This window comes from Pseudomonas sp. E141, assembly GCF_052659885.1.
The window spans coordinates 1,371,325-1,427,993 of sequence record NZ_CP084024.1 but is presented as its reverse complement, the minus strand read 5'-3'; the positions used below and the strand labels follow the sequence as shown (position 1 = coordinate 1,427,993).

At 61.1% G+C, this 56,669-nt stretch carries 59 protein-coding genes and 1 pseudogene (2 of these 60 only partly in view); 8 read left to right on the top strand and 52 right to left on the bottom strand.

Features of this window, described 5'->3' with window-relative positions; translation table 11 throughout:
• The 5 genes from mnmC to GKKCFE_RS06500 all read left to right on the top strand — a co-directional run.
• A protein-coding gene (gene mnmC / locus GKKCFE_RS06520; protein ID WP_445577624.1) for a bifunctional tRNA (5-methylaminomethyl-2-thiouridine)(34)-methyltransferase MnmD/FAD-dependent 5-carboxymethylaminomethyl-2-thiouridine(34) oxidoreductase MnmC crosses the window boundary here: on the top strand, positions 1–575 show its 3' portion. Its footprint begins 1,408 nt before the window's first position; the window shows 575 of its 1,983 coding nt (coding positions 1,409–1,983); its start codon lies beyond the left edge, outside the window; the stop codon is at positions 573–575.
• A 284-nt stretch (positions 576–859) separates the two neighbouring features.
• Complete coding sequence (locus GKKCFE_RS06515; protein WP_417694236.1) at positions 860–2,632, top strand: N-acetylglutaminylglutamine amidotransferase; 1,773 nt, start codon at positions 860–862, stop codon at positions 2,630–2,632.
• Positions 2,633–2,635: 3 nt separating this feature from the next.
• Positions 2,636–4,369 (top strand): N-acetylglutaminylglutamine synthetase, encoded by a 1,734-nt coding sequence (ngg, locus tag GKKCFE_RS06510; RefSeq protein WP_445577623.1) that lies wholly within the window; start codon positions 2,636–2,638, stop codon positions 4,367–4,369.
• 176 nt (positions 4,370–4,545) lie between these two features.
• On the top strand, positions 4,546–5,736 hold the full coding sequence (locus GKKCFE_RS06505; protein ID WP_047226286.1) for an osmoprotectant NAGGN system M42 family peptidase: 1,191 nt from the start codon (positions 4,546–4,548) through the stop codon (positions 5,734–5,736).
• A gap of 222 nt (positions 5,737–5,958) precedes the next feature.
• The gene (locus tag GKKCFE_RS06500) at positions 5,959–6,186 is read left to right on the top strand and encodes a YheU family protein (RefSeq protein WP_047226285.1); all 228 of its coding nucleotides are present in this window, start codon (positions 5,959–5,961) and stop codon (positions 6,184–6,186) included.
• Here GKKCFE_RS06500 and csrA read toward each other — a convergent pair.
• The 3 genes from csrA to GKKCFE_RS06485 form a co-directional block, all read right to left on the bottom strand.
• Complete coding sequence (gene csrA / locus GKKCFE_RS06495) at positions 6,175–6,375, bottom strand: carbon storage regulator CsrA (protein WP_076385804.1); 201 nt, start codon at positions 6,373–6,375, stop codon at positions 6,175–6,177. The genes GKKCFE_RS06500 and csrA overlap by 12 nt on opposite strands.
• A 151-nt stretch (positions 6,376–6,526) precedes the next feature.
• Positions 6,527–6,859 carry a YnfA family protein gene (locus GKKCFE_RS06490; protein ID WP_076385806.1) on the bottom strand — a complete coding sequence of 111 codons (333 nt, stop codon included), beginning with the start codon at positions 6,857–6,859 and terminating at the stop codon, positions 6,527–6,529.
• Between the two features lie 57 nt (positions 6,860–6,916).
• Positions 6,917–7,732, bottom strand: a complete 816-nt coding sequence (locus GKKCFE_RS06485; protein WP_076385809.1) for an SDR family oxidoreductase — start codon at positions 7,730–7,732, stop codon at positions 6,917–6,919.
• A gap of 367 nt (positions 7,733–8,099) precedes the next feature.
• Between GKKCFE_RS06485 and GKKCFE_RS06480 the strand changes: the two genes are divergently transcribed.
• Positions 8,100–8,252 carry a DUF3309 family protein gene (locus tag GKKCFE_RS06480; RefSeq protein WP_018606531.1) on the top strand — a complete coding sequence of 51 codons (153 nt, stop codon included), beginning with the start codon at positions 8,100–8,102 and terminating at the stop codon, positions 8,250–8,252.
• Positions 8,253–8,310: 58 nt separating this feature from the next.
• Here the strand turns inward: GKKCFE_RS06480 and GKKCFE_RS06475 are convergent, their stop codons facing one another.
• The 12 genes from GKKCFE_RS06475 to ccmA form a co-directional block, all read right to left on the bottom strand.
• Positions 8,311–10,404, bottom strand: a complete 2,094-nt coding sequence (locus GKKCFE_RS06475) for an LTA synthase family protein (RefSeq protein ID WP_445577622.1) — start codon at positions 10,402–10,404, stop codon at positions 8,311–8,313.
• 290 nt (positions 10,405–10,694) lie between these two features.
• A complete protein-coding gene (speE, locus tag GKKCFE_RS06470; protein WP_047226280.1) occupies positions 10,695–11,570 on the bottom strand; it encodes a polyamine aminopropyltransferase in 876 nt (291 codons plus the stop codon).
• Between the two features lie 167 nt (positions 11,571–11,737).
• A complete protein-coding gene (locus tag GKKCFE_RS06465; protein WP_047226279.1) occupies positions 11,738–12,145 on the bottom strand; it encodes a lipoprotein in 408 nt (135 codons plus the stop codon).
• Positions 12,146–12,159: 14 nt separating this feature from the next.
• Positions 12,160–13,359: a c-type cytochrome biogenesis protein CcmI gene (gene ccmI / locus GKKCFE_RS06460; RefSeq protein ID WP_445577621.1), complete on the bottom strand. Its 1,200-nt coding sequence runs from the start codon at positions 13,357–13,359 to the stop codon at positions 12,160–12,162.
• Positions 13,352–13,825 carry a cytochrome c-type biogenesis protein gene (locus GKKCFE_RS06455; RefSeq protein WP_047226277.1) on the bottom strand — a complete coding sequence of 158 codons (474 nt, stop codon included), beginning with the start codon at positions 13,823–13,825 and terminating at the stop codon, positions 13,352–13,354. Before GKKCFE_RS06455 ends, ccmI begins: the two co-directional genes overlap by 8 nt.
• On the bottom strand, positions 13,822–14,358 hold the full coding sequence (locus GKKCFE_RS06450; protein WP_047226276.1) for a DsbE family thiol:disulfide interchange protein: 537 nt from the start codon (positions 14,356–14,358) through the stop codon (positions 13,822–13,824). The genes GKKCFE_RS06455 and GKKCFE_RS06450 overlap by 4 nt, the downstream gene beginning before the upstream one ends.
• Entirely contained in the window at positions 14,355–16,340 is a 1,986-nt protein-coding gene (locus tag GKKCFE_RS06445) for a heme lyase CcmF/NrfE family subunit (RefSeq protein WP_047226275.1), read from the bottom strand. Before GKKCFE_RS06445 ends, GKKCFE_RS06450 begins: the two co-directional genes overlap by 4 nt.
• Before the next feature lie 3 nt (positions 16,341–16,343).
• Positions 16,344–16,799: a cytochrome c maturation protein CcmE gene (gene ccmE, locus GKKCFE_RS06440; protein ID WP_076385818.1), complete on the bottom strand. Its 456-nt coding sequence runs from the start codon at positions 16,797–16,799 to the stop codon at positions 16,344–16,346.
• Positions 16,796–16,972, bottom strand: a complete 177-nt coding sequence (gene ccmD / locus GKKCFE_RS06435) for a heme exporter protein CcmD (RefSeq protein WP_007939192.1) — start codon at positions 16,970–16,972, stop codon at positions 16,796–16,798. Before ccmD ends, ccmE begins: the two co-directional genes overlap by 4 nt.
• Entirely contained in the window at positions 16,969–17,724 is a 756-nt protein-coding gene (locus tag GKKCFE_RS06430; RefSeq protein ID WP_047226273.1) for a heme ABC transporter permease, read from the bottom strand. Before GKKCFE_RS06430 ends, ccmD begins: the two co-directional genes overlap by 4 nt.
• A gap of 94 nt (positions 17,725–17,818) precedes the next feature.
• Entirely contained in the window at positions 17,819–18,487 is a 669-nt protein-coding gene (gene ccmB / locus GKKCFE_RS06425; protein ID WP_047226272.1) for a heme exporter protein CcmB, read from the bottom strand.
• Positions 18,484–19,119: a cytochrome c biogenesis heme-transporting ATPase CcmA gene (ccmA, locus tag GKKCFE_RS06420; RefSeq protein WP_047226271.1), complete on the bottom strand. Its 636-nt coding sequence runs from the start codon at positions 19,117–19,119 to the stop codon at positions 18,484–18,486. The genes ccmB and ccmA overlap by 4 nt, the downstream gene beginning before the upstream one ends.
• Positions 19,120–19,318: 199 nt before the next feature.
• Between ccmA and fliK the strand changes: the two genes are divergently transcribed.
• Both fliK and GKKCFE_RS06410 read left to right on the top strand, forming a co-directional pair.
• Entirely contained in the window at positions 19,319–20,905 is a 1,587-nt protein-coding gene (fliK, locus tag GKKCFE_RS06415; protein ID WP_445577620.1) for a flagellar hook-length control protein FliK, read from the top strand.
• Positions 20,902–21,231: an EscU/YscU/HrcU family type III secretion system export apparatus switch protein gene (locus GKKCFE_RS06410; protein ID WP_047226269.1), complete on the top strand. Its 330-nt coding sequence runs from the start codon at positions 20,902–20,904 to the stop codon at positions 21,229–21,231. Before fliK ends, GKKCFE_RS06410 begins: the two co-directional genes overlap by 4 nt.
• A 279-nt stretch (positions 21,232–21,510) precedes the next feature.
• Here GKKCFE_RS06410 and GKKCFE_RS06405 read toward each other — a convergent pair whose 3' ends face one another.
• From GKKCFE_RS06405 to fliS, 37 genes and pseudogenes are all read right to left on the bottom strand, one after another.
• Entirely contained in the window at positions 21,511–21,906 is a 396-nt protein-coding gene (locus tag GKKCFE_RS06405; RefSeq protein ID WP_445577619.1) for a DUF2802 domain-containing protein, read from the bottom strand.
• A gap of 1 nt (position 21,907) precedes the next feature.
• Positions 21,908–22,393, bottom strand: coding sequence for a chemotaxis protein CheW (locus tag GKKCFE_RS06400; RefSeq protein ID WP_024778681.1), 486 nt, complete (start codon positions 22,391–22,393; stop codon positions 21,908–21,910).
• 72 nt (positions 22,394–22,465) lie between these two features.
• The gene (locus GKKCFE_RS06395) at positions 22,466–23,338 is read right to left on the bottom strand and encodes a CheW domain-containing protein (protein WP_445577618.1); all 873 of its coding nucleotides are present in this window, start codon (positions 23,336–23,338) and stop codon (positions 22,466–22,468) included.
• 96 nt (positions 23,339–23,434) lie between these two features.
• Positions 23,435–24,226, bottom strand: a complete 792-nt coding sequence (locus GKKCFE_RS06390; protein WP_047226266.1) for a ParA family protein — start codon at positions 24,224–24,226, stop codon at positions 23,435–23,437.
• 49 nt (positions 24,227–24,275) lie between these two features.
• Entirely contained in the window at positions 24,276–25,160 is an 885-nt protein-coding gene (motD, locus tag GKKCFE_RS06385) for a flagellar motor protein MotD (protein ID WP_047226265.1), read from the bottom strand.
• Between the two features lie 15 nt (positions 25,161–25,175).
• On the bottom strand, positions 25,176–25,916 hold the full coding sequence (locus GKKCFE_RS06380; RefSeq protein ID WP_018606553.1) for a flagellar motor protein: 741 nt from the start codon (positions 25,914–25,916) through the stop codon (positions 25,176–25,178).
• A complete protein-coding gene (locus GKKCFE_RS06375; RefSeq protein ID WP_445577617.1) occupies positions 25,916–27,034 on the bottom strand; it encodes a protein-glutamate methylesterase/protein-glutamine glutaminase in 1,119 nt (372 codons plus the stop codon). The genes GKKCFE_RS06380 and GKKCFE_RS06375 overlap by 1 nt, the downstream gene beginning before the upstream one ends.
• 48 nt (positions 27,035–27,082) lie before the next feature.
• Complete coding sequence (locus GKKCFE_RS06370) at positions 27,083–29,347, bottom strand: chemotaxis protein CheA (RefSeq protein WP_107322136.1); 2,265 nt, start codon at positions 29,345–29,347, stop codon at positions 27,083–27,085.
• A 27-nt stretch (positions 29,348–29,374) separates the two neighbouring features.
• Entirely contained in the window at positions 29,375–30,160 is a 786-nt protein-coding gene (locus GKKCFE_RS06365) for a protein phosphatase CheZ (protein WP_047226262.1), read from the bottom strand.
• Between the two features lie 18 nt (positions 30,161–30,178).
• Positions 30,179–30,550, bottom strand: coding sequence for a chemotaxis response regulator CheY (locus tag GKKCFE_RS06360; RefSeq protein WP_003183998.1), 372 nt, complete (start codon positions 30,548–30,550; stop codon positions 30,179–30,181).
• A gap of 166 nt (positions 30,551–30,716) precedes the next feature.
• Positions 30,717–31,460 (bottom strand): RNA polymerase sigma factor FliA, encoded by a 744-nt coding sequence (gene fliA / locus GKKCFE_RS06355; RefSeq protein WP_003184000.1) that lies wholly within the window; start codon positions 31,458–31,460, stop codon positions 30,717–30,719.
• The gene (fleN, locus tag GKKCFE_RS06350) at positions 31,457–32,287 is read right to left on the bottom strand and encodes a flagellar synthesis regulator FleN (RefSeq protein ID WP_003184001.1); all 831 of its coding nucleotides are present in this window, start codon (positions 32,285–32,287) and stop codon (positions 31,457–31,459) included. Before fleN ends, fliA begins: the two co-directional genes overlap by 4 nt.
• 117 nt (positions 32,288–32,404) lie before the next feature.
• Positions 32,405–33,754, bottom strand: coding sequence for a flagellar biosynthesis protein FlhF (flhF, locus tag GKKCFE_RS06345; protein ID WP_047226261.1), 1,350 nt, complete (start codon positions 33,752–33,754; stop codon positions 32,405–32,407).
• Between the two features lie 11 nt (positions 33,755–33,765).
• Positions 33,766–35,895 (bottom strand): flagellar biosynthesis protein FlhA, encoded by a 2,130-nt coding sequence (flhA, locus tag GKKCFE_RS06340; RefSeq protein WP_047226414.1) that lies wholly within the window; start codon positions 35,893–35,895, stop codon positions 33,766–33,768.
• 181 nt (positions 35,896–36,076) lie between these two features.
• Positions 36,077–37,213, bottom strand: a complete 1,137-nt coding sequence (flhB, locus tag GKKCFE_RS06335) for a flagellar biosynthesis protein FlhB (protein WP_047226260.1) — start codon at positions 37,211–37,213, stop codon at positions 36,077–36,079.
• Positions 37,214–37,216: 3 nt separating this feature from the next.
• Positions 37,217–37,999 carry a flagellar biosynthetic protein FliR gene (gene fliR, locus GKKCFE_RS06330; protein ID WP_047226259.1) on the bottom strand — a complete coding sequence of 261 codons (783 nt, stop codon included), beginning with the start codon at positions 37,997–37,999 and terminating at the stop codon, positions 37,217–37,219.
• Positions 38,000–38,002: 3 nt separating this feature from the next.
• A complete protein-coding gene (gene fliQ, locus GKKCFE_RS06325; RefSeq protein ID WP_047226258.1) occupies positions 38,003–38,272 on the bottom strand; it encodes a flagellar biosynthesis protein FliQ in 270 nt (89 codons plus the stop codon).
• Between the two features lie 24 nt (positions 38,273–38,296).
• Entirely contained in the window at positions 38,297–39,046 is a 750-nt protein-coding gene (gene fliP / locus GKKCFE_RS06320; protein WP_047226257.1) for a flagellar type III secretion system pore protein FliP, read from the bottom strand.
• On the bottom strand, positions 39,046–39,483 hold the full coding sequence (gene fliO, locus GKKCFE_RS06315) for a flagellar biosynthetic protein FliO (protein WP_047226256.1): 438 nt from the start codon (positions 39,481–39,483) through the stop codon (positions 39,046–39,048). The genes fliP and fliO overlap by 1 nt, the downstream gene beginning before the upstream one ends.
• Positions 39,484–39,942 (bottom strand): flagellar motor switch protein FliN, encoded by a 459-nt coding sequence (gene fliN / locus GKKCFE_RS06310; protein WP_047226255.1) that lies wholly within the window; start codon positions 39,940–39,942, stop codon positions 39,484–39,486.
• A 54-nt stretch (positions 39,943–39,996) separates the two neighbouring features.
• Positions 39,997–40,965, bottom strand: coding sequence for a flagellar motor switch protein FliM (fliM, locus tag GKKCFE_RS06305; RefSeq protein ID WP_003184019.1), 969 nt, complete (start codon positions 40,963–40,965; stop codon positions 39,997–39,999).
• Between the two features lie 9 nt (positions 40,966–40,974).
• A complete protein-coding gene (gene fliL / locus GKKCFE_RS06300; protein ID WP_047226254.1) occupies positions 40,975–41,478 on the bottom strand; it encodes a flagellar basal body-associated protein FliL in 504 nt (167 codons plus the stop codon).
• Positions 41,479–41,714: 236 nt separating this feature from the next.
• Complete coding sequence (locus tag GKKCFE_RS06295) at positions 41,715–43,094, bottom strand: flagellar hook-length control protein FliK (protein WP_445577616.1); 1,380 nt, start codon at positions 43,092–43,094, stop codon at positions 41,715–41,717.
• Positions 43,095–43,182: 88 nt separating this feature from the next.
• Positions 43,183–43,527, bottom strand: a complete 345-nt coding sequence (locus GKKCFE_RS06290; protein WP_092458410.1) for an Hpt domain-containing protein — start codon at positions 43,525–43,527, stop codon at positions 43,183–43,185.
• A 31-nt stretch (positions 43,528–43,558) separates the two neighbouring features.
• The gene (locus tag GKKCFE_RS06285) at positions 43,559–45,265 is read right to left on the bottom strand and encodes an ATP-binding SpoIIE family protein phosphatase (RefSeq protein ID WP_445577615.1); all 1,707 of its coding nucleotides are present in this window, start codon (positions 45,263–45,265) and stop codon (positions 43,559–43,561) included.
• Positions 45,266–45,370: 105 nt separating this feature from the next.
• Positions 45,371–45,670, bottom strand: a pseudogene (locus tag GKKCFE_RS06280) (STAS domain-containing protein); the annotation flags it as partial.
• Positions 45,671–45,772: 102 nt separating this feature from the next.
• A complete protein-coding gene (gene fliJ, locus GKKCFE_RS06275; protein WP_047226250.1) occupies positions 45,773–46,222 on the bottom strand; it encodes a flagellar export protein FliJ in 450 nt (149 codons plus the stop codon).
• A 6-nt stretch (positions 46,223–46,228) separates the two neighbouring features.
• Positions 46,229–47,587 carry a flagellar protein export ATPase FliI gene (gene fliI, locus GKKCFE_RS06270; RefSeq protein WP_047226249.1) on the bottom strand — a complete coding sequence of 453 codons (1,359 nt, stop codon included), beginning with the start codon at positions 47,585–47,587 and terminating at the stop codon, positions 46,229–46,231.
• Positions 47,577–48,422, bottom strand: a complete 846-nt coding sequence (fliH, locus tag GKKCFE_RS06265; protein ID WP_139050818.1) for a flagellar assembly protein FliH — start codon at positions 48,420–48,422, stop codon at positions 47,577–47,579. The genes fliI and fliH overlap by 11 nt, the downstream gene beginning before the upstream one ends.
• 7 nt (positions 48,423–48,429) lie before the next feature.
• On the bottom strand, positions 48,430–49,449 hold the full coding sequence (gene fliG, locus GKKCFE_RS06260; RefSeq protein WP_003199086.1) for a flagellar motor switch protein FliG: 1,020 nt from the start codon (positions 49,447–49,449) through the stop codon (positions 48,430–48,432).
• Positions 49,442–51,226, bottom strand: a complete 1,785-nt coding sequence (gene fliF / locus GKKCFE_RS06255; protein WP_047226247.1) for a flagellar basal-body MS-ring/collar protein FliF — start codon at positions 51,224–51,226, stop codon at positions 49,442–49,444. The genes fliG and fliF overlap by 8 nt, the downstream gene beginning before the upstream one ends.
• Before the next feature lie 15 nt (positions 51,227–51,241).
• The gene (gene fliE / locus GKKCFE_RS06250; protein WP_047226246.1) at positions 51,242–51,568 is read right to left on the bottom strand and encodes a flagellar hook-basal body complex protein FliE; all 327 of its coding nucleotides are present in this window, start codon (positions 51,566–51,568) and stop codon (positions 51,242–51,244) included.
• 215 nt (positions 51,569–51,783) lie between these two features.
• Entirely contained in the window at positions 51,784–53,172 is a 1,389-nt protein-coding gene (locus GKKCFE_RS06245; protein WP_047226245.1) for a sigma-54-dependent transcriptional regulator, read from the bottom strand.
• A gap of 5 nt (positions 53,173–53,177) precedes the next feature.
• Positions 53,178–54,386 carry a sensor histidine kinase gene (locus tag GKKCFE_RS06240; protein ID WP_439125572.1) on the bottom strand — a complete coding sequence of 403 codons (1,209 nt, stop codon included), beginning with the start codon at positions 54,384–54,386 and terminating at the stop codon, positions 53,178–53,180.
• Positions 54,387–54,497: 111 nt separating this feature from the next.
• Positions 54,498–55,973, bottom strand: coding sequence for a sigma-54 dependent transcriptional regulator (locus GKKCFE_RS06235; protein WP_047226243.1), 1,476 nt, complete (start codon positions 55,971–55,973; stop codon positions 54,498–54,500).
• A 169-nt stretch (positions 55,974–56,142) separates the two neighbouring features.
• Entirely contained in the window at positions 56,143–56,439 is a 297-nt protein-coding gene (locus tag GKKCFE_RS06230) for a hypothetical protein (protein ID WP_047226242.1), read from the bottom strand.
• A gap of 11 nt (positions 56,440–56,450) precedes the next feature.
• Positions 56,451–56,669 carry the 3' portion of a flagellar export chaperone FliS gene (gene fliS / locus GKKCFE_RS06225; protein WP_047226241.1) on the bottom strand. It continues 177 nt past the right edge of the window, so only the last 219 of its 396 coding nucleotides appear in the window; the start codon falls outside the window, past its right edge; it ends in the stop codon at positions 56,451–56,453.

Here is a 56,669-nt window from a genome sequence, read left to right as displayed (position 1 = left end):
AGCGCATTCGCGGGCAGATCACCCGCCTGTCGCAAACCGCCCACAGCCAGGCACTGCGCACGGTGGTCTGCGCCGAAGGCTACGTGGCTCCGGCACGGTTGGGCGAGCACACCCTGGGGGCCAGTTTCGATTTCAAGAACGACGACCTGACCCCTACCGCCGCCGAGCACGCCGGCAACCTGCAGATGCTGGAGCAAATCTCCGCTGATCTGGTGGAACGCCTGGACGCCAGCACCCTGGACCCGGCACACCTCCAGGGCCGCGCGGCGTTCCGTTGCACCAGTCCGGACTATCTGCCGATTGTCGGCCCCTTGGCCGAGAGTCAGGCCTTCACCCAGGCATACTCGGCGCTGAGCAAGGACGCCCGCCAAGTGCCGGACTGCCCATGCCCCTGGCTCGATGGCTTGTACATCAACAGCGGCCACGGCTCCCGGGGCCTGATCACCGCGCCATTGTCGGGCGAGTTGATTGCCGCCTGGCTGGACAACGAACCTTTGCCCCTGCCCCGAAGCGTGGCCGAGGCCTGCCATCCGAACCGGTTTGCGTTGCGGGCGCTGGTTCGGGGCAAGGCCTAATGCAGATTGCCGGTATGCCACAAAAACCTGTGGGAGCGAGCCTGCTCGCGATTGCGCCAGATCATCTGGCATCCAAGTGACTGGCACACCGCGATCGCGAGCAGGCTCGCTCCCACAGGTTGATGTTTTGCCGTGGTTTTTCAGCCGCCCGAGCGCCCCTACTTCAGCTGCTTATAACGCATTGATCTAAAACTCACACCAATCCCACCGGTCAGTTTCAAAGTACCCGCCATTTTGGCGTATGGTGTTTGACCCCTCCCCAACGGAAAAACCGGTAAGGACTTATGTGCGGATTAGCTGGAGAGTTACGTTTCGATCAACAACCTGCGGACCTTGCGGCCGTAGAGCGAATCACCCATCACCTGGCTCCTCGCGGCCCCGACGCGTGGGGTTTCCACAGTCAGGGCCCCATTGCCCTGGGCCATCGGCGCCTGAAAATCATGGACTTGTCCGACGGTTCGGCCCAGCCGATGATCGACAATCAACTGGGCCTGTCCCTGGCCTTCAACGGCGCGATCTACAACTACCCTGAATTGCGCGCCGAGCTGGAAGGCCTGGGCTACGCCTTCTATTCCGGTGGCGACACCGAAGTACTGCTCAAGGGCTACCACGCCTGGGGCGAAGCACTGTTGCCCAAGCTCAACGGCATGTTCGCCTTCGCCATCTGGGAACGCGACGCCAAGCGGCTGTTCATCGCCCGCGACCGCCTCGGTGTCAAACCGCTGTACCTGTCGCGCACCGGCCAGCGCCTGCGCTTTGCCTCGGCGTTGCCGGCGCTGCTCAAGGGCGGCGACATCAGCCCGATGCTCGACCCGGTGGCGCTGAACCATTACCTGAACTTCCATGCCGTGGTCCCGGCGCCCCGCACCCTGCTGGCCGGCGTCGAAAAGCTGCCGCCTGCCACCTGGATGCGGGTCGAAGCCGACGGCACCACCGAGCAGAAAACCTGGTGGACCCTGCCCTACGGTCCACGGGCCGATGAGCAAAACCTGACCCTGCAAGACTGGATCGACCGCGTGCTCGACAGCACCCGTGAAGCGGTCGCCATTCGTCAGCGTGCCGCCGTGGATGTCGGCGTGCTGCTTTCCGGCGGCGTGGACTCCAGCATGCTGGTGGGCCTGCTGCGGGAGGTCGGTGTGGAAAACCTTTCCACATTCTCCATCGGCTTCCAGGATGCCGGTGGCGAGCGCGGTGACGAGTTCCAGTATTCGGACCTGATCGCCAAGCACTACGGCACTCATCACCACCAGTTACGCATCGACGAAAAAGAAATCATTGAGCAACTGCCGGCGGCGTTTCGGGCCATGAGCGAGCCGATGGTCAGTCACGACTGCATCGCCTTCTACCTGCTGTCGCGGGAAGTGTCCAAGCATTGCAAAGTGGTGCAAAGCGGCCAGGGCGCCGATGAACTGTTCGCCGGTTACCACTGGTATCCACAAGTGGACGGTGCCAGTGACCCATACGCGGCCTATCGCGCCGCATTCTTTGATCGCAGCTACGAAGAATATGCCGCTACCGTGCAGCCCAAATGGCTGACGGCCAATGACGCGGCCGGTGATTTCGTCAAGGAACACTTCGCCCAACCGGGCGCCGACGCAGCGGTGGACAAGGCCCTGCGTCTGGACAGCACGGTGATGTTGGTGGACGACCCGGTCAAGCGCGTCGACAACATGACCATGGCCTGGGGCCTGGAAGCGCGCACGCCATTCCTGGATTACCGACTGGTGGAACTCTCGGCACGGGTCCCGGCGAAATTCAAGCTGCCCGACGGCGGCAAACAGGTCCTGAAGGAAGCCGCTCGACGGGTGATCCCTGGCGAGGTCATCGACCGTAAAAAAGGCTATTTCCCTGTACCCGGTCTCAAGCATCTGGAAGGCAACACTTTGGCCTGGGTCCGCGAACTGCTGCTGGATCCGAGCCAGGATCGCGGCCTGTTCAACCCGGCGATGCTTGATCGACTGCTGACCGACCCCAACGGCCAGCTCACTCCGTTGCGCGGCTCAAGGCTGTGGCAACTGGCGGCGCTGAACCTGTGGCTCAGCGAGCAAGGAATCTGATCGATGAAACCCCACAATCAACGCCTGCTGCGGGGCCAGGCGCCCTCCTACGAACGCCTGCAGGCGCGACTGGCCGAAGACGGCAGCGAACTGGGCGCCGACCCGATCGCGGTGCACTGCGGCTGGGGCCGATTGCTGATCGGCCACACCTTCCCGGACCCGGCAAGCCTGGCCCAAGAGCTGCTCAATGAGCAATCGGGTGAGCGCGACATTGCCTTGTACGTCGCCGCCCCCCAGCAAATACTCGGGCTGGAGCCGGCGCAGCTGTTTCTCGACCCATCCGACACCTTGCGCCTGTGGTTCAGCGACTATCGCCAGGCCACCCGGGTATTTCGCGGTTTCCGGATACGCCGGGCCCAGAGCGACGCCGACTGGCAGGCGATCAACCTGCTGTATCAGGCCCGGGGCATGTTGCCCATCGATCCGCAACGACTCACACCGCGCCATGAAGGCGGGCCGGTCTACTGGCTGGCCGAAGATGATGACACCGGCGCGGTGATCGGCAGCGTCATGGGCCTGAATCACCAGAAAGCCTTCAACGACCCGGAAAACGGCAGCAGCCTCTGGTGCCTGGCCGTGGATCCGCAGTGTTCGCGGCCCGGTGTCGGTGAGGTCCTGGTGCGCCACCTCATCGAGCACTTCATGAGCCGGGGCCTGAGTTACCTGGACCTTTCGGTGCTGCACGACAATCGCCTGGCAAAAAGTCTCTACGCCAAGCTCGGGTTCCGTAATCTTTCGACGTTCGCCATCAAACGCAAGAACTGCATCAATCAGCCGTTGTTCCTGGGGCCGGGCCCCGAGGCGCAGTTCAATCCTTATGCGCGCATCATTGTCGAAGAGGCTCACCGCCGGGGCATCGAAGTCCAGGTGGACGACGCCGAAGGTGGATTGTTTACCCTGGTCCACGGCAGCCGCCGGATCAGGTGCCGTGAATCCCTCAGCGACCTGACCAGCGCTATCAGCATGACCCTGTGCCAGAACAAAAGCCTGACCCACAAGGTGCTGAAAAACGCCGGCTTGAACTTGCCGGCCCAACAGTTGGCTGGCAACGCCGATGACAACCTGGCCTTTCTCGATGAGCACGAACGGGTAGTGGTCAAGCCACTGGACGGTGAACAGGGCCAGGGTGTTGCGGTGGATCTGCGCACGATTGAAGAGGTGCAGAGCGCGATTGAAACGGCCCGCCAGTTTGACAGCCGGGTGCTGCTGGAGAGCTTCCACGAGGGCCTGGACCTGCGCGTACTGGTGATTGGCTTTGAAGTGGTGGCAGCGGCGATCCGGCGGCCGGCGGAGGTGATCGGCGACGGTCGGCACACCATCGGCGCGCTGATCGAGGCCCAAAGCCGCCGCCGACAGGCGGCCACGGGGGGTGAAAGCAAGATTCCCATGGACGCCGAGACCCAACGCACATTGAGCGCGGCAGGCTATGACTACGACAGTGTGCTGCCCGCCGGCAAACACCTGTTCGTACGGCGTACGGCGAACCTTCATACGGGCGGCGTGCTGGAAGATGTCACGAGCATCCTCCATCCGACCCTGACTGAAGCTGCGATACGCGCCGCGCGGGCCTTGGATATTCCCATGGTTGGCCTCGACCTGTTAGTGCCGGCGGCCGATCAGCCCGAATACGTGTTCATTGAAGCCAACGAACGCGCCGGCCTGGCCAACCACGAACCGCAACCCACTGCCGAACGCTTTGTGGATTTATTGTTTCCCCATAGTCAGGCGGTGGCCTAGGTCTTTTCTCTGTGGCGAGGGAGCTTGCTCCCGCTGGGCTGCAAAGCAGCCCCCTCCATCTATAACCGGGTTTGTGGGACAGGCCGGAAATCTGAACGGCGACCGCTTCGCGGTCGAGCGGGAGCAAGCTCCCTCGCCACAGGTTCCCTTACTTAAACCTTCCTGGAGGAGTTTCCATGATCAGCAAAATTCCCGAACCCGATCTTGAGTACCTGCAAAAAGTCCTGCTGGAAATGCTCGCCATTCCCAGCCCCACCGGCTTCACCGACACCATCGTGCGCTACGTCGCCGAGCGGCTCGAAGAGTTGGGTATCGAGTTTGAAATGACCCGGCGCGGCACGATCCGCGCCACCCTCAAGGGCCGCAAGAGCAGCCCCGATCGGGCCGTGTCGGCTCACCTGGACACCATCGGCGCCTCGGTGCGCGCCATCAAGGACAACGGGCGCCTGACCCTGGCTCCGGTGGGTTGCTGGTCCAGCCGCTTTGCCGAGGGCAGTCGCGTCAGCCTGTTTACGGACACGGGGGTGATCCGAGGCAGCGTACTGCCGCTGATGGCGTCCGGGCATGCATTCAACACCGCCGTGGACGAAATGCCCATCAGTTGGGATCACATCGAACTGCGCCTGGACGCCTACTGCACCACCCGCGCCGATTGCGAAACACTGGGGGTGGGCATTGGCGACTATGTGGCGTTCGATCCTTTGCCGGAGTTCACCGAGAGTGGCCATATCAGTGCTCGGCACCTGGACGATAAAGCCGGGGTCGCGGCGCTGCTGGCGGCGCTCAAGGCGATTGTCGACAGTGGCGAAGAACTGCTGATCGACTGCCACCCGCTGTTCACGATTACCGAAGAAACCGGCAGCGGCGCGGCGGCTGCGCTGCCTTGGGATGTCAGCGAGTTCGTCGGCATCGACATCGCGCCGGTCGCACCGGGCCAGCACTCGAGCGAACACGCAGTGAGCGTGGCGATGCAGGATTCCGGGGGCCCTTACGACTATCACCTGTCACGGCACTTGCTGAAGCTGGCCAGGGAAAACGAACTGCCGGCGCGCCGCGACCTGTTCCGTTATTACTTCAGCGATGCCCATTCCGCCGTCACCGCCGGCCACGATATCCGCACCGCCCTGCTGGCTTTCGGCTGCGACGCCACCCATGGCTATGAACGCACCCACATCGACAGCCTGGCCGCCCTGAGCCGCCTGCTGGGCGCCTACATTCTCAGCCCACCGGTATTCGCCAGCGACGCCCAACCGGCCCAGGGTTCGCTGGACCGCTTCAGCCATCAGCTCGAACACGATGCGCAGATGGAAAGCGATACCCGGGTGCCGTCGGTAGATAGTTTGATTGGGCAGCGGTCGGATAACTGAGCACAGTTCCAGAATCTCAGTGCCCGTCATGACGCCATCGCGAGCAGGCTCGCTCCCATAAGGAGACCTTCGTTGAGCATAAAGTTCGTGCCCGACGCAGGCACACTGTGGGAGCGAGCCTGCTCGCGATAGCGCCGCAACAGACACCGCAAGCCCCAAGCCAGGCTAGCCGCAAAAGCCCTTTGGTCGTAGCATCGCGACATTGTCTAGCCGAGGTACCCCATGCTGATCCCTTACGACCAACTCGAAGTCGACACGCTCACTCGCCTGATCGAAGATTTCGTGACCCGCGACGGCACCGACAATGGCGATGACACGCCGCTGGAGACCCGCGTATTGCGGGTCCGGCAGGCCTTGACCAAAGGCCAGGCGATGATCGTCTTCGACCCGGAAAGCGAACAGTGCCAGTTGATGCTCAAGCACGACGTGCCCAAGCATCTATTCGACTGAGCAGACCTTGCGATTGGCCAGGGCCCTTTTTTTCTGAATCTTTTCGTATATCTCGGAGCGATGAACGTCGATGTGCCGTGGCGCTTCCACGCCAAAACGAACAGTGGTGCCGTTGACCGAGAGCACTCGGACGGAAATATCATCACCGATGGAAATCAGTTCACCCACAGCGCGGCTAAGTACGAGCATGGTTCTTGTCCTTAAGAATATCTGGACCTTGACCATGCCCGCCCCGCCTGAGGTTCTCAAGAGACCCTCAAGAATTCAGTAACGCCCTACAAGCAACACTCTGGCAACTGAAGGAAACGTCCTGCAAAACCCTGTCGGATAGCGGACTTATTCAAGAGGCGGAAACCCGCGGACCGAACAGAATCACACTCGCCCCCAACACGCAGAGCGCCACCCCCACCCAGTCGGAAGTCAGCGGCCGCGCTCGCTCCACCACGGCCAGCCAGCCGATCGAGGCGATGATATAGATACCGCCATAAGCGGCGTAGGCACGACCGGCGTAGGTCGCTTCGATGCGGGTCAGCAACAGGGCGAACAGCGTAAGACTCAACAGGGCCGGCACAATCCACCAGGCGCTCTTGCCCTGGCGTAGCCACATCCAGAACGCGTAACAGCCGGCGATTTCAAACAGCGCGGCGAGAAAGAACCAAAAATAGTTGAGCATGTGAGCGTCCATCAGGAGGGCCGAATGCGGCCATCCTGAGGACGCCGGACACTCAGGTCAACTCGGGTTCTGTCGAGCCTTGGCGCGCATCTTGTCGGCCATGACGGTCATTTCGTCGTACAGCAATTGCGGATTCTTCTGCTTGATGGCCCAGGCCATGCGCCCTTGCTCGTGGGGCAGGATCATGAACTGGCCCTGGGCGACCTGTTCATAGATGTAATCGGCAATCTCGGCAGCGCTGATCGGCGAGCTTTCCAGCAGCTTGCCGACCTGGGCTTTCATTGCCGGCGTCGGGCCGCGGAAGGAGTCCAGCAGGTTGGTCTGGAAAAACGACGGGCACACCACATGCACACCGATTTCCTGCTGTGCCAGCTCGATCAACAGGCTTTCCGACAGCGCCACCACACCAGCCTTGGCCACGTTGTAGTTGCTCATGGCCGGGCCCTGCATCAGGGCGGCCATGGAGGCGATGTTGATGATCTTGCCGCGGCTTTTTTCCAGCAACGGCAAGAACGCCTTGCAACCCTTGACCACGCCCATCAGGTTGATCGCGATCTGCCAGTCCCAATCCTCCAGGGACAGTTCACTGAAGAACCCACCCGAGGCCACACCGGCATTGTTGACGATGATGTCGATGCCACCGAGCTTCTCTTCGCAGGCCTGGGCAAACGCCGTCAGTTGGCTGTAGTCGCGCACGTCGCAGCGCTGGACAAAACCGTCGCCGCCAGCGTCACGCACCAACCTGAGGGTTTCCTGAAGGCCCGGCTCACTGACATCCGACAAGGCCAGGCGCCAGCCTTCGCGGGCCCAGCGCAGCGCGATTTCGCGACCCAGGCCAGAACCGGCACCGGTAATCATCATGCGATTTTGCATAGGAAACAGCCTTGTTGTTCCGGGAGAGATGCGCCGAGTGTAGCGAAGGACCCCGCCGCACCCACGCTCCATCAGAGTGCTGAATGGCGAGGGCAAACCTTAATAGGTTTTGAGGGGAACAACCCAGTGGAACCGCCTGTGGGAGCAAAGCTTGCTCGCGATCGGCGCGACGCAGTTCTGGAAGATGGTGTCGTTTGCAGCGCGAGCCCGCTTTGCTCCCGAAGACGGGTTCTTTCACGCCTCAAAAAGACTTTGAATTTTTTACAGGACGTTACGGTCGTACTTATTAAGCCGCCCGGATTTAACGCATGCGTGCTGGTAGTTGAAAGTTGCATCACTCCAGAACTGACCAATAAGGAAATCAACAATGGGCACAATACTCATCATTATCCTGATCCTCCTGCTGATCGGTGGCCTGCCGGTCTTCCCGCACTCTAGAAGTTGGGGTTACGGTCCGTCCGGAATCATCGGTGTCGTACTGGTAGTGCTGTTGATCCTGCTATTACTGGGCAAGATATGAACCACTAAGTGACAAAAAAAGAGGCCCGTTAAGGCCTCTTTTTTATGGGCGGAACTTCTCAGTCCGGAACACCTTGTGTCACGCCGGCGGTGTTATCCAGCAGGCTCTTGGTGGCGGTTTGCAGAAACGCCTCCAGCTTGAGTTTCATTTCGAGAGCCTGCGGCGCGTCGGAGATGACATCCGCGCGTGGCTGGGCACCCAGTTGGTAGCGGTACAGCTTCGGCGCCATTTCCTTTTCCCTTGGCAGTACCAGAATTTTGTCGTCGCGGATTATCGCCGTGGTCTGATCACTGCCCGACGGTTTGATCACGCCAAATCCGCTGTCGCCTGGCGGCAGGTTCAACAGATCGCGGCCCCAGCACTGGTTACGCACTTGCCCGCCGATCCGGCCCATGATGGTCGGGACGATATCGACCTGCGTGCCCACGGTGTGGTTGCGCTGGCCGAACTTTTCCTGGATACCCGGGCCGATCAACAGCATCGGTACGTTGAAACGGCCCAAGTCCATTTCGGTAATCTGGCGCTCGTTACCAAAGCCGTGGTCTCCGACGATGACAAACAGCGTCTCCTTGAAATAAGGCTCCTTGCGGGCCTTTTCGAAGAACTGACCCAGGGCCCAATCGGAATAGCGCATGGCAGTCAGGTGCGCATTCAGGCTGCCACGGTCAGTGACCGGTTCCACCGGCAACGGTGTCGGCAGCGCATACGGCGTGTGGTTGGACAGGGTCTGCAGCAACGCATAGAACGGCTTGCCGTTTTCCCGTGCCTTGAGTTCGATCAGGCTGCGGTCGAACATATCCTGGTCGGACACGCCCCAGGTGGGGTCGGAGAACACCGGGTTCACATAATCATTGCGCCCGATGAACGTGGTCATACCTTGGCCGCTGAAGAAACCCGACTGGTTGTCCCAGGCGAAATCACCGTTGTAGACATACACGTCGTCGTAGTTGCGGGCACTGAGCAGTTGCGGCAGCCCCGAAAACTTGTGGCTGCCTTCAGGTGTCTGCATCAGATACTCGAAGCCCGGCAGGTTCGGGAAGCAGGCCATGGTGGCGAACATGCCCTGATGGGTGTGAGTACCATTGGAGAAGAAGCGGTCAAACAGCAGACCTTCCTTGGACAGTTTGTCCAGATAAGGCGTGATATTGCCCGGCGCGCCCAAGGCACCTACCGAGTGCCCCGCCATGCTTTCCATGAGAATCACTACCACGTTCTTGATCGGCAAAGTCTTGTCGGCCGGTGGCGTGTAGTCGCGACGTACGGCGGCGGTGTCTGCATCGACCAGTTTGTCGTCGGGCATCACCAGCATGTCCCGCACCGTCTGCTGGGCCAGCGGTTGCTCGAGGGTGGCTTTCCAGATGTTGTCGCGGTGTTCGGACATCCGGCTCTTGGCCGCGGCCACCAGTGACAACGTGCCATTAAGGCCCAACTGGTTGGCAAAGTTCGAATCGGTGGTGTAGACGTCACCCCAGCGCAGCGGCGGCCCCTGGCGCAAGGTACCCCGGGCGGCGCCCACGGCCACGACCAAGCAGACCATGAACACCGCGACACGCCCGTACCACGGAGCCACCTGGCGTGTGCCAATGGTGCCGCCACTGAACGGCCCGCGCGGTCGAGTCGCGCGGTCGGCGCCCTTGAACGCCATCGTGAGGATCAGCGTGCCCACGGCCCACGCCAACAGGTAGCGCACCACCGGGAACCCATACCAGAGCATGCTCATCACGGTTTTCGGGTCTTCCTGCACATACTGGAAGACCAGGCCGTTGAGACGCTGGTGAAACTCGCGGTAGAAGTCCATCTCCATCAGACCGAGGAACAGCGCGATGCTGGCGGTCACGGTCAGCCAGAAACGAAAAAAAACACGAGCCGCCATGGCCCGCGCGCTGAACAAGGCCAGCAGCAGCGGAATACACAGATAGACCACCAGACGCAGGTCAAAACGCAGACCGTTGACGAACGCCTCGACGAAGGTCGAGGCCGGGGTGTCGAGGATCATTTCGCGGTTGTAGACCAGTAGCGCAACGCGCAACAGGCTGAACATGATCATCATCACCAAGGCACAGAGCAACGTGTAGGCCAGGTGAGATTTGACGGTCGGTTGCAGCAGGCGATGCGTGGTGCGTTGCTGACTCAGGGCGTCCGGGATTGCCATGTCGTGTAAGGACCTAATGGGGTTGAGGGCGAATAGAACAACGGCGCGTCCTATGCCGACCATCACCCGGGTCCCTGGGTCTGCGCGAGTGCGCGAGCGTTGAATGAATGGCTGAGCATCGCCATTCATTCACCGACGGCAACAGGCGCCGGGATTGTCCGCAAGGTCCTGTGAAAATTTTGTTCAATGACTATTCGCAAACACAAAAAACTCCGGATTGCCCGATGAGTCTGTGTCGAACCTCTCTGTGGTCAGGGGATATAACCCCCGCCACAGCTTGTGAGTCCTGATCAGTCGTTGCTTGGCTTGTTGATCGCCCGCAAGACGTACTGCGGCATGGCGAACGCGCCGATGTGAACTTCAGGGTTGTAGTAGCGGGTAACAATGCCGCTGCCAATGAAGCGCTCACGCAGGGTCTCGCGGGTCAGCTTGCGATAGGCAGTATCCGTCGAGCCCCAGGCGAAAGTCATGGCGCCACCAATGTAGGTCGGCACGGCGGCCTGGTAGAAATGCCAGTCGGCAAACAGGCCACGCAGACGCCCGGCAGTGGTTTGTACTTCGCCCAGTTGCATGAACGGTGTGCCGTTCTGGGTCACCAGAATGCCGCCTTCGTTCAGGCAGCGATGACAGGCCTGGTAGAAGTTTTCCGAAAACAGCACTTCACCCGGGCCGATCGGGTCGGTGGAGTCGGAGATGATGACGTCGAACTTCTCCTGGGTGGTGGAGACGAAACGCATGCCGTCATCGATCACCAGGTTCAGGCGCGGGTCGTCGTAGGCGCCCTTGGAGTGGTTGGGCAGGAACGCCTTGCACATGTCCACCACGGTGCCGTCGATTTCCACCATGGTGATGTGCTCAACGCCCAGGTGCTTGGTCACTTCACGCAACATGCCGCCGTCGCCACCGCCGATGATCAGCACGCGTTTGGCCGCGCCGTGGGCGAGGATCGGTACATGGGTCAGCATTTCGTGGTAGATGAATTCATCGGCTTCGGTGGTCTGGATCACGCCATCCAGCGCCATCACCCGGCCCATGCGCGGGTTCTCGAAAATCACCAGGTGCTGGTGCTCGGTGCGCACTTCGTGCAGCAGCTTGTCCATCCGAAAACGCTGGCCGTAGCCTTCGTAGAGGGTTTCCAGATAGTCGCCGGTCGGGGTAGTCGTCATGGTCAGGTGCTCCGATAAATACGCGGTTGGCCGGTGAAGGCTCGCAAAGGCGCGCATTCTACGACGCCGGGCATGACAGGTCGAACCTTGAACTCATCACCGGCCAAACTGCGTAGCAGCTGTCGAGCCCAGCCGGGGCGAGCCGGTTCGCCACAGGCTGGTCTCTCTTAGTGGAATTGACGCCCCAACCCCGCCGGAACGCCTTCGATGGTGGTTTCTTCCCACGGCCCGTTCGGGCTGATGGAGCGGCTCCAGCCGTTGCTCCAGCGGTAATAGGTGCGCTGGCGATAGAAGGTGTTGGTGTGGTTGTCCAGCACATAGACCCCAAGTTTGGCGTCCCAGTGGCTATTGCCGCCGGGTGGTGGGGCGAAGCTGGCGGAAGTACGAGGCAACGGCTTGGCCGGTGTGTTCGGCGTGACGGGCTTGCTTGGGGCGGTCGACGGCCCCGGCTTGGTGGCCGGGCCTGAAGACGGGATGGGAGGCAGCGGCGCCGACGGCTGCGGCGGACGCTGGACCGCACAAGCACTCAGGCCCAGGACGAGCGTGAGCAGGGTGATACGAGCGATGGCGGTCATGGTGCGAATTCCTGTTATTTATCCGGGCTGTCGATAGTCAGTTGTTGCTGCGCCGTGGTGCTGCTCGCCAGAGGCTTGCTGCGGCCGATCCATTCACCGGCGGTCGGTTGACCGGCCCGGGAAATACGCGCCACCAGTTGGACTTCAGGGAAGTTCGACAGTTTCAGTTGCGGCATCATGGCGTCCGCGTCGCCCAGCTCCACGGTAACAGGCAGGTCAGCGACGGTCAGGCGCTTGGCCGCCAGCGGCGCCGGCGGGCCGGAAGCGGCGCGGGCAAAGATGAACACGCTGTCGCCCGGCTGCACCTTGGCCTTGAGCGCTGGCGCTAGCTCGACGCGCACCTTGAGCAATGCCGCAGCCTTGCTCACTGCTTGGGCGACCTTGCCGCCGCTGGCCTCAAGCTTCTCGGTGGCGCGGTTGATACCGCCCTGCAGCGCCTCACGGGACTTGTCGCCTTCCGGCAGTTGCGCGAGCAGGCGGCCCCAATAATCAATGGCTTGCTGATAACGCTCGCCTTCGAACGCGGCGATTCCCAGCAGGCCCAGGCTGGTGACTTCCTTGGGATCGAGCTTGAGCGCTTCGTCGGTCAGGGCCTGGACCTTGTCCGACCATTTCTTGCCATCGGCGAAATACTGCGCCTGAGCCCATTGCCCGAGCAGCTCGGGTTGCCGGCCGGCCACCACCACGGTGCGCTCGAAGATCTTCGCCGCATCCGCCGGTCGGTCCTGGGCCATGTAGGTGCGACCGAGGAAATACAAGCCCTCGGCGTTATCCGGTTGCGCGGCCACCGCGCGCTCCAGGCGCAGGGTCATTTCTTCCATCGACTGCGGTGCCTGGGCGAACTCACGGGTCAGCTCGACCTTGTCGCTGGCGCCGAAATGCAGATACAGCCCCAGGCCCAACACCGGCACCAGCACGGCGGCGAGTAACGGCAACGGTTTCCCCAAGCGAGACTCGCGCGGCGCATCGGCGCCTTCGGTGTCGGCGAGCAGTTCACGCGCGGCTTCGGCGCGGCCGGTGTCCAGTTGCGCAGCGTTCAGCACGCCCTCTTCCTGCTCGGCCTGCAACTCGGCGACACGCTCCTGGTACAGCGCCACGTTGAGCGCGGTACGGTCCTCTTCGCGCTGGGCGCGGCGACCGCGCAATACAGGGATCAACAGAAAACTCAGGGCAATCAGGAGAAGCAGACCTGCGGCGAGCCAGAAATCAATCATGCTTGGTTTTATCCAACAGTTGGTCGAGGCGCTGGCGCTCTTCGACAGAAAGCGTGTCCGGGGCAGCCGTGCGCTGGACCCGGCGGCGGCGCACAATCACCGCGATGACAACGAAACCACCGAACAACAGCCCGGCGGGGCCAAACCAGAGCAGCGCGGTCTTGGAGGTCAAGGCCGGGTTGTAGCGCACGAACTCCCCATAGCGGTCCACCATGAAATCGATGATCTGCTGGTTGTCCTTGCCTTCGCCGAGCATGCGGAAAATTTCCTTGCGCAGGTCGGCGGCAATCGGTGCGTTGGAATCGGCGATGTCCTGGTTCTGACACTTGGGGCAGCGCAGCTCCTTGGTCAATTCACGAAACCGCTCGCGCTCGCCCTCGTTGGCGAATTCATAGGTATCGATGGCGGCGTGGGCCACGCCAGCCAGGCTCACCCCGAGGATGAGGGCTGCTAACCAGCGCTTCATGGCTTGGCCTCGTCGACCAGCGCCTGATACTTGGCGGCCAGCTTCTCGCGCCAGACCTGTTCGTCGATCACGCCGACGAACTTGTCGCGGATGACACCCTTGGCGTCGATGAAAAAAGTTTCCGGCGCCCCGTAGACGCCCAGGTTCAGGCCCAGGGAGCCCTCTTCATCGCGGATATCCAGTTGATACGGGTTGTGGAATTCGGCCAGCCACTTCAAGGCATCGGCGTTGACGTCCTTGTAATTGACGCCGTAGATCACCACGCCGTTCTGGGCCAGTTTGTTCAATACCGGATGTTCAACCCGGCAGGAAATGCACCAGGTGCCCCAGACATTGACCAGTGCCGGTTTACCCAGCAGGTCCGCCCGGGTCAGTGTCTTGTCGCCCTGCACCGACGGCAGGGAAAACTCAGGGAACGGCTTGCCGATCATTGCCGAGGGCAATTCGGCCGGGTTCAGGTAGAGCCCCCGGTACAAAAACACCGCCATCAACAAAAACAGCGCCAGCGGCAACAGCATCAACCAACGTTTCATGCAGGGGCTCCCGTCATGCCCAGGGTTTCACGCACCCGGGTTTTTACCTTGACCCGATAACGACGATCCAAGGCCGCCAGCACGCCACCCAGGCCGGTCAGCAAGCCGCCGAACCAGATCCAGCGCACGAACGGCTTGACGTGGACCCGCACAGCCCACGCGCCATCGCCCAGGGACTCACCCAGCGCTACGTAGAGGTCGCGGGTGAAACCGGCATCGATCCCGGCTTCGGTCATCACCGAATTCTGCACGGTATAGAGGCGCTTTTCCGGATGCAGCACGGTCACTTCCTGGCCGTCGCGGAGCACCCGCACGGTGCCTTTGTCGGAAGTGAAGTTCGGGCCTTCGTAATGTTTGGCACCCTCGAAGACAAACTGATAGCCACCCAGATCCATGGACTCTCCGGGCGCCAGGCGCAGGTCGCGCTCGGCGCTGTTCTGGCTGGACAGCACCACGCCCAAGGCACAGACCGCGATACCCAGGTGGGCGAGCTGCATGCCCCAGTAGCTGCGGGTCAGGGTTGGCAGGCCCTTGATCAAGCCCTTGTGGCGGGTCTTGTCGAAGATATCCCTGACCCCGGCCAGCAACACCCAGGCCGCCAGCACGAAGGTCGCCAGCACCGCCCAGTTGAAATCGCCATACGCGATCCCGGCGATGACGGCCAGGGCAGCAGTGCCCAGCAGCACGGGCGTCAGCATGCCCATCAGCCATTTGACCGGTGTGTCTTTCCAGCGCACCAGCATGCCGACAGCCATCACCACCATCAGGATCGCCATCAGCGGAATGAACAGAGCATTGAAGTACGGCGGGCCGACCGACAGCTTGGCGCCGGTCAGCGCGTCGAGCACCAACGGGTACAGCGTGCCCAGCAGGATCATCGACGCGGCAACCACCAGCACCAGGTTGTTGCCCAGCAGCAGGGTTTCCCGGGACCAGAGGTTGAAGCCGACCTGGCTTTTCACCACCGGTGCGCGCACAGCGAACAGCGTCAGCGAGCCGCCGACCACGAACAGCAGGAACATCAGGATGAACACGCCACGCTCAGGGTCAGAGGCAAAGGCATGCACCGAAGTCAGTACGCCGGAACGCACCAGGAAGGTTCCCAGCAGGCTCAGGGAGAATGCGGCGATGGCCAGCAGCACGGTCCAGCTCTTGAACACGCCACGTTTTTCTGTGACGGCCAGGGAGTGGATCAGCGCGGTGCCCACCAGCCAGGGCATGAAGGAGGCGTTTTCCACCGGGTCCCAGAACCACCAGCCACCCCAGCCCAGTTCGTAGTAGGCCCACCACGAACCCAGGGTGATGCCAATGCCCAGGAAGGCCCAGGCGACGATGGTCCAGGGACGCGACCAGCGCGCCCAGGCGGCATCGAGACGACCGCCCAGCAACGCGGCGATGGCGAAGGCGAAGGCCACGGAGAATCCAACGTAGCCCATGTAGAGCATCGGCGGGTGAACGATCAGGCCGATGTCCTGCAGCAACGGATTGAGGTCGCGACCGTCCATCGGCACCTGGGGCAGGATGCGCTCGAACGGATTGGAGGTAACGATCAGGAACAACAGGAAACCGATGCTGATCATCCCCATCACCGCCAGCACCCGGGCCAGCATTACCTGGGGCAACTGCCGGGAGAACACCGAGACCGCGAAGGTCCAGCCGGCGAGGATCAACGCCCAGAGCAACAGAGACCCTTCATGGGCGCCCCACACCGCGCTGAACTTGTAGTACCAAGGCAAGGCGCTGTTGGAGTTACCGGCAACGTAGGCCACGGAGAAATCATCAGCCATGAACGCGTAGGTCAGGCAACCGAAGGCGAACAACATGAAGGCGAACTGCCCCCAAGCCGCCGGCTGGGCCAGGCTCATCCACAAACGATCGCCACGCCAGGCACCGAGTAAAGGCACCACCGCCTGAACGATGGAGAAACACAAGGCCAGGATCATCGCCAGGTGACCCAGCTCGGGAATAAACAGACCGGTCATCGATCAACCCTCCTTCACGGGAGCGGGCGCCGACTGGCCGCTGTCTTTCAAAGCCTTGGTCACTTCCGGCGGCATGTATTTTTCGTCGTGCTTGGCCAGGACTTCATCGGCCACCACCACGCCTTCGGCATTGAGCTTACCCAGGGCGACGATGCCCTGCCCTTCGCGAAACAGGTCCGGCAGGATGCCACGATAGGTGATGGTCACGGTCTTGTTGAAATCGGTGACGTTGAATTTCACGTCCAGCGAGTCCCCGGAACGCTCCAGGGACCCCTCCTCCACCATGCCGCCGGCACGAATGCGCGTGTCCTTGGGTGCTTCGCCGTTGGCAATCTGGGTCGGGGTGTAGAACAGGTTGATGTTCTGTTGCAAGGCGCTCAAGGCCAGGCCGACTGCGGCGCCGACCCCCACCAGGATGGCAAGAATGATGACAAGACGTTTTTTGCGCAGCGGATTCACTGACCATTCTCCCGGCGCAGACGACGCGCCTCTTGTTGCAGATACCGCTTGCGGGCCAGGATCGGCGCCGCCACGTTGAGGGCCAGCACCGCCAGGCAGATGCCATAGGCGGACCAGACATACAGGCCGTGATGGCCCATGGCGAGAAAATCGCCGAATGATGCAAAACTCATCGAGCGGCCTCCAGGCTGTTCTGTACTTCGGCCTTCACCCAACTGGCCCGGGACTCGCGCTTGAGCACCTCCAGGCGCATGCGCAGCAGCAGCACCGCGCCGAAGAAACAGTAGAAACCCAGCACGGTGAGCAACAGCGGCAGCCACATTTGCACAGGCATCGCCGGTTTTTCGGTGAGGGTGAAGGTCGCGCCCTGGTGCAGGGTGTTCCACCAGTCCACCGAGTACTTGATGATCGGGATGTTGATCACGCCGACAATCGCCAGTACCGCGCAGGCCTTGGCGGCGCTGTCACGATTGCTGATGGCGTTGCCCAGCGCAATAAGACCGAAGTACAGAAACAGCAGGATCAGCATCGACGTCAGTCGGGCATCCCAGACCCACCATGAGCCCCAGGTCGGCTTGCCCCAGATCGCCCCGGTGACCAGCGCTACGGCGGTCATCCAGGCACCGATGGGCGCGGCGCATTGCAGGGCCACGTCCGCCAGTTTCATCTTCCACACCAGCCCGACCACGCCACACACCGCCAGCATCACGTAGATGGACTGGGCCAACAGCGCCGTGGGAACGTGAATGTAGATGATGCGAAAGCTGTTGCCCTGCTGGTAGTCCGGCGGTGCGAAGGCCAGGCCCCAGACCACGCCGATGCCGATCAACAGCAGTGCGGCGATGCTCAACCAGGGCAGCAGTTTGCCGCTGATGCCGTAGAACCACTTGGGTGAGCCGAGCTTATGAAACCAGGTCCAGTTCATTGCTGTTTCCATCACGGTTGCGACTCGTCATTACGAGTCGCCAGGTCTGCCTTTACTTCAAAAGAAGTGGTCAGTTCTTGACCAGGCCTCATTATTATTCGCCGACGCTGATTTTCAGGCCAGCGGCTATTGCAAAGGGTGTCAGGGTTATCGCCAGGGCGGTCAGGCTCCCAAGCCACAGCAGATAACCGGTTGCCGGCATGCCTTGCAGCGCGGCTTGCAAGGCGCCACTGCCGAGGATCAACACCGGGATATACAGCGGCAGGATCAGCAGCGCCAACAACAGGCCGCCGCGCTTCAACCCCACCGTCAACGCCGCGCCGACTGCGCCGAGCAGGCTCAACACCGGCGTGCCCAGCAACAGCGATACCAACAATACCGGCATGCAGGCAGCGGGCAAGCCCAGCATCATTGCCAGCAGCGGCGAGAGCAGCACCAGTGCCAGGCCGGAAAAAACCCAGTGTGCCAGTACCTTGGCCAAAACCAGAAGGGCCAGGGGGTGCGACGAAAGGACCCACTGCTCCAGGGATCCGTCCTCGAAATCACTGCGGAAAAGCCCGTCCAGCGAGAGCAGGACCGATAAAAGGGCCGCCACCCAGACCAGCCCCGGCGACAAGGTTTGCAACAATTGAGTCCCGGGACCGACCGCCAGCGGGAACAGTGCGATGACAATCGCGAAGAACACCAGCGGATTGGCCAGTTCGGCCGGACGGCGGAACAACAGGCGCGCCTCGCGGGCAAGCAGCAGGCCAAACACACTCATACAGCCCAGTTCCCAAGATCGATGTTGCGATAACCGGATGGCATCCGCGCCAATGTGTGGTGAGTGGTCAACAGCACCATGCCGCCACGCTCGCAGTGCCCGGCCAGATGCTCCTCGAGCTGCGCCACGCCCTGCTTGTCCAGAGCGGTGAACGGCTCGTCGAGAATCCACAGCGGCGGGCTGTCGAGATATAACCGGGCCAGGGCCACGCGGCGCTGCTGGCCGGCGGACAGGGTGTGGCACGGCACGTCTTCGAAGCCGCGCAGGCCCACCGTCGCCAGCGCCTGCCAGATCGCCTCGCGCCCGGCCGGTCGATGCAGCGCGCAGAGCCAACTGAGGTTTTCTTCAGGCGTCAGCAAATCCTTGATGCCAGCGGCATGGCCGATCCAGAGCAGATTGCGGGCCAGTTCGCTGCGCTGGCTGTGCAACGGCTGGCCATTGAGCAGCACTTGGCCGGCAGTCGGCTGCATCAACCCGGCCAACAGGCGCAACAGGCTGGTCTTGCCACTGCCGTTGGGACCGCTGATCTGCACCATATCGCCAGGCGAGAGTCTCAATTGGAGATTCTCGAAAAGCAGCCGCAAATCTCGCTCACAGGCGAGGCCAACGGTTTGCAGGAGAGGACTGGTCAAGGGATAGCGGGCCTTATACGGTTCAAGTCGGCAATGCAGCGGCCGTTAAAGAGGTGCAGCATAGATGCTTTGGCGGCCGGTTCCACAGAGCTGCGTCAAACAATTGCAAGGTTTTCGCCACTCCCTGAAAGACCGGCGGCATTATACATGTCATGCCCCAGGGGGCGTGCTCAATTAGTTTCCCAAGGTAAGACCGCAGATGACAGGCGACATGAACATCCCGCCGTTGCCTCAGGCCTCGGCAACAACCCGTATGCCGGCGGTCACGGGCGAGCTGCTCAAATTGCTGACGCCGGTCGAAGGCCTGATCGGTGCGGGCCAGACCGCCAAGGCCGAGGTGTTGTCGCTCAAGCAGGCGGAACAGACCTTCCAGCTGTTGCTCAAGGTCACCCTGGAGAGCGGTCGCCAAACCACCGTGCAAGCCACCAGCACCCAGCCATTGCCCCAAGGCACCAGCCTGGCCGTGACTCAGCCGTCCGCCAGCAACCTGGCGATTACCGTGCAGCAGGCCATCGCCTCGAGCGTCGCCACCCTGACCCGTATCGACACGGCACAGATGCCGGTCGGCACGCTGCTGCAAGGCAAGGTACTGACCAGCCAGGCGTTGCCGCAGTTGCCGGGGCAACCCGCGGTGTACCGGTCGCTGGTGAGCCTGCTCAACACCGCCCAGGCCGGAAGTACCCTGGACATCGACAGCCCGCAACCGCTGCGCATCGGCACGCTATTGAGCGCTCAGGTACAAGATGCCCAAACCTTGAAATTTGTCCCCTTGAGCAACCGCCAGCAACAACTGGCGGTGAGCCAGCAACTGGTCACGCAGATGAGCCGCCAGGGCTCGTTGGACAGCCTGGTCACCGCGCTGCAAAACACCGCGCTGCAAAAGCTTCCGGCCAGCGACGACACTGGCGCCGAGTTGCGCGCTGCGGTGACACGCCTGTTGGCGGGCCTGCCCGACATCCAGCAACTGAGCACACCCAAGGGCCTGGCCCAGGCCATGGCCGCCAGCGGCGCGTTCCTGGAAAGCAAACTGCTGGCCGGGCAAGTACCGAGCCTGGCGCCAGACATGAAGGGCGATCTGCTGAAACTGATCGCCCAACTGACCCCGGCCCTGCCCGCCTCAACCAACCTCGCCGCCATCATCGCCGCCAACACCTTGGCCCAGGTGCTGCCCAGCTTCGTGCGTAACGCCCTCGGCACCCTCGGCCAGGTCAGCGTCAAGCCGCAACCCACCAGTTTCCCCCTGCCCTCGCGCCTGTTGAAAGGCCAGGACGATGAAGGCGACCTGGAACAGTTGTTGCGTCTGGCCGCCGCCGCCGTGTCGCGCCTGCAAAGCCATCAATTGTCGAGCCTGGAACAGACGGGCCTGACCGACGACGGTCGGCTGATGAGCACCTGGCAGTTGGAAATCCCCATGCGCAACCTGCAGGACATCGTGCCGCTGCAGGTCAAGTTCCAGCGCGAGGAAACCCCGCCCCGGGAGGAGTCACCGGAACGCCGTGAAGAACGCGAGCCGAAACAGCAGCTCTGGCGGGTCGAGCTGGCGTTCGACATGGAGCCACTGGGGCCGCTGCAGATTCAGGCCCAGTTGCTCAGCGGCAGCCTGTCGAGCCAGCTATGGGCAGAGCGGCCGTACACCGCCAGCCTGATCGAAAACAATCTGACCGCGCTGCGTGAACGCCTGGTGACCTGCGGCCTGAACGTTGGCGACCTGGATTGCCACCTCGGCACCCCGCCCCAAGGCCCCAAGACGCGACTGGAACAACGCTGGGTGGACGAAACCGCATGACAACCGACACCGCACCACGCCAGGCCATCGCCCTCAAGTACGACGGCCTCCACGCCCCGACCCTCACCGCCAAGGGCGACGAAGCCCTGGCCGAGGAAATCCTGCGGATCGCCCGCGAAAGCGAAGTGCCGATCTATGAAAACGCTGAATTGGTGAAGCTGTTGGCGCGGATGGAACTGGGCGACAGCATCCCGGAAGAGTTGTATCGCACCATTGCCGAAATCATTGCCTTTGCCTGGAACTTGAAAGGCAAATTCCCCCAGGGCTATGACCCGAACGCGCCAAGTGTCGAGAAGGATGTGACCGATCGCGGCGACGATTATTGATCTCCAGATCCAGCAAGGACCGCTCTTGTGGCGAGGGAGCTTGCTCCCGCTGGGTGGCGCAGCCGCCCCAGGCGCAGCGACCGCAAAAAGCGTGGGGGCCGCTGCGCAGCCCAGCGGGAGCAAGCTCCCTCGCCACGGTGATGTATTCACTGAAGATCGGTGGGCCTTTGTAAAAAAAATCGCAGCCTTCAGCAACGCCTACAGGGTAATGTGAACCCTGTAGACGCTGCCAAAGGCTGCGATCTCTTGATCTTTCTTGCAGCTTGCCGCTTGAAACTATCAGCCGCCCTTATGCAACTTGCTCATCAACTCCGCCTCGGCCTGGGTCAGGCCGCAGGCTTGGGTCAGTTCGTCGACGCTGGCGCCCATGCCCACCAGGCGAGCGGCCTGGGCGAAGGACAGGCTGGAGGGGTCGCGCTGCTCCAGTTGGGCCAGTTTGTCCGGCAACGGAGCGACCACGGCGCGTAGCTCGTGCAGGGCTTCGCCCATGCGCACGGTGCCGTTCTGGTAATCGTCGACGCGTTTGGCCAGGTCGCTGATGCGTTGATCACGCAACGCATCGCCCTGGGCCTGCTGAGCGGCGATCTGCCGCTGGGCGCGTATGTACGCGACAAACATCGCCAGCGTGCCTGCCCAGAAAAGGAACAGGACAATGACTGCTACCTCAAGAATCAAATCAGATACTCTCCAGTTCCGACCATTCCTCTTCGCTCATCATCTTCTCCAGCTCGACCAGGATCAGCAACTCGTTGTTCTTGTTGCACACGCCCTGGATGAACTTGGCCGACTCTTCGTTACCGACGTTAGGCGCGGTTTCGATTTCCGACTGACGCAAGTAAACCACTTCAGCGACGCTGTCGACGAGGATGCCGACCACTTGCTTGTCGGCCTCGATGATCACGATACGGGTGTTGTCGTTGACCTCGGTGGAGTTCAAGCCAAACCGCTGGCGAGTGTCGATCACCGTGACCACGTTACCGCGCAGGTTGATGATGCCCAGCACGTAGCTTGGCGCACCGGGAACCGGGGCGATCTCGGTATAGCGCAGCACTTCCTGAACGCGCATCACGTTGATGCCGTAGGTTTCGTTATCGAGCTTGAAGGTTACCCATTGCAAAATCGGATCTTCGGAACCCTTGAGAGACGACGCCTTATCATTCATACCCTGACCCCTCGAAAAACCGCCTGTGGCGGTGTGTGTTCTGCCCCGTGACGTGGTGCGCCACGGGTTGTCTTATTTCGGTTTCTGAACCGGCTTGGCGCCGCCCAGGTGTTTTGCCCCGCCGCTGGCGATCAGCTCGGCCAGCTCGGAAACGTCCAGCAAGGCGCACATGTGTTCGATCACCGTACCGGCCAGCCATGGCCGTTGGCCTCGATGGCTACGCCACTTGATCTCGTTCGGGTCCAGGCGCAGCGAGCGACTGACCTGATGCACCGCCAAACCCCATTCATACCCTTGCACCGAAATCACGTATTGCAGGCCCTGGCGAAAATCATCGCGATAACGGTCCGGCATCACCCAGCGCGCGGTATCCAGCACCTTCAGGTTGCCGGCCTGGCTCGGCAGGATCCCCAGGAACCATTCCGGCTGACCGAACAAAGGCGTCAGTTCCTGCCCGGCCAGGGAATATATCGATCCCAGGCATACCAGCGGCACCGCCAGGGTCAACCCGGCCACATCGAACAACAAACACTCGAACGGCTCGGCGGCCCAGGCCGGACGGTCGTCGGTCGGCACCGGCGGCGGTGGGCTGCTTGGTGGCAGATGGACTTCCACCACCGGCGTCACCAGGCCCTGCAGCAACGGTGCAACGGTCGAGACCGGCGCCAGGATCGGCGCAGGCGCTTGCATCACTGCCACCTGAGGCTTGATGAACGGAGCCTCGACTGCCGCGGCAATCACTGTTTTGTGTGCATCACGGGCCTGCTCTTCGAGCACGGCCGCCTGAAATTCATCCAGTCCACCTTCGGCTTCGACGGTCTCGGGCAACGCCTCGATCACGCTCGGTTGCAGTGGCAGTTCTTCGGTTGCTTCCTGCAGCAGCCCATCCAGATAAGACTGCAGGGCCAGTTGCGGACGCGAGGTTGTCTTTATCGGGCGGCTCATGGGAACAGTGCGCCACTTGAAAAGGTTATCGGCATGTATGCGCCTGGACTTGAGCGCTCACAAGCGAGTGCAATGCCTTTGGTAAGCCTCGTCACCTTAAGCCACCTGCTGCGAAACGAGCTGCTGGGCCAGCAGGTGCTTGAGCAGCGCCCGGTAGGCCAGCACGCCGCGGCTCTTGCCATCGAATTGCGAAGGGGTCACACCGGCACGGCTGGCGTCACGCAAACGCGTGTCGACCGGAATGTAGCCTTGCCAGATGTCATCCGGGTACATGTCCCGCAGCACGCGCAGGGTGCCCAGGGACGCCTGGGTGCGACGATCAAACAGGGTCGGCACGATGTTGAAGGCCAACGATTGCTTGCGTGAGCGGTTGATCATCGCCAGGGTATTGACCATGCGCTCCAGGCCCTTGACTGCCAGATGCTCGGTCTGCACCGGGATAACCAATTGCTGGCTGGCCGCCAAGGCGTTGACCATCAGCACGCCAAGCAGCGGCGGGCTGTCGATGATCGCGTAATCGAAGTCCTGCCACAGTTGCGCCAGACTCTTGGCGATCACCAAGCCCAGACCGCTTTGTCCCGGCGACTGCCGTTCCAGGGTCGCCAGGGCGGTGCTGGATGGCAACAGGGAAATCCGCTCATCGCTGGTGGACAGCAGCAACTGCCCCGGCAGGCCTTCGGGCACACCGCCCTTGTGCAGGAACAGGTCGTAGTTGCTGTGCTCCAGACTGTCGGGATCGTAACCAAAGTAGCTGGTCATCGAGCCGTGGGGGTCCAGATCGACCATGACCACGCGCTTGCCCGCCTCGGCCAGCAATCCGGCTAAAGCGATGGAAGATGTGGTTTTACCCACACCACCTTTTTGATTGGCGACTGCCCAGACTCTCATTCGGATTGTTCCTCCCGGTCGATAAAGGCTCGACCGAGAAATAGCTCGGTTATAAAGCGGGTGACGGAGAATTGACGGCGCTCTGTCTTCCCGGCGACTTGGGCTGGGTCGGTGCAGTTTGTGTGCCAGCACGCTTCAATGCCGCATCCGGTGTTGCATGGGCCGTACCGGTCCCGGTCAGGCTGCGGCGCACCTCAAGGTTGCGCGACACCACCAACACCACTCGCCGGTTGCGCGCCCTCCCCTCGGCGGTGGCATTGTTGGCCACCGGCTGGAATTCACCATAGCCCACCGACGCCAGCCGGCCGGGGTTTACGCCCTGCATCGCGAGCATGCGCACGATGCTCGCCGAACGCGCCGAGGAGAGTTCCCAGTTGGTCGGGTACTGCGCAGTGCGAATCGGCTGATCGTCTGTGAAGCCTTCTACGTGGATCGGGTTGTCGAAAGGCCTGAGGATCGCGGCCACTTTATCGATGATGTTGAACGCCATGTCGCTGGGCATGGCATCGCCGCTGCCAAACAACAGGCTGGAATTGAGTTCGATCTCAACCCACAACTCGTTGCCGCGCACGGTCATCTGATTGGAGCTGATCAGATCACCAAACGCCGCGCTGATGTCATCGGCAATGCTTTTCAACGGATCGCTGCCGCCAGCGATACCGGCATCGACCTGCTCGGAGTCCCTGACCAGCGGTTTGGCCGGCGTGGTGGTCTTGGGCCGCTCATCACCAATGGGGATAGGCTTGAGGGCGCGGTCGGAGTCGGTAAACACGCCGATCAGCGCCTCGGAAATAACCTTGTACTTGCCTTCGTTGACCGACGAGATCGAATACATGACCACGAAAAAAGCGAACAGCAGCGTGATGAAGTCGGCGTAAGAGACGAGCCAGCGTTCATGGTTGACGTGTTCTTCACGATGCCTGCGACGTGCCATTTTCCATGTCTCCCATCAGTCCATGAAGCCCTGAAGCTTCAACTCAATGGAACGCGGGTTTTCACCTTCGGCGATCGACAGGATCCCTTCCAGCAACATTTCGCGATAACGCGACTGGCGCAACGCAATTGACTTGAGCTTGGCGGCGATCGGCAGCAGCACCAGGTTGGCACTGGCCACACCATAAATGGTCGCGACGAAAGCCACGGCGATACCACTGCCCAGTTGCGACGGATCGGCCAGGTTGCCCATCACGTGGATCAGGCCCATCACCGCACCGATGATGCCGATGGTCGGCGCATAGCCACCCATGCTTTCAAAGACTTTGGCCGCTTCGATGTCACGGCTTTCCTGGGTGTAGAAATCCACTTCCAGGATGCTGCGGATGGCTTCCGGCTCAGCGCCGTCCACCAACAGTTGCAGGCCTTTGCGCGAATAGTTGTCGGGTTCGGCGTCGGCCACCCCTTCCAGGCCCAGCAAACCTTCCTTGCGGGCGGTCAGACTCCAGTTCACCACGCGGTCGATGCCACCGGCCAGGTCGACGCGCGGCGGGAACAGAATCCAGATGAGCACCTGCATGGCGCGCTTGAAGGCGCTCATGGGCGATTGCAACAGCGCCGCGCCCACGGTGCCGCCGATCACGATCAACGCCGCCGGGCCGTTGGCCAAGGCCCCCAGGTGACCGCCTTCCAGGTAATTGCCACCAATAATGGCGACGAACGCCATGATGATGCCGATCAGGCTGAGCACATCCATTACAGGCACGCCTCGACCAGGTGTCTACCGATGTCGTCCAGCCCGTACACCGCGTCGGCCAGATCCGCTTTGACAATCGCCATCGGCATGCCATAGATCACGCAACTGGCTTCATCCTGAGCCCAAATGGCGCTGCCGCCCTGCTTGAGCAGGCGCGCGCCCTCGCGACCGTCGGCACCCATGCCGGTGAGCACCACCGCCAGAACTTTGTCGCCGTAGGATTTAGCGGCGGAGCCGAAAGTGATGTCCACACACGGTTTGTAATTGAGGCGCTCATCGCCGGGCAGGATTTTCACCGCGCCGCGACCATCGATCATCATCTGCTTGCCGCCTGGCGCCAACAGCGCCAGGCCCGGACGCAGGATGTCGCCATCCTCGGCCTCCTTGACGCTGATACGACACAGCTTGTCCAGACGCTCGGCGAACGCCTTGGTGAAGGCCGCAGGCATATGCTGGATCAGCACGATCGGCGCCGGAAAGTTGGCCGGCAACTGGGTCAGGACCCGCTGCAACGCCACCGGGCCGCCGGTGGACGTACCAATGGCGACCAGTTTGTAGGCTTTGCGCTTGGGGGCCGGCGACGATGACGTACTGGCGGGCGCGGAACGAGCTGGCGCTGGGGCCGGGGCACTGCGCGCTGGGGCCGGATTGAAGCTGCCCAATGAAGCCGGGGCTGGTGCAGGCGCTGGCGCAGGTGTGCTATAGGCACCGACACGCCGGTTGCTGCGGGAAATACTGTGGACCTTCTCGCACAGCAACTGCCGAACCTTGTCGGGGTTGCGCGAAATGTCTTCGAAATTTTTCGGCAGGAAATCCACCGCCCCGGCGTCCAGCGCATCGAGGGTCACCCGGGCGCCTTCATGGGTCAGGGAGGAGAACATCAATACTGGGGTCGGGCAGCGCTGCATGATATGCCGCACCGCCGTGATGCCATCCATCATCGGCATCTCGTAGTCCATGGTGATCACGTCCGGCTTGAGCGCCAGCGCCTGATCGATTGCCTCTTTGCCGTTGGTCGCCGTACCGACGACCTGAATACTCGGGTCCGCCGAGAGAATTTCCGAGACGCGGCGGCGGAAAAACCCCGAATCGTCCACCACCAGGACTTTAACTACCATAAACACTCCGTTAGACGAGACGCGGCTGCGGGCCGCGCCCCTCCAGAATCAAATACGCCGTGCGGCGTAACGCTTGAGCATGCTTGGCACATCGAGAATCAACGCGATGCGACCGTCGCCGGTGATGGTGGCGCCGGACATGCCCGGGGTGCCCTGGAGCATCTTGCCTAGCGGCTTGATGACCACTTCTTCCTGGCCCACCAACTGATCGACGACGAAGCCGATCCGCTGGGTGCCCACCGAAAGGATCACCACATGGCCTTCACCCTGCTCGACATGAGCGGCGGAGCTGACCAGCCAGCGCTTGAGGTAGAACAGCGGCAGTGCCTTGTCCCGCACGATCACCACTTCCTGGCCGTCCACCACGTTGGTGCGCGACAGGTCGAGGTGGAAGATTTCGTTGACATTGACCAGCGGGAAGGCGAATGCCTGGTTGCCCAGCATCACCATCAGGGTCGGCATGATCGCCAGGGTCAGCGGGACCTTGATGACGATTTTCGAGCCCTGGCCCTTGGTCGAGTAGATGTTGATCGAACCGTTGAGCTGGGAAATCTTGGTTTTCACCACATCCATGCCCACGCCACGGCCCGACACGTCGGAAATCTCGGTCTTGGTCGAGAACCCCGGGGCGAAGATCAGGTTGTAGCACTCGGTGTCGCTCAGGCGGTCGGCGGCATCCTTGTCCATCACACCGCGCTTCACCGCGATGGAGCGCAGTACGTTCGGGTCCATGCCTTTGCCGTCGTCGGAGATCGACAGCAGGATGTGGTCGCCTTCCTGCTCGGCGGCCAATACCACCTTGCCGCTGCGGGGCTTGCCTGACTCTTCGCGCTCTTGCGGCGACTCGATACCGTGGTCGACCGCGTTGCGCACCAAGTGGACCAGTGGATCGGCCAGAGCCTCGACCAGGTTCTTGTCCAGGTCGGTCTCTTCGCCCACTAGTTCCAGGTTGATTTCTTTCTTGAGCTGGCGTGCCAGGTCGCGAACCAGGCGCGGGAAGCGCCCGAAGACTTTCTTGATCGGCTGCATCCGGGTCTTCATGACCGCCGTCTGCAAGTCAGCCGTGACCACGTCCAGGTTCGACACGGCCTTGGCCATGGCTTCGTCCTGGCTGTTGAGGCCCAGGCGCACCAGGCGGTTACGCACCAGCACCAGTTCGCCGACCATGTTCATGATCTCGTCCAGGCGAGCGGTGTCGACCCGTACAGTGGTCTCGGCTTCGCTGGCCGGCTTTTCCGCCGGCGCGGCCGCCGGTGCGCGGGCTGGCGCCGGGGCAGCGGCAGCAGGCTTGGGTGTCTCAGCCTTCGGTTCCGGTGCCTTGGCGGCGGGTTTGGCCGCGGCCTTCTCCGCTGGCGCAGCCGCTGTGGCAGTGGCGGCAGGCGCAGTGGCTGTTGAGGCGGTGCCGACTTCGCTGAACTTGCCCTTGCCGTGCAGTTCGTCGAGCAGTGATTCGAATTCGTGATCGCTGATCAGGTCGCTGCCCGCTGCTGCGGCGGCAGGCTTGGCTGGGGTCGGCGCGGAGGCGATAGCCGAATCCAGTGCGTCCACGGCGAAGTTACCCTTGCCGTGCAACTGATCGAGCAAAGCCTCGAACTCATCGTCGGTGATATCGGAGTTGTCGCCCGCCGCTTTCGGGGCGGCCGGGGCACTCGGGGGGGCGACGGCATCCACGGCGAACTGGCCCTTGCCGTGAAGCTGATCGAGCAGCGACTCGAACTCGGCGTCGGTGATTTCATCGCTGGCGGCGGCATCGGCGGCCGGCGCAGCCGGGGCAGCAGGCGCTGCCGGAGCCTGGGCTTGAGCCTTGACGGCGTTCAGCGAGTCCAGCAGTTGTTCGAATTCGTTATCGGTGATGTCGCCTGATTCCTCGGCGACCGGTTCCTCAACCACTGGCGCGGCTACCGGTGCAGCTTCGTCAGCCGACTGCGGCTCGGCCAGGCGCGACAGCGCGGCGAGCAGCTCAGGCGTAGCAGCGGTGATCGGCGAGCGCTCGCGCACTTCACTGAACATGCTGTTGACCGCATCCAGCGCTTCGAGCACCACGTCCATCAATTCCGAGTCAACGCGACGCTCACCCTTGCGCAGGATGTCGAACACGTTTTCGGCAATGTGACAGCACTCCACCAGCTCATTGAGCTGGAGGAAGCCGGCGCCTCCTTTTACAGTGTGGAAACCGCGAAAAATTGCATTGAGCAGATCCGCATCATCAGGTCGGCTTTCCAGCTCGACCAGCTGTTCGGACAGTTGCTCTAGAATCTCGCCGGCCTCAACCAGGAAATCCTGAAGGATCTCTTCATCGGCGCCGAAGCTCATTAATGGGTGCTCCTAGAGGTCTAAAACCTAAAATCCAAGGCTGGACAGCAAATCGTCCACATCGTCCTGACCGGACACAACGTCTTCTCTTTTATCGGCATGAATTTGCGGACCTTCACCCTGAGAGAGATGTTTTTGTGGATCTTTTTCAGCGAGCATCGCTTCACGGTCGTGTTCGATGCCTGCAAAGCGGTCTACCTGGCTGGCCATCAACACCAGTTTGAGCAGGTTGCTTTCCACTTCGGTGACCAGTTGGGTCACCCGCTTGATCACCTGGCCGGTCAGGTCTTGATAGTCCTGAGCCAGCAGAATGTCGTTGAGGTTGCTCGCCACGGCGCGGTTCTCGGCGCTACTGCGCGTCAGGAAACCGTCGACCCGACGGGCCAGCTCGCGAAACTCTTCAGCCCCGACTTCGCGCCGCATGAAGCGACCCCAGTCGGTGCTCAAGGCCTGGGCTTCATCGCTCAGGCCATTGACCAGCGGCGTTGCGTTCTCCACCAGGTCCATGGTGCGGTTGGCCGCGGCCTCGGTCAGCTTGACCACATAACCCAGACGCTCGGTCGCGTCGGTGATCTGCGAGACCTCCTCGGCCTGCGGCATGTTCGGATCGATCTGAAAATTGACAATCGCGCTGTGCAGTTCACGCGTGAGCTTGCCCACTTCCTGATACAGACCGCGGTCACGGGTCTGGTTGAGCTCATGGATCATTTGAACCGCATCGCCAAAGCGGCCTTTCTCAAGGCTGTCGACCAGTTCGCGGGCATGTTTTTTCAGGGTCGATTCGAAATCACCCATTGAAGATTCGTTATCCATAGCTCCCCCGTGGCGCCGTTAACCGATGCGTTCGAAGATTTTTTCGATCTTCTCTTTCAACGCCTGGGCCGTGAAGGGTTTGACCACGTAGCCGTTCACACCGGCCTGGGCCGCTTCGATGATCTGCTCGCGCTTGGCTTCGGCAGTGACCATCAGCACCGGAAGGTGCTTGAGTTTTTCGTCGGCGCGCACGTGGCGCAGCAAGTCGATACCGGTCATGCCGGGCATGTTCCAGTCAGTCACCAGAAAGTCGATGCTTCCGCTGTTGAGAACCGGAATGGCAGTGGTGCCATCGTCGGCCTCGACCGTGTTGGTGAACCCAAGGTCACGCAACAGGTTTTTTATGATCCGCCGCATCGTTGAGAAGTCATCAACGATGAGGATTTTCATGTTCTTGTCCAATTCGACCTCCAAGCAGTCTTAAACGCGCCCAGCACCTGAACGCGCCATTTCAATCAATCCGGCACAACACTCGACAACGGTCTGGAGGACAACAGAGAAAGACTGGCTCAGCACATGCCAGGCCAGCCTCGTTCGCAGTGTCCCCACACTGCTGTCAGCGCGCTCGCCACTCCCCCAAACGCCCCCGCAAACGGGCCGCGCACTGGCTGTGTAACTGGCTGACCCGCGATTCGCTGACACCCAGGACCTCACCGATTTCCTTGAGGTTCAGCTCTTCGTCGTAGTACAGCGCCAAGACCAGTCGCTCACGCTCCGGCAAATTGGCAATCGCATCCGCCAGCGCGCTCTGGAAACGCTCATCTTCCAGGTCACGCGATGGCTCCATGTGAGCACTCGCGCCGTCCTCGTGCAGCCCTTCGTGTTCGCCGTCCTGCAGCAGGTCGTCGAAACTGAACAGGCGACTGCCCAAGGTATCGTTCAAAATCCCGTAATAATCATCGAGACTCAATTGGAGTTCGGCCGCAACCTCGTGATCTTTAGCGTCACGCCCGGTTTTAGCTTCAATGGCGCGAATGGCGTCACTGACCATGCGGGTATTGCGATGCACCGAACGCGGCGCCCAATCACCCTTACGGACTTCATCGAGCATCGCCCCGCGAATGCGAATACCGGCATAGGTCTCGAAACTGGCGCCCTTGCTCGCGTCGTATTTGTTCGACACTTCGAGCAGGCCGATCATGCCCGCCTGGATCAGGTCTTCAACCTGGACACTGGCCGGCAACCGCGCCAGCAAGTGATAGGCGATACGCTTGACCAGAGGCGCGTATCGCTCAATCAATTCGTACTGGGCGTCCCGTGCCGATTTCTTGTAGAGATGGTTGTAACCGCTGGCTGTCATAACACGGGCCCTGCTGTTTGTTGCACGAGACGCTCGACGAAAAACTCCAGATGCCCGCGAGGGTTGGCTGGCAGTGGCCAGGTATCAACCTTCTGGGCAATAGCCTTGAACGCCAGTGCGCATTTGGAACGGGGAAAGGCTTCATAAACCGCACGTTGCTTCTGGACGGCCTTGCGTACGCTTTCGTCGTAGGGCACAGCGCCGACGTATTGTAGGGCGACGTCCAGGAAACGATCCGTGACCTTTGTCAACTTGGCGAACAGGTTGCGACCTTCCTGCGGGCTCTGGGCCATGTTGGCCAGGACGCGGAAGCGGTTCATGCCGTAGTCACGGTTCAATAACTTGATCAGGGCATAGGCGTCGGTGATGGACGTCGGTTCGTCGCAGACCACCAGCAAGACTTCCTGGGCAGCGCGTACGAAACTGACGACCGAATCACCGATACCGGCAGCGGTGTCGATCACCAGCACATCGAGGTTGTCACCGATGTCGCTGAAGGCCTGGATCAGGCCGGCGTGTTGAGCCGGGGTCAGGTGAACCATGCTCTGGGTGCCCGAGGCAGCCGGCACGATGCGAATCCCGCCCGGCCCTTGCAGCAGCACGTCGCGCAGTTCGCAGCGGCCCTCTATCACGTCCGCCAGCGTGCGCTTGGGCGTGAGCCCCAGCAGCACGTCGACGTTCGCCAGGCCCAGGTCGGCGTCCAGCAGCATGACCCGTCGGCCAAGCTCTGCCAGAGCCAGGGACAAGTTCACTGACACGTTAGTCTTGCCGACGCCACCTTTGCCGCCGGTCACCGCGATCACCTGTACGGGATGCATGCTGCCCATGTTCGTTCTTTACCTTGTCTTACTTAGACGGAGGCCACATTACTGGCTGCGCGCTCGCATGAAGGAACAATGCATGGCAGACCATCGATGTAGGTACAAAAAATATTCATGATTACCTCAGCCGACCTGCTTGGTCGGGCTGTGGTAGATATCAGCGAACATATCAGCCATGGCTTCTTCGCTGGGTTCTTCCTGCATTTGCACACTCACGGCACGACTGACCAGTTGATGACGGCGCGGCAGATGCAAATCATCCGGGATCCGCGGCCCGTCGGTCAGGTAGGCCACCGGTAAATCATGACCGATCGCCAGGCTCAACACCTCGCCCAGGCTTGCCGTTTCGTCCAGCTTAGTCAGGATGCAGCCGGCCAGCCCGCAGCGTTTGTAGCTGTGGTATGCGGCGGTTAGAACCTGTTTCTGGCTGGTGGTTGCCAACACGAGATAATTTTTTGACCGGATCCCACGCCCGGCCAGGCTTTCAAGCTGCATGCGCAGGGCCGGATCGCTGGCTTGCAGGCCGGCGGTATCGATCAGCACGACGCGCTTGCGCAGCAGCGGTTCCAGCGCCTGGGCCAGGGACTGGCCCGGATCCACATGGGTCACCGACACATTGAGGATCCGGCCAAGGGTCTTGAGTTGTTCCTGGGCACCGATACGGAAACTGTCCATGCTCACCAGGGCGATGCTCTGGGCGCCGTACTTGAGTACATAACGCGCCGCGAGCTTGGCCAGGGTGGTGGTCTTGCCCATGCCGGCCGGGCCGACCATGGCAATGACGCCACCTTCTTCGAGAGGCTCGACTTCCGGTGTGGCGATCATCCGCGCCAGGTGCGCCAGCAACATGCGCCAGGCCTGACGAGGTTCTTCGATATCGTTGATCAGCGCCAGCAGGTCGCGGGACAACGGGCCGGACAAGCCGATACGTTGCAGGCGACGCCACAGGTTTGCCTGGGCCGGACGGTTGCCTTGCAACTGGTTCCAGGCCAGGGAGCCGAGCTGAACTTCCATCAGTTCACGCAGGCTGTTGAGTTCGAAGCGCATCGAGTCCAGGGCGCGCGGGTCGACGCCACCGCCTGAGGCAGCCTGAACCGGCGCCGGACGACGCGGCTCGGCCTTGGCCTGCTCGACCAGTGGCTCAGCAGCGGTCAACGGCAATCCAGCGGTCAGAGGCTGGCCGGCGAACAATTGACGATTGGTGCCCGCGCTGGCTTCGCCGTCACTGCTGCGCAAGCTCAATTCGGCCTGGGCACTGGCGATGCGCGACTGGGTCTTGCGCAGCTCATCCTCGAGTTCCATGTTGGGAACACGTGGGGCCAGCGCCGACAATTTGTAATCCAGAGCCGCCGTCAGCTCGACACCGCCGGCGATCCGACGGTTGCCGATGATGGCGGCTTCAGCGCCCAGCTCGTCACGAACCAGCTTCATGGCCTGACGCATATCGGCGGCGAAAAAACGCTTCACTTGCATAAACCACTACCTCAGCCGTTGGGCCCTACTGTCGCAACGATGGTCACTTGCTTGTTGTCCGGTATTTCCTGGTACGCCAGCACATGCAGCCCCGGGACCGCGAGGCGCCCGAATCGCGAAAGCATCGCGCGAATCGGACCGGCCACCAGCAGGATCACCGGTTGGCCTTGCATCTCCTGCCGCTGGGCTGCATCGATCAGCGAACGCTGCAGCTTCTCGGCCATGCTTGGCTCCAGCAGAACGCCCTCTTCCGAGCCTTGTCCTGCCTTCTGCAGACTATTGAGCAATATCTGTTCCAACCTTGGCTCCAACGTGATCACAGGCAGCTCCGACTCAGTGCCTACAATGCTTTGGACGATTGCGCGGGATACGCCAACCCGCACCGCAGCCACCAGAGCGGCGGTATCTTGACTCTTGGAAGCGTTGTTGGCGATAGCCTCGGCAATGCTGCGAATGTCGCGCACCGGCACCTGCTCAGCCAACAGCGCCTGCAACACCTTGAGCAATTGCGACAACGAAACCACGCCAGGCACCAGCTCTTCGGCCAGCTTCGGCGAGCCTTTGGCCAGCACTTGCAGCAATTGCTGGACTTCTTCGTGACCGATCAGCTCGCTGGAGTGCTTGTACAGAATCTGGTTCAAGTGGGTCGCGACCACGGTACTGGCGTCCACCACGGTATAGCCAAGGGACTGGGCCTGGGCCCGCTGGCTGATTTCGATCCATACCGCTTCCAGGCCAAAAGCCGGATCCTTGGCGGTAATGCCGTTGAGCGAACCGTAGACCTGTCCCGGGTTGATCGCCAGTTCACGGTCCGGGTAAATCTCGGCTTCGGCCAGGATCACCCCCATCAGCGTCAAGCGATAGGCACTTGGCGCCAGATCGAGGTTGTCACGAATATGTACAGTGGGCATCAAAAAGCCCAGGTCCTGGGACAGCTTCTTGCGCACACCCTTGATCCGCGCGAGCAATTGACCACCCTGATTGCGGTCCACCAAGGGGATCAGACGGTAACCGACTTCCAGGCCGATCATGTCGATCGGCGTCACGTCGTCCCAGCCCAGCTCCTTGGTTTCCATGGCACGAGCCGGCGACGGCAACAGTTCCTGCTGACGCTTGACCTCCTGCAGAGCCTGAACCTTTTGTACGTTCTGTTTCTTCCAGAACAGGTAGGCGCCACCCGCCGCCAATGCGGCCATGCTCAGAAACGAGAAATGGGGCATCCCGGGGACCAGGCCCATCACGGCCATCAGTCCGGCTGCAACGGCCAACGCCTTGGGCGATGCAAACATCTGCCGGCCGATCTGCTTACCCATGTCTTCGGAGCCGGACGCACGGGTCACCATGATCGCGGCAGCTGTGGATAACAACAGTGATGGCAATTGCGCCACCAAACCGTCACCAATGGTTAACAGCGCGTAAACCTTGCCGGCATCGCCGAATGTCATGCCGTGCTGGAAGATACCGACAGCCATACCGCCGATCAGGTTGATGAAGAGGATCAGCAGGCCGGCGATGGCATCGCCGCGCACGAATTTGCTGGCACCGTCCATGGAGCCATAGAACTCGGCTTCCTGGGCCACTTCCAGACGACGGGCCTTGGCCTGGCCCTGATCGATCAGGCCAGCGTTGAGGTCGGCGTCGATTGCCATTTGCTTGCCGGGCATTGCATCGAGGGTGAAACGCGCGCTCACCTCGGAAATCCGTCCGGCACCCTTGGTCACCACGACAAAGTTGATGATCATCAAAATGGCGAAGACGACGATACCCACCACGTAGTTTCCGCCGATCACCACTTCACCGAAGGCCTGGATCACCTTACCGGCAGCGGCGTGGCCTTCATGCCCGTGGATCATCACCACCCGGGTGGACGCCACGTTGAGCGCCAGGCGCATCAGCGTCGCCACCAGCAGAATGGTCGGGAACACCGCGAAATCCAGTGGCCGCAATGCGTACACACACACCAGCAGTACAACGATGGACAAAGCGATGTTGAACGTGAAGAACACGTCCAGCAGAAACGGTGGCACCGGCAGCATCATCATGGCGAGCATGACCAGCAGCAACAACGGCACGCCCAGATTACCCCGGCTGAGGTCGGCTACGTTGTTGCGCGCGGTGTTGAATAACTGAGAGCGATCCACCAATAATCCCCGTTCCTGTGAAGCAAACTTTTGACGCCCGGAACGGGCGTAGACGGGGTGTTGCAAGAAGCCTTCCAACTTTTGTCAGAGGCTGAAATAGAGGCGCTAGCCAAGGCGCCGTATGCAATCAAGGCTCGCTCCCACTGGTTCTGCATCCGAGCGCAATCAACGCAGGCCCGAATCAGGAGTCGCGGCGCAAATCCGGTGGAATCGGCAAATCCTTGAGAGGCTCGGGGCGCTTGCCCTTGCCGGCGCGGTGTTGACGGATCTGATAGACGTAGGCCAACACCTGGGCCACGGCCAGGTACAGGCCTCCGGGGATTTCCTGGTCGAGTTCGGTGGAGTAGTAAATCGATCGCGCCAACGCGGGGGACTCGAGCAGCATCACTTCGTTGGCTACGGCAATCTCGCGGATTTTCAGCGCCAGGAAATCACTGCCCTTGGCCAGCAACACCGGAGCATTGCCTTTATCGGGGTCGTACTTGAGTGCCACGGCGTAGTGAGTCGGGTTGGTGATGACCACGTCGGCGTCCGGGATCGCCGCCATCATCCGGCGCTGGGACACTTCACGCTGCAACTGGCGAATCCGTTGCTTGACCTCCGGCTTGCCCTCCTGGTCCTTATGCTCGTCGCGGATCTCCTGCTTGGTCATCATCAGCTTCTGCTTGCTCTGATACAGCTGGATCGGCACGTCGATGGCGGCGATCAGAATCAAGCCGCAAGCCATCCACAAGGTACTCCAGCCCACCAGCTGCACGCTGTGGATAATGGCCTGCTCCAAGGGTTCATGGGCGATGCGCAGCAAGTCGTCGATATCGGCCTGCAGTACCGTCAGCGCGACAAACAGGATCAGGAAAAACTTCCCAAGCGCCTTGAGCAACTCCATCAGCGCCGTGCTGGAAAACATTCGCTTGAGGCCGTTGGCCGGGTTCATCCGACTGAACTTGGGCGCCAGGCTCTTACCGGCAAACAGCCAGCCCCCCAGGGAAATCGGGCCAATAATGGCCGCCAACAGCAGAAAGATCAGGACCGGTTGCACGGCCAGGATCGCGATCTTGCCGGAGTGCAGCAGGTATTGCCCCATGGCACCGGGACTGAGCAGTACCTCGCGGGGCAAGGAAAAATTCAGGCGCATGATTTCCAGCAGATCCAGGGCCAGCCCGCCGCCATAAATCAACAGACCGCCCGCCCCGGCCAACATCACCGCCAGGGTATTGAGCTCCTTGGAGCGCGCAATCTCGCCCTTGTCCCGAGACTCCTTCTTGCGCTTCTCCGTGGGGTCTTCTGTCTTGTCCTGCCCACTCTCGCTTTCGGCCATGGTTCAGCGCGCCTGTGCCATGTCGCGTAACAGCTGCAGGGCCTGGGTCGCCAGCGGCTGGTACTGGTTAAGAAGATCCCCCAGGCTGATCCAGAAAATCACCAGGCCCAGCACCAGGGTCAACGGAAAGCCAATGGAGAAAATGTTCAACTGCGGCGCCGCCCGGGTCATCACGCCAAAGGCAATATTGACCACCAGCAACGCGGTAATCGCGGGCAATACCAACACCATCGCCGCCCCTAGAACCCAGCCAAGCTTGCCTGCGATGTCCCAGAAATGATTGACCAGCATCGCGCTGCCCACCGGCAATGTGGTGAAGCTCTCGGTCAACACCTCAAACACCACCAAGTGCCCGTTCATGGCCAGAAACAGCAGGGTCACCAGCATCGTCAGGAACTGCCCGATCACAGCGCTGTTCACGCCGTTGGTGGGGTCGACCATGGAGGCGAACGCCATGCCCATCTGGATCGAAATGATTTGCCCGGCCACCACAAACGCCTGGAAAAACAGCTGCAGCGAAAAGCCCATCAAGACGCCAATCAGAATCTGCTCGGCCACCAGCATCAATGCACTGAGGTCCAGAGCGTTGACCGGCGGCATAGGCGGCAACCCTGGCGCGATGACCACCGTAATCGCCAGGGCGAAATACAGCCGTACGCGGGTCGGCACAAGGGTAGTGCCAAACACCGGCATGCTCATCAGCACCGCGGTGACACGAAACAGCGGCAGGATAAATGACGCCACCCAGGTACTGATCTGGGTATCCGTCAGTTCGAGCATCGACATCGGTCAGCCGATCAACTGCGGAATACTGCCGTAAAGCTGCAGGATGTATTCCATGAAGGTTTGCACCAGCCAGGGACCGGCGACGATCAACGTCACCAGCATCACCAGCAGACGCGGCAGGAAACTGAGGGTCTGTTCGTTGATCTGGGTCGCGGCCTGGAACATCGCCACCAGCAAGCCCACCAGCAGGCTGGGTATCACCAGCACGGCGACCATCATGGTCGTCAGCCAGAGCGCTTCGCGGAACAGGTCTACCGCTACTTCAGGCGTCATATTCTTGCTACCCGCACAAATGGCCTAAACACCGCCGAAACTGCCCGCCAGGGTGCCGATGATCAGGGCCCAGCCGTCCACGAGCACGAACAGCATGATCTTGAACGGCAGGGAAATGATCAATGGCGACAGCATCATCATACCCATGGCCATGAGCACACTGGCGACCACCAGGTCGATAATCAGGAACGGGATGAAAATCATGAAACCAATCTGGAACGCGGTCTTGAGCTCGGACGTCACGAACGCCGGCACCAGAATCGTCAGCGGCGCTTGATCCGGGCTGGCAATGTCAGTGCGCTTGGACAGGCGCATGAACAGTTCCAGGTCGCTGGTGCGGGTCTGGGCCAGCATGAAATCCTTGATCGGCACTTCAGCCTTGGCCACCGCGTCTTGGGCGGTGATGGTTTCCGCCAGATAGGGCTGCAGCGCATCCTGGTTCACCCGGTCGAAGACCGGTGCCATGATGAACATCGTCAAGAACAGCGCCATGCCGGTAAGAATCTGATTCGACGGCGTCTGCTGCAAGCCCAGGGCCTGGCGCAGGATCGAAAAGACGATAATGATCCGAGTGAAACTGGTCATCAGCATGACGAACGCCGGGATGAAACTCAGCGCGGTCATGATCAGCAGGATCTGCAGGCTGACCGAATACTCCTGAGCCCCTTCGGCGTTGGTGCCCAAGGTAATTGCCGGGATCGACAGTGGATCGGCGGCAAGCACCAACGGCGCGGCCAGCATCAGGACCACCGCCAACAGAATGCGCAATGGCATTACTTTTTATCCTTCTGATCTTTACCCAACAGTTCCATGAGACGCTGGGCAAACTCGGGGGTGGCCTGGTCGGTGGCAGGCACCTGCACCGGCTCCTTGAGAACATGCAATGCAGTAATGGTGCCCGGGCTCAGCCCCAGCAGAATCTGCTCGTTGCCAACCTGAACCAGCACCAGCCGGTCCCGCGGGCCAAGCGCGCGGGAACCGACGATGTCGATGACCTGCCCCTTGCCGGCTGGCCCCGCCTGCTGCACACGCCGCAGCAACCAGGCCAGGAAGAAGATCAACCCCAGCACCAGCAGCAGACCGAGCACCAATTGCGCCAGTTGCCCGGCGATCCCGCTACCCGCCGCCGGCGCAGCCGCTACGGTGGCTACCGGTTCGGCCGCCAGCACGCTGAATGGCAGCATCAAGGCTGCGGCGAAAAAACCTTTCACTCAGCGCAACTTCTTGATGCGTTCGCTCGGGCTGATCACGTCCGTCAGGCGAATGCCGAACTTCTCGTTGACCACCACTACCTCGCCATGGGCGATCAGCGTGCCGTTGACCAGTACATCCAACGGCTCGCCAGCCAGGCGATCCAGCTCGATCACCGAGCCCTGGTTAAGCTGCAGCAGATTGCGGATGTTGATGTCGGTGCTGCCCACTTCCATGGAAATCGACACCGGGATGTCGAGAATCACGTCCAGGTTCGGCCCGTCCAGCGTCACCTGTTCGTTGCTTCTGGGCACGCTGCCAAACTCTTCCATCGGCAGGCGGTTGGAGGCGTGAGCGCCAGTGTCGGCCGCCAGCAAAGCGTCAATGTCGGCCTGCCCGGCGTCGCCGGTTTCTTCCAGGGCCGCAGCCCACTCGTCGGCCAGCGCCTGGTCATCCTGGGTGTTCATATCGTCAGCCATCATTTGTCCTCGGCGGGCAAAAATTCAGTTAAAAACGTAAGGATTCGACACCGCTCAGCGGCGTTCGATCGGCTCGATCACCTGCAACGCCAGGTTGCCTTTGTGAGAGCCCATCTTGACCTTGAAGGCCGGTACACCGTTGGCGCGCATGATCATGTCTTCAGGCATCTCGACAGGAATAATGTCCCCCGGCTGCATATGCAGGATGTCCCGCAGGCGCAGCTGACGCCGGGCAACCGTCGCGCCGATCGGCACGTCGACATCCAGCACATCCTGACGCAAAGCATTGATCCAGCGCTCGTCCTGATCGTCGAGATCCGACTGGAAGCCGGCGTCGAGCATTTCCCGTACCGGCTCGATCATCGAGTACGGCATGGTCACGTGCAGATCGCCACCACCGCCATCGAGCTCGATGTGGAAGGTCGAAACCACAATGGCTTCGCTCGGGCCGACGATGTTGGCCATGGCCGGGTTCACTTCCGAGTTGATGTACTCGAAGTTCACTTCCATGATCGCCTGCCAGGCCTCCTTCAGATCGACAAAGGCCTGCTCCAGCACCATGCGCACTACCCGCAGCTCGGTCGGGGTGAATTCACGCCCTTCGATCTTGGCGTGACGACCGTCACCGCCGAAGAAGTTGTCCACCAGCTTGAACACCAGTTTGGCGTCAAGGATGAACAGCGCAGTGCCGCGCAACGGCTTGATCTTCACCAGGTTGAGGCTGGTGGGTACATACAGCGAATGCACGTATTCACCAAACTTCATCACCTGCACGCCACCGACGGCCACATCGGCCGAACGGCGCAGCATGTTGAACATGCTGATGCGGGTGTATCGGGCGAAACGCTCGTTGATCATTTCCAGGGTCGGCATCCGTCCGCGAACGATGCGATCCTGGCTGGTCAGGTCGTAGCTTTTGACGCTGCCCGGCTCAGCAGCGTTTTCGGTCTGCACCAGGCCATCGTCGACACCATGCAACAGCGCGTCGATTTCATCCTGGGACAACAGGTCCTGCACGGCCATGTCGGGTTCCTACTGCAATACGAAGTTAGTGAAGAGCAACTGTTCGATCACCACTTTGCCGAGCTCTTTCTGAGCCACTTCCTGCACGCTGGCCGTGGCTTTCTGACGCAGCATTTCCTGGCCGACGGGCGTGGCCAGGGTGTCGAAATTCTGTCCGGAAAAGAGCATCACCAGGTTATTGCGGATCAGTGGCATGTGCACCCGCAGCGCTTCCAGATCAGCCTGGTTGCGGCCCAACAGGGTGATACTGACCTGCATGTAGCGTTGGCGGCCGTTCTGGGTGTAGTTGGCCACGAAAGCGGGCGCCATCGGCTCGAAAATCGCCGGCTGCTTGCCCACCGGCGCGGCCTCGACCGCGACGGCCGGCTTGCTTTGAGCGTTGTGCATGAAATACCAGGTCGCCCCCACAGAGACCCCAATGGCCAGGAGCAAGCCCACCACGATCAAGATGATCAGCTTGATTTTGCCCTTGGTTGCCGGGTCCTTTACAGCTGCTGCTTCGCTCTTCGCCATGCCAATAATCCGTCACTAATCGGGGTTTTCACTGTTGCACGGCAAGGCAGGAGCAAGTGTTATGCCAGAAGTGTCGGGGCACAAGGATCACGATTGGGATGCAATCTGCAGAACGCCATAAAACCAATGTGGGAGCGAGCCTGCTCGCGATAGCGGAGTGTCAGTCACCCATTTTGGGACTGATTCACCTCTATCGCGAGCAGGCTCGCTCCCACAGGGGGGGGGACATCTTGGGGTCAGGCGTAGAAATCGACCGCGCTGGTGCCGATCACGCTGGTGGCAGTGGCTGCTACTTCAGCAATGCTGGCTGGCAGGTCTTCCTCTACCGAATCCACCCGACCGCCGGACGATGTTGTGCGCCCAGCCTGGGCCTGTTGCTGCGCTTGCTGTTCCTGCCCTTGGGAGCCACGGGATTGGTCGGACACGCTGACGTCGACCTGGCCCATGCCCTGCTGGGCAAAACTGTCGCGCAGGCGATGCATCTGACCTTCGAGCGCTTCGCGAACGCCGGAATGAGCGCTCATGAACGTCACCTGGGTCTGCTGATCCGGAACCATGTTCACCCGAATATCCAGACGACCGAGTTCGGCCGGCTGCAACTGGATATCGGCCGCCTTGAGGTTGACACTCGACAGGTACATCACCCGGTTGACCACTTCTTCGGTCCAGCCGCTCTGATTCATGGCGATAGGCTGGTTGACCGGTATCGCATTGGCGGTTTTTGGCGTGGCGGCCTGGGTTAGCGCCGCCAGACGGTTAGCGAAGTCATCCACGCGAGTATCGCTGGAGGCGGCGGTCAGATCCTTGAGACCCTCATTGATCAAACCGCCAAATGCCTTTTCACCGCCTTGGCTGCCGGGGCCAGTACTGTTCTGATCAGCCTGGACGGTGAGCATGCTTGCCATGCCGGCGGCAAAGGTTTGGGCCGATGACGGCTCACCGTCAACCGATGCAGGGGCAGGCGTCTTGGACTGCGCGTGGCTGGCAGCGGAAACATGGCCGCTCTGCTCCATCGCCAGGCGCAAGGCAGGCAATGCATCAAGCGGATCGGCCGCCGGATCGAATTCAGGATCGACCGCCACCGAAGCCTGGGCCGCTGTGGCCAATGGAGCAACCGGCGCCGCCGCAGCGGCGACTTGAGGCGTCGTCGTGGCCACCACGGGGGCGGGTTCTGCCTCGGTTGCGACAACCGTTGCGATCATATCCGGCAGCAGCGCGGGGTCCACAGCCGGATCGTCAGAATCAACTTCCGCCACTGGGGTTTCAGTCGTGTCGGCACCGTCATCACTGGCCACCTTGTCATCGGCCGTTGACGGTTTGTCGGCGGGCAAGGATTTGCCGCTATCGGCAACCGTCGTCTCGGAGGCGGCAGCCGTTTCGTTGCCTTCGTCTTTTTTGACGGTGTTATCAGAAGCCTGGTCGCGTACCTGTTTAACCGATGGCTCGGGGGCGGTCGACGACTTGGCGGGGGCCTGGCGGGCGAAGACCTGGGCGAAGCTGGAGGCTTTATTCCCGAACTCAGGGGCCGCTGCCGGTGAATTGACGGCGGCCTGAGGCTTGGCCTGCGGGGTGGCCTGCGGGGTGGCCTGAAGCAGTGTATTGGGCGTTACGGACATAAAAAGGTCTCCACTGCACTGGAATCATAGGTACAGTCGAGAGATGACAATGCAAGGGACGGGCCAACCTATTGGCAATGCTCGAATCTCAGCAGTGGAACCCTTCACGCTCTTCCCTGCAAAGCTTGCGAACGTGGGCGAATTCACTGTCGATTTCGCTGACCAGCTTTTCAATCCCGCCTAACGACGGCTGTTTGGCACGTTGCTCCAGTTCGCCGCACAGTTCTGCCAGGCGGATGGCGCCCATGTTGCTGCTGCTGCCCTTGAAGCTGTGGGCCGTGGCACTGAGCTTTTCCGCGTCCCGAGCCTCATGCAGCACACGCAGGCGTGCTTCGGAATCGTTAAGAAAGGTATCCAGCAGCTCCAGATACCCGTCCTCCATGACTTCCTTCAACGTACTCAGTACGTCGCGGTCCAGATGAATCTCACTCACTTGTTCGCTCCCTGATCAAGAATGGCGCCGATTATGCCAGAGCCTCCCAGAAAAACTCCACGCGTGCACTACGACCATCGTCGGACCAGCAGGCCTGATGGCTCAACTGGCGCACCAGGCTCACGCCGCGCCCCGACAACCGGTTACTGTCCGCAGGTCGTGCCAACACCCGGGCGACATCGAAGCCCTGGCCACTGTCTTCAACTTCAATGACCAGACGACCACCGTCACCGTGAGGCGTGACGTGCACATGAACCCGGACGTGACCGCTGTTCAATTCATCCAGGCGCTGGTTGCGCTCGCTGTAGTAACGGGCGAAACCCGACGCGTCGCGCTTGAGACTCGAATCGAGCCCCAATACGCCATGGTCCAGCGCATTGGAGTAGAGCTCCGACAGCACGCTGTAAAGAGCGCCACTCTGAGCCCTGAGCCCATGAACCTCAAGCAACAGCTGCAACAGGTACGGCATCGGGTTGAACCGCCTGAGCGTCTGCGCGCGAAACTCGAAACTCATCGACCAGTCCAGCGGACTGGACTGGCCGCTATCGGAATAGACCGGCGGTGGCGGGTTGAGTTGCGTCGGCGCGACCAAGCGCACCTCGACCATGCTGAAGTCGTCCCGCGGCTCGCCGCGAAAGTCCCGCAAGGCTTGCTGGATGTCTTCGAAAAGACAGTCGGGCTCACGATTGGCCGAAAAGACCTGTTGCAAACGCTCCACGCCAAACAGCTGCTCATTGTCGTCAGCGGTGTCGATCACGCCATCGGACAGCAGGAATACCCGGTCACCCAGCGACATGGGGTGTACTTCAGTGCGGTCATCGAACAACTGGGGAGTGAGCACGCCCAGCGGCAGGTGCCGCGCCGGCAATGGCGAGCGCACACCGCTGAGGCTGTCATGCAGGTAACCATCGGGCATGCCGCCGTTCCAGACTTCCACCGTGCAGCGCTGGAAACTCAGGCATAACAGGGTCGCGCAACAGAACATGTCCACCGGCAGGATGCGCTTGAGCTTGGCATTCATCTCCCGCAGGATCTGCGCCAGGCCATAACCTTTGGCGGTCATGCCGTAGAACACCTCCGCCAGCGGCATCGCGCCGACAGCGGCCGGCAAACCGTGTCCGGTGAAATCCCCCAGCAGGATGTGCATATCGCCCGCCGGGTTGAATGCGGCCAGCAGCAGATCTCCGTTGAACAGGGCGTAAGGGGATTGCAGGTAACGGATGTTCGGTGCGCTCAGACAGCCGGAATGGGCGATCTTGTCGAACACGGCCTTGGCCACGCGCTGCTCGTTGAGCAGGTAGTCATGGTGCCGGGATATCTGGTCACGCTGCTCCACGACAGTGGCCTGCAACCGACGCAAGCGGTCCATGGCCTTGATCTTGGCGGCCAGGATGACCTGGTTATACGGCTTGGCCAGAAAATCGTCGCCCCCGGCTTCCAGACATCGGGCCAAGGCTTCGCTTTCGGTCAACGAGGTGAGAAAGATGATCGGAACCAACTGCTCCCCGGCCAGTTGCTTGATCTTTTGCGCCGCCTCGAAACCATCCATCACCGGCATCATCGCATCCATCAGCACCAGGTGCGGACGCTGCTGGATATAGATGTCCACCGCTTCGGCACCGTCAGCCGCAGTGAGCACGTGATGGCCCTGACGACGGACAATAGTCGACAGCAGCAGTCGGTCAGCGGCACTGTCTTCGGCAATCAGGACCGTCAGCGGTTCGAGGTCGGACAACATGGCTGCCGGTCAAGCTTTTCCGGGATGAAGTTTATCCTGGAGATGGCCTGCCTGTGGCTTGTCTTTTTCTCCCGAGCTGTCTTTCCCTGCTTCTTCTTTAGGATAGATATCGAACAGCTTGTCGAAGTTGGAGATCGCGAGGATTTTCTTGACGTCACTGTTGCTGTTCACGATCCGGATATCCGAATCTTCGCCGCCGGCATGATCGCGTAGCAACAGGAGCATGCCCAAGGCGGAACTGTCGAGATAAGTGGCTTCTTTCAAGTCCACCACAATGGATTCGGGCTTTTTGTTGAGCCGCTCGTAAGACTCGCGAAACTCCTGATGCCGCCCAAAATCGAAACGACCCTTGATCGAGATCGTCAGCTTTTGCCCATCGGGGGATACTTCGGTAACGACTGACATGTTCGGCTTCCTTGTCATGGACATACGTGTACAAGGTTTAGCACCTGGTAGAAGTCTGAGCAAGGTTTGGAACACTTCCCTCTCAAAATCCCGGCCCGATGATCAATACGGATCCTGACGTGGCAAACGCTGGGACAATTCATCCAGCAGTTTTTGCTCGCGCCTGTCCTCCAATCGCCGCGCTTCGTCGATATAACGCTGTACCAGTTTGCGCAGCCCTTCGACCCGGGCGAAAGCCTCCTGCCAACTCTGGCGAGCCTTTTCCAGGTTGTTCTGGTGCCAGACCAGACTCTGGCGCTGCTGGTCAATGGCGGTGCCCAATTGCGCAAGAAAGCCCTGGTAACCCAGCAACCATTGGCCGGAAACCCCATGGCTGCCACGGGCGATCCACTGCTCCTGGTATTCGAGACGGAAATTTTCCAGGTCCGCCAGTTTGCTTTCGGCGACAGCCACCTGCCCTTGGAAATATGCCAGACGCTGGACGGCAGTTTTTTCGGCTTTTTCCGCCATCTCCACCACGGGCGCCAGACGCGCCGCACGACTCGTGGCCATGGCCGGTTACCCGCCGGCGACCGGAGTGAAGATGCTCTGCAGGTGCGCTTCGCTGGCGCCCATGCCGATGTTGTCGTTCAGGCTCTGGCGCAGATAGACCGCCATTGCCGGATAGAGATTGATGGCGGTATCGGTCTCACGATCACCGCCGGGCACGTAGGCACCGACGCTGATCAGATCGCGGCTTTGCTGATAGCGCGACCAGTATTGCTTGAACTGTTGGGCGCGCTTGAGGTGCTCGGCGCTGATGACCGACGGCATGACGCGACTAATGGACGCCTCGATGTCGATGGCCGGATAGTGCCCTTCTTCGGCCAGACGCCGGGACAACACGATGTGACCGTCGAGCACGCCACGGGCCGAGTCGGCAATGGGATCCTGCTGATCGTCGCCTTCGGACAGCACGGTATAGAACGCCGTGATCGAACCGCCGCCCTTTTCCGCATTACCGGCGCGCTCAACCAGCTTGGGCAACTTGGCGAATACCGAGGGTGGATAGCCTTTGGTGGCCGGCGGTTCGCCGATGGCCAGGGCGATTTCCCGCTGGGCCTGGGCGAAACGGGTCAACGAGTCCATCAGTAGCAGGACATTCTTGCCCTTGTCGCGGAAATACTCGGCGATCCGCGTGCAGTACATGGCGGCCCGCAGGCGCATCAACGGTGCATCATCGGCTGGCGAAGCCACGACCACTGATCGCTTGAGGCCCTCTTCGCCGAGGATGTGCTCAATGAACTCCTTCACCTCGCGGCCCCGCTCGCCGATCAGCCCGACCACGATAATGTCCGCCTCGGTGAATCGGGTCATCATGCCCAGCAGCACACTCTTGCCCACCCCCGTACCGGCAAACAGGCCCAGACGCTGACCGCGCCCGACCGTCAACAAACCGTTGATGCAACGAATGCCCACGTCCAGCGGCACGCTGATGGGGTCGCGCTTGAGGGGGTTGATCGTCGGGCCGTCCATCGGCACCCAATCCTCGGCCTTCATGCCGCCCTTGCCGTCCAGGGCACGCCCGGCGCCGTCCAGCACCCGTCCGAGCATGCTCATGCCCATGGGCAGCCGACCGGTGTCAGCCAAAGGCACAACCCGCGCGCCAGGTGCGATGCCGGCTACGCTGCCCACCGGCATCAGAAAGACCTTGCTGCCGGAGAAGCCCATGACTTCGGCTTCGACCTGGACCGGGTGATAACTGTCGTCGTTGATCACCATGCAGCGACTGCCCATGGCGGCACGCAGGCCCTCGGCTTCGAGGGTCAGGCCAACCATGCGCAGCAAGCGCCCTTCCAGGATCGGCTGCCCGGCCAGCTCGGTGGCCTCGGCGTAGCTGCCCAGGCGCTTGCCGAAACTGGTTCGCTCAAGGCGCATCGCGGCCGTCCAGTTCAGGGGGACTGAGTTCAAGAGCATCCGACTCTGCGGCGTCTGGATCAATAGAGGTGTCAACCTGGGGCTCGTCCGGCAATTCCAGGCTCAGGTCGGCAGCAGCCGGGTGCAGTGCCTGTTCGTGCAACTGGTCGAAGAGCTTGGCCATGATCTGGCTGATGCGGGTTTCGATGGTCGCATCAATGCGGCTGTGCTCGGTTTCCACGCGGCAACCGCCCGGCAGCAGGGATTCGTCCTCGACGATGCGCCAGGTTTCTTCATGACGCTCACGCAGCGCCTTGACCAGTTCGAAATCCTGAGGATTGATGTACAGCCGCACATTGCCCACGCCCAACGGCAAAAGCTTGAGGGCTTCGCGCATGACGTGTTCGATCTGGCTCGAATCAATGGCCAGTTCCCGCTGGATCACTTGTCGAGTGATGTGCTGCACCAGCCCGACCAGGGACTTCTCGATCTGAGTGTCCTGCTCGGCGATGGGCTCGAACAGGTTGAGCATCAGCGATTCCAGCGCGCGGAGCTTGGCTGTCAGCGCTACGTCGGCTTCCTGGCGAACCTTGAGCGTGGTGCTATGGAAACCTTCTTTTTCACCAATGGCGAAGCCTTCGTTGTAGGCCTCCTGACGAATGCTTTCGACTTCTTCGAGGGTCAGTGGCTGGACTTCTTCCAGCGGCACCTCCTCCATTTCCGGCAGTTCTTCCTCGGGCTCAGGCTCAGGCTCGGGCACGTGGGGATCGAAGCTGGGCAGCGACCAGACGTCAAAACCACCGACGTCCCGAGCGCGGATCAGGTCGCTGGGTGAACCATCACTCTTGGCAGACATAACGACCTTAGATCATCTCTTCGCCGCCCTTGCCACCGAGCACGATCTCTCCGGCTTCGGCCATACGGCGGGCGATGGTGAGGATTTCCTTTTGTGCGGTTTCCACGTCGCTGACACGTACCGGGCCCTTGGCCTCGAGATCGTCGCGCAACAGTTCGGCCGCCCGTTTGGACATGTTCTTGAAGATCTTTTCCTTGACGCCTTCGTCCGACCCCTTGAGGGCCAGTACCAGGACGTCGGAGGACACTTCGCGCAACAGCGCCTGAATGCCGCGATCGTCGACATCGGACAGGTTGTTGAACACGAACATGAGGTCTTCGATCTGACCGGACAGGTCTTCGTCGAACTCGCGGATCGAGTCCATGAGCTGGCCTTCGATCGAACTGTCGAGGAAGTTCATGATGTCCGCCGCGCGCTTGATGCCACCCAGAGTGGTGCGCGAGGCATTGGAGTTACCCGAGAACTGCTTCTCGAGAATCTGGTTCAATTCTTTCAGGGCCGCCGGCTGCACGGTATTGAGCGACGATACCCGCAGGATGATGTCCAGGCGCACCTTATGATCGAAGTTGCCCAGCACTTCACCAGCCTGGTCCGGGTCGAGGTAAGCCACCACGATCGCCTGGATCTGCGGGTGCTCGTAACGAATCACGTCAGCCACCGCGCGCGGCTCCATCCACTTGAGGCTGTCCAGGCCGCTGGTATTGCCGCCCAGCAGAATCCGGTCGATCAGGCCATTGGCCTTGTCCTCGCCCAGGGCCTGGGTGAGCATTTTGCGCACGTAGTCGTCAGATCCGACGCCCAGGCTGGTCTGGTCGCCGACGATGTCGACGAACTCGCTCATCACCTGTTCGACCTGCTCACGGTGCACGTTGCCCATCTGCGCCATGGCCACGCCCACGCGCTGGACCTCCTTGGGCCCCATGTGACGCAACACTTGGGCGGCGTCGGTCGACCCCAGGGACAGCAGCAAAATCGCGGCTTTGTCGACCCGGGACAATTTGGCAACAGCGGCTCGATTATCACTCATCTGCGTTAATCCACTCTTTCACGACCTGGGCCACACGACCCGGATCTTCTGCCACCAGACTCTTGATAGCGTTCAACTGAGCGTCATAGCCTTCACTCGGACTTGGCAGCAGAATGCTCTGCGGCCCACCGAGGCTGACGCGATCATTGGCCAATTCGCCATCCAGGCCGCCCATGCCTCCCAGCTCTACATCACCCAAGCCAGCCAACTGCTTGTTCTTGCCGCCACCGGTAATGTTGTTGAGCACCGGACGCAGCACGCCGAACACCAGGATCAGGATGAACAGCACACCCAATACTTGCTTGACCACATCCCAGAACCAGGGTTGCGAATAAAATGGAATGTCGGCGATTTCTTCGCCGCGCTCCTGGGAGAACGGCACGTTGATCACGCTCACGCTGTCGCCACGGCTGGCGTCGAAACCGACCGCGTCCTGCACCAGGCGAGTGAACCGCGCCAGTTCGTCGGCACTCCACGGCGCACGGCTGGTTTCGCCATTGGCCGGGTTGATCTTGACCTGATCGTCCACCACCACCGCGACCGACAGGCGATTCAAACGGCCCTGCTGCTGCTTGGTGTGGCTGATGGAACGGTCGAGCTCGAAGTTCTTGGTCGATTGTTGGCGCTTGTCGGCCGGGTATGGCGCCAGCATCGGCTGACCGGTGGCCGGGTCCATGATCTGTTGGCCGTTGGCGTCGATCAGCGGCTGGCCCGGTTGCACCATGCCAGCGGCCGCAGTGGCACCACCGGTGGTCTGGGGCGCGCTGGCCGGCGACGGCGGTTGGTTGCTAAGCGCACCAGGCACGCCTTGCGGGCCATTGCTGGCGGTGCGTTGCTCGTTCACCGACTGTTCGCTGCGCAACGCCGGTTGATCAGGGTTGAACTGTTCGGACGTCGATTCGACGGAGCTGAAATCCACATCGGCCGACACCTCGGCCTTGTAGCGGTCGTTACCCAGGATCGGTTGCAGGATGTTGTGCACACGCTGAGTCAGCATGCCTTCCATGCGACGGCTGTAGTCGAATTGCTTGCCGGCCATGGTCAGAGCAGAGTTCTCCGCCTGATCGGACAACAGGTTGCCCTTCTGGTCGACCACGGTGATCTGGGACTTGCTCAACTCGGGAACACTGGTAGCCACCAGATTGACGATGGCCACGACCTGGCTGGGCTCTAAAGAACGACCGGAATACAGTTCAACCAGTACCGAGGCGCTTGGCTTGCGCTCATCGCGCACAAACACCGAGCTTTTTGGAATCGCCAGGTGCACACGGGCACCCTTGACGTTGTTCAGGCTGGCAATGGTGCGCGCCAATTCGCCTTCAAGGCCGCGACGATAACGGGTCGCCTCCATGAACTGGCTGGTACCCAGGCCCTGGTCCTTGTCGAGGATCTCGAAACCGATATTGCCATCGGTGGGCGTTACGCCAGCAGCGGCGAGCTTGAGGCGCGCGCGCGCCACGTCGTCGGCCTTGACCAGCAAGGCGCCGGAATTGGGTTCGACGGTATAAGGAATGTCGGCGGCAGCCAGGGTTTCCATGACTTGCTTGGCGTCCATGCCCTCCAGACTGCCGTACAAAGGACGGTAGTCTGGCTGCTGGGACCACAGCACCACGGCAAACCCGATCGCCACGCTGGCAGCCAGGCCGACCAACAGGCCCACCTGACGCAGCATGGTCATCTCGGAGAGGTTTTCCAGGAAGGACAGACCGAACAGCGGCGGTTTGCCGTCGGGCGGAGTGGCCTTGGCCGGAACGTTATCAGCGACTGCTTCTGCCATGACTCAATAATTTCCTTAGACCGGCATCTGCATGATGTCTTGGTAGGCTTGAACCAGCTTGTTACGAACCTGGGTCAACGCCTGAAACGAGACACTGGCTTTCTGCGAAGAGATCATCACGTCCGTCAGATCGACGCCACTTTTGCCAATCTCGAAAGCACTGGCCAACTGACTCGATGCCTGCTGGGTATCGTTCACTTTATTGACGGCCTGACCGAGCATGTCGGAAAAACTGCTGGCGCCCACTTCCGGGACCGCGACCGACTTAGGCTGTGCCATGGCGTCCATTTGCATGGCCCGCATGTCCAGCATCAACCGATTAAATTCAATACCTTGGCTCATGGTCTACTCTCTCTGGCGGCCCGCATTTTTTTGACACTTACTCAGCGGGTACACAGGTATTAGCAACAAGGGTGCCAGCTCCGTGACCGTAAAAAACAAATGCATGTGGGAGCGGGCTTGCTCGCGAAGGCGGTGGTTCAGTCAATGCAACGGCGACTGGTAAATCGCTTTCGCGAGCAAGCCCGCTCCCACAAGGGATATTCGGTGCACATCACTCAACTGGCGAACAGGTAGGCCTCGACGTCCATGCCGGCGTCACGCATTTGCGCCAGCTTGTAGCGCAGGGTGCGCGGGCTGATCCCCAAGCGCTCGGCCGCTTCCTTGCGACGCCCGCGCTCGGCGCGCAGGGTGTCGATGATCATCTGGAATTCGCGACGACGCAGGTCGTCTCCCAAAGCACCGGCCGATTCGCCCTCCACTTCCGCCGGAGGGGCGAACGCCGGGACCGCTGACACGGCCGGCAATGGCGCGCAGGCCACCGGCCCGCTCAGGCAAAAATCTTCCGGCTGGATCAGACCGCCCTGCTGCAGAATCAATGCCCGCTGAATCGCGTTATCCAGCTCCCGTACGTTGCCAGGCCAGGGGTAGGCGATCAGAAACGCCTGGGCCTCGGGGGACAGCCTGGCTGCCGCATGCTTCATTTTATTGACGTGTTTGGTCAGCAGACGCTCGGCCAGCGGCAGGATATCGGCGGTGCGCTCGCGCAACGGTCGCCAGGCCAGCGGAAATACTGACAGACGGTAGTAAAGGTCTTCGCGAAAACGCCCTGCTGCCACTTCGCCAGCCAGGTCGCGGTTGGTGGTCGCCACCACGCGGATATCCAGGCTGATAGGCTTGCGCGCACCCACCCGCTCCACTTCCCGCTCCTGCAACACGCGCAACAGCTTGGCTTGCAGGCCAAGGGGCATTTCGGAAATTTCATCGAGCAGAATGGTGCCACCGTCAGCCTGCTCGAACTTGCCGGCCTGGGCCGAGATGGCGCCAGTAAACGAGCCCTTCTCGTGACCGAACAGCGTCGCCTCCAACATATTGTCGGGAATCGCCGCACAGTTAATGGCAATGAACGGTTCGCTGGCACGCCGGGATTGCTGGTGAATGTAGCGCGCCAGCACCTCCTTGCCGGTGCCGGATTCGCCGGAAATCAAAACAGTGGAGTCGCTGCGAGCCACCCGCGCGGCCAACGCCAGCAACTGCGCACTGGCCGGTTCGATCGCGACCGGGCCTTCACCCTCGACGGCAGGGCTGCCCAAGGCATGGCGGGCCACCAGATCCAACAGCGCCTTGGGCTCGAACGGCTTGACCAGATAATCCGCAGCCCCCTGGCGCATGGCATCCACGGCGCGCTCGACGGCACCGTGGGCAGTCATCAGCAGGACCGGCAATTGAGGTTGGCGGGCGCGCAACAAACCAAGCAGCTGGTGCCCATCCATGCCCGGCATGTTGACGTCACTGACCACCAGGCCGAAGGTCTCTTGAGCCACGGCCAGCAAAGCATCTTCCGCCGAACCGACGGCGGTGTAATCGTGCCCGGCCAGCACCAGGGTATCGGCCAGCGCCTCACGCAGGGCCCGGTCATCCTCAACCAGTAACACCTTGATCGCCATGACCTTCACTCCACTCCCGGCGTACTGGAAAACAATGGCAAAAGCACCAGTGCACAGGTGCCACGCCCCAGACGCGAGCGCAGTTGCAATTCTCCCTGATGGGCACGCGCCACTGCCTTGACTACGGTCAGGCCCAAGCCCGTGCCTGTGGTCTTGGTGGTAAAAAAGGGTTCGCCCAAACGCGCCAGCACCGCTGGCTCGATGCCGCTACCACTGTCACTGACACACAAGCGCAAGGTGTTGCCCCGTGTGTACAAGTGCACTTTGAGCCGGACGTCGCCGCCGCTGGCCTGGACGGCGTTTTCGATCAGGTTCAACACTGCGCCCACCAGGGTGTCGCGATTACACAACACCTCGCCAGCATGGCTGTCGCATTGCCAGCGAATTGGCAGGTCCTGCACGTGAGTCAATGCGGCGGCTTGCAAGGATTGCAGCAAGACCTTGGGGGTGACGCGATCGGTCAATGGCAACTCGCCACGAGCGAACACCAGCATGTCGCGCACCTGATGCTCCAGCTCGTGCAGCCGCTCTTTCAGGCGCCCGGCGAAGCGTTGCTGGGTTTCCACCGGCAGTTGCTGCTCGGTCAGATGACTGGCGTACAGCAAAGCGGCCGACAGCGGCGTACGAATCTGATGAGCCAGCGAGGCCACCATCCGCCCCAGGGAAGACAGACGCTCGTGGCGGGCCAGTTGATCTTGCAGATGACGGGTTTCAGTCAGGTCATTGAGCAACACGAGCTGCCCGGGCTCGGCGTCCAGCGAACGAGTGGAGATGGACAGGCGCCGACCGTCCTTGAGCGACACTTCATGGCCGTCGTCTTCACGCGGGGCGAAGCAGCGGGCGATGACGTGCCGCCACAACTCGCCCTCCAATGGCAGGCCAAGCAGCTCGCAGGCCGCCGGATTGGCTTCGCGCACGCGACCATGGGCATCGATGACGATAACGCCACCGGGCAACAGGTCGAGGAGATTTTGCAGCCGATTAGCCAGCCGTTCCTTTTCCGCCAGCTCCTGCATGCGCTGGGCACTGACCACTGCCAGCTCGCCCTTGAGCTCAGTGACGCGAGCTTCGAGCAGGCTGTAGGAATCGGTCAACCGGCTGGACATCTGGTCGAACAGCGAAAAGGCCTGCTCAAGTCCAACCCGGCTTGCCTGCTCGGCGGACGGCATGATCCCCGGCTCGGGGACAGGTGAGATCTGGGCGGCTTGGGTCATCGTGCTCTCTCGCTTGGCTGACCGTCAGTTAAACGGAACGTTGCGAGGGATGTAGCAATACCCGTGCCGAAAAAAAACCGCCTGAAAAATCAGGCGGTTGGAAAACAGGCGTCAATCATCCGCCTGTTCATCTCCTTCGCGACGGCTCATGCCGTACTTGCGCATCTTCTCCACCAGGGTGGTACGACGGATGCGCAGGCGTTCGGCGGCGCGGGCCACGATACCGTTGGCATCGTCCAGGGCCTGCTGGATAAGGCCTTGTTCCAGGCCTCCCAGATAATCCTTGAGGTCAAGGCCTTCTGGTGGCAGCAAGGCATTGGCGGTGAAGTCGGGCGTATGGCCGTTGATCGCCACGCGCTCTTCCAGATCGCTGCGCAGGCTATCGACCATTTGCTCGTCTTCATCGTCGACATAACGGAATTTCTTCGGCAACTCGACCACGCCGATCACACCGTAGGGATGCATGATCGCCATGCGCTCGACCAGATTGGCCAGCTCACGGACGTTACCCGGCCAACCGTGGCGGCACAGGGACATGATTGCCGCCGAGTTGAAACGGATCGAGCCGCGCTTCTCGTGCTCCATGCGCGAAATCAGTTCGTTCATCAGCAGCGGGATGTCTTCGACCCGCTCACGCAGCGGTGCCATTTCAATCGGGAAAACATTGAGGCGGTAATAGAGGTCTTCGCGGAAACTGCCCACCTCGATCATGCTCTCGAGGTTCTTGTGGGTCGCGGCGATGATTCGCACATCGACGCTCTGGGTCTTGTTGCTGCCCACGCGCTCGAAGGTGCGTTCCTGCAAGACTCGCAGCAACTTGACCTGCATCGGCAACGGCATATCACCGATTTCATCGAGAAACAGCGTGCCGCCGTTGGCCAGCTCGAATCGCCCGGCCCGGCTGGTGATGGCGCCGGTGAAGGCTCCCTTCTCGTGTCCGAACAGTTCGCTCTCGAGCAACTCGGCCGGGATCGCACCGCAGTTGACCGGCACGAACGGCGCTTCGCGACGCTTGGAGTGGTAGTGCAGGTTACGCGCAACCACTTCCTTGCCGGTGCCCGACTCACCCAGGATCAACACGCTGGCGTCGGTATCGGCGACCTGCTGCATCATCTGGCGCACATGCTGGATCGCCCGACTGGTGCCGACAAGGCTACGGAAAAGGTTGGGTTCGCGATGCCGGCCGCGCTCGCGCGCCTGGTCGTACATCTCGCGATAAACCTGGGCGCGGTGCAGCGAATCGAGCAACTTGCTGTAGCTGGGCGGCATTTCCAAGGTGGAAAGTACCCGGCGGCGTTGGTCCTCAGGCAAGTCAACGGAAGAATTTTCGCCCATTAACAAAACCGGAAGGAACTCATCCCAGGTTGAGAGTGTCTTTAGCAAGCCCAAAAGCGTTGCGGGTGCATTTACGGTTCCGATCAGAACGCAAATGACCTCACGACTGGACGACAAAGAGCCGACGGCCTGCTGCCAGTCATGGCTTCCGCAGGGTAAATTTTCTTCACCAAGAAAATTTAGGATCACCGCCAAATCGCGGCGGCGGACGCTATCGTCATCGATCAGGAGAATTTTGGTTTCACGCCACATGCAATAGCAACTTCCCTAGTCAACTCAATGCCCGGAATTTGGGGGCAAGCTAGACGCTTGCAGACTTGTCATGCCTGTAGACGCCTGAAATCTGTAAACAGCCACTAGTTAAGTCAAAAAACCGTGCACAGTCAAATTTATGGCGCACTTTGTTCGGATTAACTGAGCGTTAACCGAACAGATGGTAAACCTTTGCCGCGTTCTGCGCTTGATGGATCTGCGACATCTCGTCGACAATCGCCTGACGCTCGCCAGTGGCCGCCTCCAGCAGTTGCCGATAGACCCCCAGCAACTCCTCAAGATTGCTCCGCAACGCCGCCTCGTCTACCTCAGGCTCGCTCAGAACGTCTTCCATGCAGGAACGGCAAGCCAGGTCCAATTGACCGATTGCCTCCCAGTTGCGCTCGGCCAGGGCACCGACCAGGGCATCACGGGTTTGTTCGATTCGCTGCAAGACAAGACTCATGAGCGTGCTCCTTAGAATTGCGGACCCGGTACGGCGATGGCATCCCAACCTTCCTTGACCGTGCTCAGCAGATCGGCGACTTCGTCGAGGATCTTCGGATCAGTCTTGGCGTTGGCTTCGGCCAGGCGCTTCATCATGTAGGTATAGAGGCTATCCAGCTCGGTGACCGACTCGGCCTGGTTTTCCAGGTCCAGGCCTTCACGCAAACCGCCAATGATGCCGATGGCCTT

Coding starts and splice junctions, on each gene's coding strand:
- GKKCFE_RS06515 (WP_417694236.1), top strand. CDS start 860: ATGTGCGGATTAGCTGGAGAGTTACGTTTCGATCAACAACCTGCGGAC.
- ngg (WP_445577623.1), top strand. CDS start 2,636: ATGAAACCCCACAATCAACGCCTGCTGCGGGGCCAGGCGCCCTCCTAC.
- GKKCFE_RS06505 (WP_047226286.1), top strand. CDS start 4,546: ATGATCAGCAAAATTCCCGAACCCGATCTTGAGTACCTGCAAAAAGTC.
- GKKCFE_RS06500 (WP_047226285.1), top strand. CDS start 5,959: ATGCTGATCCCTTACGACCAACTCGAAGTCGACACGCTCACTCGCCTG.
- csrA (WP_076385804.1), bottom strand. CDS start 6,375: ATGCTCGTACTTAGCCGCGCTGTGGGTGAACTGATTTCCATCGGTGAT.
- GKKCFE_RS06490 (WP_076385806.1), bottom strand. CDS start 6,859: ATGCTCAACTATTTTTGGTTCTTTCTCGCCGCGCTGTTTGAAATCGCC.
- GKKCFE_RS06485 (WP_076385809.1), bottom strand. CDS start 7,732: ATGCAAAATCGCATGATGATTACCGGTGCCGGTTCTGGCCTGGGTCGC.
- GKKCFE_RS06480 (WP_018606531.1), top strand. CDS start 8,100: ATGGGCACAATACTCATCATTATCCTGATCCTCCTGCTGATCGGTGGC.
- GKKCFE_RS06475 (WP_445577622.1), bottom strand. CDS start 10,404: ATGGCAATCCCGGACGCCCTGAGTCAGCAACGCACCACGCATCGCCTG.
- speE (WP_047226280.1), bottom strand. CDS start 11,570: ATGACGACTACCCCGACCGGCGACTATCTGGAAACCCTCTACGAAGGC.
- GKKCFE_RS06465 (WP_047226279.1), bottom strand. CDS start 12,145: ATGACCGCCATCGCTCGTATCACCCTGCTCACGCTCGTCCTGGGCCTG.
- ccmI (WP_445577621.1), bottom strand. CDS start 13,359: ATGATTGATTTCTGGCTCGCCGCAGGTCTGCTTCTCCTGATTGCCCTG.
- GKKCFE_RS06455 (WP_047226277.1), bottom strand. CDS start 13,825: ATGAAGCGCTGGTTAGCAGCCCTCATCCTCGGGGTGAGCCTGGCTGGC.
- GKKCFE_RS06450 (WP_047226276.1), bottom strand. CDS start 14,358: ATGAAACGTTGGTTGATGCTGTTGCCGCTGGCGCTGTTTTTGTTGATG.
- GKKCFE_RS06445 (WP_047226275.1), bottom strand. CDS start 16,340: ATGACCGGTCTGTTTATTCCCGAGCTGGGTCACCTGGCGATGATCCTG.
- ccmD (WP_007939192.1), bottom strand. CDS start 16,972: ATGAGTTTTGCATCATTCGGCGATTTTCTCGCCATGGGCCATCACGGC.
- GKKCFE_RS06430 (WP_047226273.1), bottom strand. CDS start 17,724: ATGAACTGGACCTGGTTTCATAAGCTCGGCTCACCCAAGTGGTTCTAC.
- ccmB (WP_047226272.1), bottom strand. CDS start 18,487: ATGAGTGTGTTTGGCCTGCTGCTTGCCCGCGAGGCGCGCCTGTTGTTC.
- fliK (WP_445577620.1), top strand. CDS start 19,319: ATGACAGGCGACATGAACATCCCGCCGTTGCCTCAGGCCTCGGCAACA.
- GKKCFE_RS06410 (WP_047226269.1), top strand. CDS start 20,902: ATGACAACCGACACCGCACCACGCCAGGCCATCGCCCTCAAGTACGAC.
- GKKCFE_RS06400 (WP_024778681.1), bottom strand. CDS start 22,393: ATGAATGATAAGGCGTCGTCTCTCAAGGGTTCCGAAGATCCGATTTTG.
- GKKCFE_RS06395 (WP_445577618.1), bottom strand. CDS start 23,338: ATGAGCCGCCCGATAAAGACAACCTCGCGTCCGCAACTGGCCCTGCAG.
- GKKCFE_RS06390 (WP_047226266.1), bottom strand. CDS start 24,226: ATGAGAGTCTGGGCAGTCGCCAATCAAAAAGGTGGTGTGGGTAAAACC.
- motD (WP_047226265.1), bottom strand. CDS start 25,160: ATGGCACGTCGCAGGCATCGTGAAGAACACGTCAACCATGAACGCTGG.
- GKKCFE_RS06380 (WP_018606553.1), bottom strand. CDS start 25,916: ATGGATGTGCTCAGCCTGATCGGCATCATCATGGCGTTCGTCGCCATT.
- GKKCFE_RS06375 (WP_445577617.1), bottom strand. CDS start 27,034: ATGGTAGTTAAAGTCCTGGTGGTGGACGATTCGGGGTTTTTCCGCCGC.
- GKKCFE_RS06370 (WP_107322136.1), bottom strand. CDS start 29,347: ATGAGCTTCGGCGCCGATGAAGAGATCCTTCAGGATTTCCTGGTTGAG.
- GKKCFE_RS06365 (WP_047226262.1), bottom strand. CDS start 30,160: ATGGATAACGAATCTTCAATGGGTGATTTCGAATCGACCCTGAAAAAA.
- GKKCFE_RS06360 (WP_003183998.1), bottom strand. CDS start 30,550: ATGAAAATCCTCATCGTTGATGACTTCTCAACGATGCGGCGGATCATA.
- fliA (WP_003184000.1), bottom strand. CDS start 31,460: ATGACAGCCAGCGGTTACAACCATCTCTACAAGAAATCGGCACGGGAC.
- fleN (WP_003184001.1), bottom strand. CDS start 32,287: ATGGGCAGCATGCATCCCGTACAGGTGATCGCGGTGACCGGCGGCAAA.
- flhF (WP_047226261.1), bottom strand. CDS start 33,754: ATGCAAGTGAAGCGTTTTTTCGCCGCCGATATGCGTCAGGCCATGAAG.
- flhB (WP_047226260.1), bottom strand. CDS start 37,213: ATGGCCGAAAGCGAGAGTGGGCAGGACAAGACAGAAGACCCCACGGAG.
- fliR (WP_047226259.1), bottom strand. CDS start 37,999: ATGTCGATGCTCGAACTGACGGATACCCAGATCAGTACCTGGGTGGCG.
- fliQ (WP_047226258.1), bottom strand. CDS start 38,272: ATGACGCCTGAAGTAGCGGTAGACCTGTTCCGCGAAGCGCTCTGGCTG.
- fliP (WP_047226257.1), bottom strand. CDS start 39,046: ATGCCATTGCGCATTCTGTTGGCGGTGGTCCTGATGCTGGCCGCGCCG.
- fliN (WP_047226255.1), bottom strand. CDS start 39,942: ATGGCTGACGATATGAACACCCAGGATGACCAGGCGCTGGCCGACGAG.
- fliM (WP_003184019.1), bottom strand. CDS start 40,965: ATGGCCGTGCAGGACCTGTTGTCCCAGGATGAAATCGACGCGCTGTTG.
- fliL (WP_047226254.1), bottom strand. CDS start 41,478: ATGGCGAAGAGCGAAGCAGCAGCTGTAAAGGACCCGGCAACCAAGGGC.
- GKKCFE_RS06295 (WP_445577616.1), bottom strand. CDS start 43,094: ATGTCCGTAACGCCCAATACACTGCTTCAGGCCACCCCGCAGGCCACC.
- GKKCFE_RS06285 (WP_445577615.1), bottom strand. CDS start 45,265: ATGTTGTCCGACCTCGAACCGCTGACGGTCCTGATTGCCGAAGACAGT.
- fliJ (WP_047226250.1), bottom strand. CDS start 46,222: ATGGCCACGAGTCGTGCGGCGCGTCTGGCGCCCGTGGTGGAGATGGCG.
- fliI (WP_047226249.1), bottom strand. CDS start 47,587: ATGCGCCTTGAGCGAACCAGTTTCGGCAAGCGCCTGGGCAGCTACGCC.
- fliH (WP_139050818.1), bottom strand. CDS start 48,422: ATGTCTGCCAAGAGTGATGGTTCACCCAGCGACCTGATCCGCGCTCGG.
- fliG (WP_003199086.1), bottom strand. CDS start 49,449: ATGAGTGATAATCGAGCCGCTGTTGCCAAATTGTCCCGGGTCGACAAA.
- fliF (WP_047226247.1), bottom strand. CDS start 51,226: ATGGCAGAAGCAGTCGCTGATAACGTTCCGGCCAAGGCCACTCCGCCC.
- fliE (WP_047226246.1), bottom strand. CDS start 51,568: ATGAGCCAAGGTATTGAATTTAATCGGTTGATGCTGGACATGCGGGCC.
- GKKCFE_RS06245 (WP_047226245.1), bottom strand. CDS start 53,172: ATGGCGATCAAGGTGTTACTGGTTGAGGATGACCGGGCCCTGCGTGAG.
- GKKCFE_RS06240 (WP_439125572.1), bottom strand. CDS start 54,386: ATGACCCAAGCCGCCCAGATCTCACCTGTCCCCGAGCCGGGGATCATG.
- GKKCFE_RS06235 (WP_047226243.1), bottom strand. CDS start 55,973: ATGTGGCGTGAAACCAAAATTCTCCTGATCGATGACGATAGCGTCCGC.
- GKKCFE_RS06230 (WP_047226242.1), bottom strand. CDS start 56,439: ATGAGTCTTGTCTTGCAGCGAATCGAACAAACCCGTGATGCCCTGGTC.